A 56,053-nucleotide genomic window follows, 5' to 3' on the forward strand; every position below is an offset into this window, starting at 1 on the left:
CTCCGCGCGTTGAGCCAGGCGACCATGTCCGCGATCACCTTGGCCCGCTCCGGCTCGTGGACCAGGTCGTGGTACAGGCCCTCGTAGCGGTTGAGGGTCTTGTCGGTGGTGGCGGCATTGGCGACCAGCTCCGCGCTGCCCTCGGGATTGGTGAGCGCGTCGGCGGTCCCGTGCATCGCCAGCAGTGGCACCTTCAGCTCCGCACGTCGCTTGCCGATGGTCTCCATGGCCTTGAGCAGCTCCGCGCCGGTGCGCGCCGGGCCGTTGCCTTGGAGGATCAGCGGGTCACTCTTCATCTGCGCCACCACCTGAGGATCTCGGGAGAAGAGCGTGTCCTCCGACTCCAGCAGCTTCGAGCGCGGGGAGAGGGTCGACACCACGCCGCTCATGGCGATCAGAAAGCCATTGATGTCCTTGCCCGGCTTGAGCGCAGCGGCGGACAGGATGAGCCCGTTCACCTGCGCAGGATGGGCCAGGGCGTAGAGGGTGCTGATCGCCCCGCCCATGCTGTAGCCGAAGAGGAACACCGGCTTGCCCGGCTCCTTCGCCTTCACCCGCTGTACGAACAGCTTCATGTCCTCCACATATTCGTCGAAGCGCTCGACCCACACCCGCTCGCCCTCGGAGCGCGCGTGCCCGCGCAGCTCGAAGGCGTGGACCGCATAGCCCTCGGCGACCCACGCGAGCGAGGGTGCGCGCATCGGCGCTTCGGCCACGCACACCCGGTACATCTCCAACACGCTGAAGTCAGAAGGTGCCACCCAACTGCAGCAGTCCCTGGTAGCGCCCGTCGAGCACGTCCTCATCGGTGATGGGCGCGAAGTCCTGGCTGAAGAGGGCGCTGTAGCTGGCGCGTGCCTCGGCGGAAAGACTCTGGTTGAGCTTGTAGCGCAGGCCCAGCCCGACGGGGACGTAGCCGCCGGTGTCGTCGAAGTAACGGACGGAGACGCCGTTGCGGACGGAGTAGCGCTCCATGCCGATGCCGGCCAGCGCGTACGGCTGCAGGCGGTTGTTGGGGAGGATGCCCACGGTCAGCGCCGCCTGCGCGCCGTTGCGGATGATGTCCGGACCGCCGACTTCCGAGCCCGCCCCGGAGTCGAGGTCATTGGCGCCTCCGCTGTAGCCCACCTCGACGCCGAGGAACTCCGAAGGGCGATAGCCGATGATGGCCTCATAGGACAGGCCGGGGTTGAGGTTGGAGGCAAGCTCGCCGGTGTAGCCCTCCGCGCCAAGCCCCAGCAGGAAATAGGGGCCCTCCCATTCGACGTACTGCGAGCCCGACATGGTGAGGCCGTCCTCCGCGAGCGCGCTGCCTCCCGAGAGCAGCGCCAAGCACAGCCCCATCCTCATGCCTGCCCTCATCTCTGACCTCCTCCGGTAGACCCTCCCCATGAAAGTGGGCTTCCGGCGACTGGAGGACATTGCCCCGCCGGACAGTCAGCCGGGCACAGCGGGCCCCTGGGTCCACGTCACTTCCGGGAGGTCCGCCGAGAAGGGCTTCCGTGTCTCAGGTCGCTCGTCTTGATGAAGTGCCACTGGCGGAACGTCCAGCCGCTCGCCCAGACGTGCCTGGCCTCGGCGAGACCTCCTCTCACGGGACTGGGAGAGGGCTCCGCGCGTTGAGCCAGGCGACCATGTCCGCGATCACCTTGGCCCGCTCCGGCTCGTGGACCAGGTCGTGGTACAGGCCCTCGTAGCGGTTGAGGGTCTTGTCGGTGGTGGCGGCATTGGCGACCAGCTCCGCGCTGCCCTCGGGATTGGTGAGCGCGTCGGCGGTCCCGTGCATCGCCAGCAGTGGCACCTTCAGCTCCGCACGTCGCTTGCCGATGGTCTCCATGGCCTTGAGCAGCTCCGCGCCGGTGCGCGCCGGGCCGTTGCCTTGGAGGATCAGCGGGTCACTCTTCATCTGCGCCACCACCTGCGGATCTCGGGAGAAGAGCGTGTCCTCCGACTCCAGCAGCTTCGAGCGCGGGGAGAGGGTCGACACCACGCCGCTCATGGCGATTCGAAAGCCACTGATGTCCTTGCCCGGCTTGAGCGCAGCGGCGGACAGGATGAGCCCGTTCACCTGCGCAGGATGGTCCAGGGCGTAGAGGGTGCTGATCGCCCCGCCCATGCTGTGGCCGAAGAGGAACACCGGCTTGCCCGGCTCCTTCGCCTTCACCCGCTGGACGAACAGCTTCATGTCCTCCACATATTCGTCGAAGCGCTCGACCCACACCCGCTCGCCCTCGGAGCGCGCGTGCCCGCGCAGCTCGAAGGCGTGGACCGCATAGCCCTCGGCGACCAGTGCGCTGGCCAGCTCGGTGTAGCGGTCGGCGTGGTCCTTGAGGCCGTGCATCACTATCACCGCGGCGCGCGGCTCTCCGGAGGTGGGACGCCAGGAGGCCTCGTACAGCTTCAGGCCTCCGGTTCCGCTGAAGCTTCCCTCCACGTAGCGGGTGTTGGCGGGGACCGGCAGGGGAGTGGTCCGGACGGCGGCGGCGCGAGACGGCGCGGCGGCACAGGCGGACAGGAGAGAGACCAGGGTCAGGACGAGAGCGCTGCGGAACATTCGACCTCCAAGAGGGAGTCGACACCATTGCCCTGGCGCCGAACCCGAACATCGGCCAGATGGCCTACTCCGGCGCTTCCAGGCTTGGGCGGGTCCGCGTGAGCTCCAGCGGCCTGGAGCGAGGCCTGCGTCTCCGACGAGAAGAGGAAACCCTCGTCCTTGCAGCGCGGGTAGTAGCCAATCCACTCGCCCAGGACCCACACCCACCAGTTGCCCTGGTGGAGGCGCACCTGGATGTCCATGGGAGCATGGTGCTTCCTTGGACGGAGGGGGTTGGGCTCGAGTCCTGGCTTGTCACAAACTGCTGTTGCTCCTGGAACCCGAGTTCCAAAGCCATGACATATACGGGGAATCCACATGCTCCGTTCAGCTTGGAAGTCCGAAAAATACATACACAGTGCCTGTTCCTCCGTTCGGCGGAGGCACTGGGGCATGCCACAAATTGATGAAGGACCTCAAACACTTGCAACAACGTCAGAGCCATATGTTTATCTTCGCGCTCCCCGGAATGCCTTCCGGAAAGGAGGCACCATGCTTCGAAGCACATCGAAAGCTGCTCTGGTAGCACTGTTCATCCCCAGCCTGCTGCTCACTGCCTGCGGTGAGGAGGGTTTGGAGTCGCGTCCCGCCCTGGACCCGGAGCTGGCCCGAGTGCCGGCTGGCGCCCCGGTTCGCGAGGGCTACGCCTGGAACGCCGCGAGGGGGAAGCTGGTGCCGGTGAAGTACGCCGAGGTGGATGGACTGGCCATCCTCGAGGGGGACATGGTTCTCGGCACGGTGGAGGAGATGGAGGCGCGCGCGCGCGCGGTGGAGGCCCGGGGCGGCCTCGACGTCCCGGGGGTGCAGGCCCAGGGCGTGGCCATCACCGGGGCGAACTTTCGCTGGCCCGACTCCCAGGTGCCCTACTCCATCGACCCGGCCCTGCCAAACCAGGCGCGAATCACGAACGCCATCAATCACTGGCAACAGCGTACGCACCTCCGCTTCGTGCAACGCACCGTGCTCAACGCGGCGCTGTACCCGAACTACATTCACTTCCAGTCAGGCAACGGGTGCAGTGCCAACGTGGGACGAATTGGTGGCCAGCAAGGGGTGTGGATGGGTGACGGGTGCAGCACGGGCAACATCATCCATGAAATCGGACATGCGCTGGGCCTCTGGCACGAGCAGTCGCGCGAGGACCGCAATGCGTACGTGCGCATCCGGTACGAGAACATCCTCGCGGGTCAGGCGCACAACTTCGACCAGCAGATCGCCAACGGCGACGACATCTTCGCCTATGACTACGGCTCCATCATGCACTACCCCAGGACTGCGTTCTCGAGCAACGGGCAGCCCACCGTCGAGACACTGGGGGGGCAGGCCATCGGGCAGCGCGACGCGCTGAGCATCACGGACGCGGCATCCGTGGCGCGTCTCTACTCGAGAACCATCAACCTGCGTACCTCGGGCGGTTACTACATTGTGGCCGAGTTCGGCGGCGGCGCCGCGGTGGACGCCAACCGCACCGCCGTGGGTGCCTGGGAGAGGTTCCAACTGGTGGACCGCAACGGCTTCGCGCTGCAAAGCGGCGACCTCGTCCACCTGCAGACGTTCAACGGCAACTATGTCATGGCCGTGAACGGTGGCGGCTCGGGGGTGACAGCCACCCCCACGGCGCCTGGCGACTTTGAAACCTTCCGCATCTGGAAGATTGCTGGCACGGGCCTCCTCACCATCGGCACCGGAGACACCGTGGCCCTGGCGACGCTCGACCTCCTCAACCCCCGCTACCTGGTGGCCGAGGACGGCGGCGGCGGCAGGCTGAACGCCGACCGCACCGCCGTGGGTGCCTGGGAGCAGTTCATCATTACCTTCGAGTGAGGGACGGCCCGGGGTAGGGCCCAGGAACTCCGGGCGAAAGCAGACACGCGTCTGGGCGGGCGTGGTCGCGGGCAGTACCGTGGCCACGCCCAGGTTCTGCTGCCTCACTTCTTCCCGAGACTGGAGCCGCTACTCGATGGGCGGTGGCTCGGGCTCGAGGAGGTGGGGCGGCTCCGTCTGTCCCTCGTCGCGCAGCCGGAGCGCGCGGTCGATGCGCGCGGCGGCGCTGATGAGGCCGAGGTGGCTGAAGGCCTGCGGGAAGTTGCCCAGCTGCTCGCGGGTCAGCGGGGAGATTTCCTCCGCCAGCAGTCCCAGGTGGTTGGACGCTTCGGCGTGCGCGACGAAGACGTCCTCGGCCTCGTCGATGCGGTTGGCCAGCGCCAGCGCCTCGGCCAGCCAGAAGCCGCAGAGGATGAAGCCGCCCTCGGGGCCGCCGACTCCGTCATCCATCCGGTACCGGCGGAGGAACGGGCCCGTCCCCAGCTCGTGGCGCAGCCAGTCGATGGTCCGGAGGATGAACGGGTCCTGCGCTCGAAAGCACCCGACGATGGGCAGGAGCAGCAACGAGGCATCCGGCTCGTTCCCACCATAGGTGCCCACGAAGTGCTTCCGGGCCGGGTCCACGCCGTTGCGGAGGATGTCGGTCCGGATGACGTCCGCCAGGTCCGTGCACGCCTTCTCCAGCTCCGTCTCACCGAAGAGCCGGGACAGGTGCTCCCCCCGGCGCAGCGCCAGCCAGCCCATGAGCTTCGAGTGGACGTTGTGGCGCATCTCCCGGCGCGGCTCCCAGATGCCGTGGTCGGGCTCTCGCCAGCGGCGGGCGGTGGTCTGGATGACCGAGCGGAGCAGCCGCCACGTGCGCAGCGGCAGCCGGCCTCCGAAGCGCTCGTAGAGGTACGCCGCGTCGAGCAGTGCGCCCGCGGTGTCGAACTGGAACTGGTCTCTCGCGCCGTTGCCGATGCGCACCGGGCGCGAGCCCTGGAAGCCGGCGAGGTGTGGCAATTCCTGCTCGGGAGGCACGGTGCCGCCGTCCAGCGTGTACATCACCTGGAGCGGGTCGCCGCGCTGCAGGGTGTCTCGCACGAAATAGAAGAACTCACGGGACTCGCCCAGGAAGCCCATGAGGTTGGTGGCGCGCACGGCCATCGCCGAGTCGCGCACCCAGCTGAAGCGGTAGTCCCAGTTGCGAGGTCCCCCCATCCACTCGGGGAGCGAGGTGGTGGGCGCCGCCACCATGGCGCCGGTGGGGCCGTACATCAGCAGCTTCAGCACCAGCGCCGAGCGGAGGACGTGGTGCCGCCAGGGGCCCTCGTAGCGGAGGCGCTGGGACCACTCGCGCCAGGCCTGGCGCGTGTCCCGCAGGTGGTCGAAGGGCCGGTAGGCGGAGATGGGCTCCGGCCGGTCCGAGTCCCAGGACAGCACCATCCACCGCCGCTCGCCCGCGCCGAGCCGGATGCGCGTCTGGAGGCCCGACTCGCCACGGCAGGGCTGCCCTTTCAGCTCATGGCAGGGCCGCCAGTCCGCCTCCCCGCTGAGCACGGCGACCATCCGCTCGCCCCGCGCCCCGCGCGCGACCAGGCCGTGCTCCTCCCGCTCCACCCGGGTCTCCGAGGCCCCGTAGCCGAAGCGCGGGTCGAAGACGACGTTGAGCTCCACCGCGCCCTCGAGACACTCGATGCGCCGGTGGACCTCGTGGACGGTGGAGCGCGGGTCGTTCGTCCACGGCATGTAGTCGATGATGCGGACGACGCCCTTGCGCTCGAAGCGGAAGAGGGTCTCCAGGACGTTGGTGTCCGGGTCGTAGCGCTGCAGGCTCTCGAACGGCCACACGACAGGGAGGATGCCGGTGATGCCTCCCTTCTCTTCATCGAGGATGCCCGCGAAGACGCTTGGGCTGTCGAAGCGGGGAAAGCAGAGCCAGTCGATGACGCCATCCGGCCGGACCAGGGCGCAGGTGATTCCGTCGCCAATCACCCCGCGGCCGGCCAGCGGGACTTCCCGGTGGGAGGCCGGGTTGGAGAACCGGAAGGGACGGGCCATTCGCTTGGCGGCGCTGTAGAGGTCCATGAGCAGGCGGGTCGCGAGAGAGACGGTGGCCTTCCGCCCTCAAGGTAGGGACCCACACGGACTCCGCCGCCAGTCAGGGAGGTGAGCCACCAGGGGGCCTGGCGTCCGCCTCACGGGCACCCTTCGCGCCTCAGCGCGTGAGGCGCCTTCTCAGCTCGGGCGGGAGCTGGCGCGAGGCATCAGGTGCTCCTGAACGACTTTCTCCAGGGCACGCACCTCGTCGTCAGTGAGGGCGCTGAAGAATCTGGCCCGCTTGCCCGCCGACAAGCGGCCTCCATTCTGGAGACAGAACTGGACGAAGCGATTGCGCGCCTTGTCCGGCATCTCGACGAGGCCGTCCAGCTTCTCGCGGGCCTTGCGGTAGCGGACGATGAAGTCCAACTCGTCGCGAAACTCCGTGCGGATGGTCTCTTCGGTCCAGCGATAGAGATCCTCCGCCATGCGCGTGAAGTCGACGTAGCGATAGAAGCCGCTCGTCCTTCCTTTCACCGAAAGGTGTCCATCCTCGTCCACCGTGTAGTCCACCAGGGTCATCAGCGGCTTGGAGAAGGACTCCAGGCAGGCATCGTACTGCTCGCGCTTCTGCAACATGACCGCGGAGATGGGAAAGATGAGTCCCTTGGGGGTGAAGCCCTCCTTGGAGAGAATGTAGTGGATGAGCAACCGGTGGAGTCGACCGTTGCCATCCTCGAAGGGGTGGATGAAGACGAAACCAAAGGAGATGGCGGCCGCATGAACGACGGGATCCACCTGGGAAGCCATCATCCGCTCCAACGAAGAGAGCAGTCCCCGCATCAAGCGGGGGACCACCTTGGGACGCGGCGGGACGAAGTGGACGCGCTGACGCAGTCCCACTCCCACGGATTCGCCCACGTAGTTCTGCTCCTCGCGATAGCGTCGCTCCCCAAAGCGCTTTTCCACGATTACGTTCTGCATCTGGACCAGCGCGGCTCTATTCAATGAGCTCCTATCGGGAAGCTCACGCAGAAGGGAGACGAACCTCGCGGCGCGCTTCTGGCTGGGCTTTTCCCGCTCGATGCTGAAAGAGGAGCGGGTCTCCTTCGTGTAGAGATAGTCGACCGCGCGGCGGAGGGCATCCTCGTCGTAAGACGCCACGATGCGTGCGGCCTCCCGCGCGAGCTGTCTCTCCTCGAACTCCAGGAGGGCGGGTGTCCGGCGTACCATGGGACAGAAGTTCACGTTGCCCAGAAGGTTGTCGCGCACGCGGTGTCGCCGGCTGTTCACGGGCTCTGCTGTGTAATAGCGCTTGGAGTCGAGCAGTTCGACGTAGTTGCCCTGGGTCACGTCCTCCAGGGCCAGCTGACGCCCTGTGAGGAACTCGTAGAGAAACCACAGCCGACGGGTGTTCTGCCCCGTGGGCCGCGCCCGGATATAGCGGCACAACTCTTCCTCGAAAGGACCTTGCTCCACCGCACGGAACAGAGCGGCAAGCACCTCCAGGGAAACGCCTTCGTGCTTGAGCGCGAACTCCAGATGGCCGCAGAGAGAAGGGCCCGGGTTGTAGGCGTTCGGGTAGGTGACGAACTCGCGCCCCCCTTTGCTCTGCACGTGCTTGCCCGCGATCGCAGCGCAGGACGAGAGTTGATGCGGAGGCAGGACCGTGAGGTCGTAATCCGCGATGGCTTTCGCGTATCCGATGGGGATGCTCCGCGACATTCCTGGACCCTTCAGTCCGCAGGTGCGGAAATTGACTACGCGGCCTGCACGCAGCTGCACGCCTCAGGTCACGTTGAAGAAATCGATAGCTGGCGCCCTATAGCGCGTGACAGCGCTATATTTTGTAAGAATCGTTAGGAAACAGCCCCTCCGTCTCAAAATCGTTACGAGGAGGCATGCTTGGCGAGGGCCCAACCGTGCAGGGGAACACCGGTTCGGAATCGGCTCCGCGAAGTGGCGGGAATGACTGGAGCGGATGCGCATGAGCAGGCGTGTACCCAAAGGAGTTGCACGGGCTCTGCACCGGCCTGGCGCACACGTCGGGCGCTGGAGCAACTGGCTATGGACTGTCGTCTCGAGTCGCGGGGCCCGAGGTGGCAGGGCGTTGCCGAGTCAGGGCGGGGATGTAGCACGCGCCCCTGTATTCAAAGCCGGTCCAATATTCTGCACAGTCCTTCAGGTCCACGGGCAGCTTCATCCAGCACCCGCCGTTGATGGCGACCTGCATCTTGCCGGGACAGCGGCCTTTGCTGTCCGGGCGCCACTGCCCTGGGAGGGGCTTCGGTGGCAGGTCTACCGCAATGGATGACCACACGGAGGGAGCTTGCTCGGGCGCCACCGGCGCCGTCAGTACGGAGTCCCCGACGGCCACGGTGCCGGCATCCTTCGTCTCTTCCTGCTGCGCAAGGTGCGACGTCGTGGGCTCCTCGGAGGGGCTCACGCTCCGCAGCTCTCCGGCGCTCAGCGCGAGTGCGCCTGCGAGGCCGGCGGCGGCGAACCGGGGCCACCTCCGCATGGGAGGAGGGCGCCGCACCGTGACGCGCTGGGGACGGGGAAAGAGGCCTGCGGGCCGAGGCTCTTCTCCCGTGAAGAGCGGCACATCCGCCTCGCGTCCCGCGTTGCGCGCGGCCTGCTCCAGCGCTTCGGCCACCTCCCGCGCGCTGCCTCGCGCCTCGGGGCGGGACGAGAGCATCCGGGACACCAGTGCACTCAGCTCCGGAATGCAGCGGGGGTTGCAGACGCGCGCCGTCCAGTGCTCCAGCTCCTTGGGGCGCCAGAGCCAGGCATCCTCATCCTTCGGGTGCGGGGACGGTGGGTACTTCTCGGTGACGAGGCGAAAGGCCGTGACACCCAGGGAGAAGAGGTCATCCGCGGGCCCCGGTGCATACGGGACAGCCGGGGGCTTGCGGGAACGGAAGACGAAGCGCCACGCCTCGGGCGAGCGGTAGGTCTGGGTGCCGGGAGGAAAGGGCTGCGAGGTGAGCGTGGCTGCGCCCAGGTGGTGTCCTGAGCCGAAGTCCATGAGGAAGGGCTGACCGTCCGCCCGCCGGACGCGGATGTTGTCACCCTTCACATCACGGTGGAGGCCTCCGGCCGAATGGGTGGCGTCCAGGGCTCGGGCCAGCCGGGCCAGAAGCTGAAGCACCTGCCGCGAAGACGGGCGCTGTGCCTGGGCCCAGTCATGGAGCGGCGTGCCCTCCACCCACTCCATGACGAGCCAGGCGTAGGAGACGCCCTCGTGGGGCTGCCAGTGGCCATGGTCCAGCAGGCGGGGGACGGCGGGGTGATGGACGCGGGAGAGCAGCTCGGCCTCACGCGCGAAGCGAGCATCCCCAGGGTACAGGGCCAGCTTGAGGGCCACGGCCTCAGCGGCCTGCTGCTCTGCGTGCACGGCGCGGTAGACGACGCCGTAGGCACCCCGGCCGCGCTGCTCCAGCAACTGCCACGGGCCGAGTCGCGTCCCCGAGGGCAGGCTTGCCGGATTGAGGTAATCAGACTCCATGAGGCCCCTCGTGCGGCGGTCCGCACCGCGCACGAGGAGACTACTCGCGAGGTAGTTGGACTCCAACGTCATCCGGCAGGTGGACGGCAGCCCTCCAGTGGATGCCGAGCCCTTATCGGGCGTCGCCGGGCTCCTGGCCATGGGCCGTGCCGCTCAGTTGCTGGCGGAGGAAGGTGCGCCAGTCTTCGATTAGCTGCGGCGACATGTCATGGCCCAGGTCGGGGTAGCCGCGCAGCTCGATGGGCACGCCCCGCGCCTTCAGTGCCTCCACCCGCGCAACCGTCTTCTGGAAGTCGATGATGGCGTCGGCCTCGCCGTGAAGCACCAGCACACGGCGCGTGTCGGGCAGGGCCTGGGCGGGCTCCCCGAGCAGGCGTGAGCCCATCGGAGCGGCGGCGTCGACCAGGTCCGGGTAGCGGATGGCCAGCAGCCACGCCAGGTCTCCCCCGTACGAGAACCCTGTCACGGCCACGCGGCGAAGCTCGGGGTGCGCGCGCCTCGCCTCTCGAATGAGCTGCGCGACACGCTCGGCCATCTGCTCCAGATCGGCCGTCTTCGCGGCCTCGTCCTTCTGCTCGTGGTCGGTGGGAACCCAGGTGAAGCCCTCGCGCCGAGGATTCGGCCCCTGGGGCAGCAGCACGCGCACGGGAGCGCCCCAGTCCTTCAGGAACTCATGCCAGAAGGCGGGGGTGGCGCCGGAGTAGTGCAGGGCGACGAGCATCGCGTCGGGCTGCTTGCCTCCCAGGGTGTACGTCTCGTGCTTCAGCGCCTGCGAGGCAGCTGCTGCCTCGGGCCCCGGCCGTGTGCCCGCGCACCCCATGCAGAGCGCCGTCAGGACGAGGAGCGCCGCGATGCCGGAGCGCTTCATGGTGGAACCTCCCGGTGGACTGCGTCTGCGCGGATTCTACACGCCGCGTACCCAGGCCCGCGGCAACTCCACACGAAGTACGACGCGCGGGGCAACCGCCTGTGGCAACACCCTCGCGGGCAGCTACGACGCCTTCCTCATCCCCGCGGGCCCGGGGGCTCGCGTGGGAGGCGTTGCGCGCTAACCGGCATCGGGAGCAGCCGCGGCCCCTGACGGAGGGGCCGCATCCGCATCGCGCACGCCGTCCTCCTCCGCCGGACTCGGAGGCAGGGGCTCATCCGATGGCGGCGGCGGAACCTCGCCGGAAACGGGTGCCTCGGCCAGCCCCGCGTCCGCCTCCAGCGCTTCCGCCGGGGAGCTGTCGCCCGGAACTGCATCCTCGGGCTCCACCTGCTGCTCCAGGCGCGGCGCGCCTCCTCCCGCCTCGCCGTCCACGAGGGAGCCCTCGGTCTCCACGCTCAGGGACGGCTCCACCTGGGTGGGGCTGCCCGCGTCCACGCTGCCCAGGACTGGCGGCTCCACCGGCTGCGCCCCGGCGGCAATGGCGGCGGCTCCCGTGCCACGCCGTCCTTCCTTCTTCCTGTCCGGAGGGGGCTGGACCGAGGGGGCTTCGCGGGTCGGCACCTCCGGCGCCGTCCGCGGCGGCTCCACGGGACTCGCGGGCGGCACCTCGACGGGCGCGGGCGCTGGCGTCACCGGCGCTCTCGGCGGTGCCCACTCCCCACGGAGCACCGCCTCCAACGCGGGCCACCCATTCTCCCGGAGCATCACCGCTCCGGCCGCACCGAGAACCAGGACGAAGGCCAGTGCCCAGCCCCACCGCGACGGCTTGCGCTCGGGCGGCGGTGCCGGGAAGTCCTCGCTCCCGCCGCTCAGTGCCCCCGCGGTGGCCCAGGCGGGCTCGCCCCGGGCGCCGGGCAGTGACGGCGCGCGAGGCGCCCTGCGAGGCTCGAGGGCGGCGGGGCCGGGCATGGCGCCGATTGCCAGTGTGCGGAGCTCCGCCGTCGCATCCGGCACCCGCTGGCCCTCTTCCGCCTCCCGCTGCGCCTCGGGGAAGCACTCGCGCAGAAAGCGTCCCACCTCTTCCTGGCTCGCCAGGGAGCAGGCCTGTGCCAGGGCCTCCGCCATCTCCTGACACGAGCCGTAGCGGTCCTCCGGCCTGCGCGCGAGGGCCCTCGCGGCGACGTCCGCCAGCCCCGGAGGCAGCGCCGACACGTCCACCTGGCACCGTGCGAGCTGCTGGCAGTGCGCCACCTGGCTGTGAACGGAGACGGAGACATCCGCGGGCGGAGGGATGGGCAGCCGGCCCGCCAGCATCTCGAAGAGGAGCACACCCGCGCAGAACTGGTCGCTCCGGCCATCTACCGGTGTCGGCTCGGACGGAAGGCCCTCATCGCCACCGGGCACCGTCCTGAGCAGCTCCAGCGCCCGCTCCGGCGCGAGGTAGCCCGGCGTGAAGAACAGCTCATGCGCGGCCGGTGCCGTCGCCCGCGCGGACCAGGCGATGCCGAAGTCGATGACCTTCGTGACGCCGCCCAGGCCCACCATCACATTCGAGGGCTTGACGTCCCGGTGCACCACCTCGAGCCGCCGGCCATGCGAGTCCGTGGCGTGGTGCGCCGCATGCAGCGCCTGGCACACGTCGTACATCACCCGGCAGGCGATGCTGGCGGGGAGCCCCGAGGGCGCGCGGGACCGGAGGAGCTGCTCCAGGCTCCGCCCCGGAATCCACTCCATCTCGATGAAGAGCTGTCCCTGGCTCTCGAAGACGTCGTAGACGCGGACGATGTTGGGATGCGTGAGCTTCAGGCTGAGGAGCGCCTCGTTGAGGAAGCTCCCGCGGCCGGCCTCGTCGGCCTTCAGCGTCATCTGCTTGAGGACCACGTTCTCGCGGCGGAGGTGCGAGTGGGCGAGGAACAGCTTCGCCATTCCTCCCTGGCCCAGCGTCCTGACGACCGAGTAGACCTTTTCCGCTCTCACGGCGGGGGAACCTACCACCCCGGCAGTGGGCGGCACACAAAGGGCGGGCCGCGCGGCCAAGACGCGCGTGGGCTTTCAATCCCTTCAGGTCGATGGGCGAAGGCCCATGGGAGGGTCGCCTCCTCTCGCGGTACGGGCTCCGCTCACGGGAGGTGTCTTCCGGCTTCAGGCCTGAAGGGCGCTGAGGCTTTCGCCGCCACTGTTCGCGCGGGGACGGGAAGGCCGAGCCCTGGGGCAGCGGCGAGGTGCTCGATGGGCCTCGGCCTTGGGGGGGCCCTGGCCATCCCGCCAGGCGTGGTGGCGCACACGCGTGTCCTTCGTGTAAAGGGACGCAGTGTGTGGATTGTCTTCCATTCCTGCTGCGGCAAAGCCGCTCGCGGTGGACGCGGTTCGTACGGGTTTGGAAATTTATATTTGATTGTCGGGATTCCGGGTTTGGATTGTCTTTTGACTTCCGGACAAGGGGTGTGCCCGGATAGCTTGCCTTTGGCGACATGCCGTCGCTTCGGGAGAGTCAATCCATGCGCAAGAATGCAATGGCTGGCCTGGTCATGGCCGCGGTACTGGGGCCGGTTGGCGCGGCTTCAGCCGCGACCAGCTATGACTTCGTCATCTTCCACAACAACACGTCGTCGGTGTGGAGGAGGGTGAGTCAGTCCATCATCAATGGCGATGGCTGGATGGTGCTGCAGCCAGACGAAAATCCCGCGGGTGGCACCAAGTCGGGCTATTACAAGACGATGAGCGGCCGCACGACCTACTACTCCGCCACCTGGGAGGACATGAGCGACGGCACCAGCTGCACGTTCAATTCACGGTCGTACGTGAACGCATTCGGGAACATGGCCTTCGCATACTCCGTCACCACGGCGGGGCTGCGGGCCAGCACGGTCATCTGCACCGGCCACGTGCCGCCGTACTCGAACCTCGACGGCAGCTACGACTTCAACTACTACGCGTCGTACTGACCGAGGCTTGGCGCGCGGCGTCCCCAGGCTGCGGACGCCGCGCACGAATCATCCCCCGCCTACGGGTGCCGGACGGCGTCTTCGTGCTGCGGGAGAATGGTATGCGCTTCGAGGGGCGGCAGGCTTGAGGGTGCTGGCGAAGCTGACGGCATTCGCCGGGGTGCGCGCCATTCTGGAGCACCTGGGACTGCCCTCTCGGCCTGCGCAGCGGGCTGCAGCGCGGGGGGCCACCCCAGCGCGCGGAGTGTTGAGCCCCAAGCCGGCACGCTGCCCCAGAAGACCCGCGCCCCTGCTGCGCTACATGCCGCTCTGAATCCGGCCGTCGGGCGAGCCCGGCCCACCACGGTGCTCCGGTGGACCGGGCCCTGGGAGCCGCGTGGCTGTCAGCCACGCGGCGTCATGGGGCTACTTGTTGAGGGGCAGGTCCGAGGCCACCGGCTCGGGGCCAACAACTTCCAATGATGGGACTGGACATCCAAGGGGCGGCGCACGCTGATGGAAGCGATTGCCTGGCACGGCGGCGAGGCGAACGACAGCCGCATCCAGCTCGAGGCGCTCGCTCTGAGCTGCCGCGTTCTCATGTGACGCGGCTGCGTCCCCCGAGGACGCAGTCGCGGACTCCGGCGCGTCGAAGGTGTTCCTGGCAAGGCAGGCGTTCGTCGGTGCCGCGAGTGATGGCACATGCCATGCAGTAACAATCGCAAGAGGGTTCGGAAGTCGAGCCGACGGACGCGCCCTCTCCGGTTCCCCCCCCCACATGAGAGTGCCATTCATGAAACCCCTCGTCTCAGCCGTTCCGCTTGCATTCCTCCTCTGTGCCTCGAGTGCGGGCGCCACCGCTCCGGAGCGCGCGTCCACGCCTCCAGCCAGGACGGCCGAGGTGCAGCCGCCACTCGCGGCGGGGGCGGCCGGTTCGTGGGCGACTTCTCGCGCGGCATCGCCCGCACAGATGGCCACGAGCAGCAGCTCCGTCGCCTGCTATTTCCGCGACGGGAGTGGCAACGTGACCTGGTACTGGGGGCTGACCAGCAACTTCGGGTACTACTCCTTCTCGGGTGATTGGGTGCAGACCCCGTACACCAATGTCTTGAAGTTCCGTTCGACCACGCCCTACTCCGAGCTGTGCGCTGCATGCAACAACGCCAAGGCCTACTACGGGGTACCCGGCAACCTCTATGCCTTCTTCGCCTCCACGTCGGGCTGGGGGAGCAACTACCCCATCGTCCTGGGTGGCAACGAGCTGTTCTCCACGCTCTGAGCACGGAGGAACAAGACCATGAATGCAACCCGACTCCCGCGTCTGTGTCAGCTGACACTCGTCGCCGCACTGCTGATGTCCATCGGCCCCGCTTCGGCGGACCAGTGCCTCGCCGAAACCTGTACCTCGAAGCCGCAGCAGTATCCGGTCGGATGGCTTCCCTGGCTGGCTGATTTGAAGAGCTGGCGGAACTACAACCCCGCGGAGATTCCAGGCCTCGGTCGCCTGACGCGCTCTCCAGACGGTTCGGTCCACGGTGAGCGCCTCAACCCGGCGGCCTGTGAAGTGCTTTCTCCGGGCAAGTATGTCTTCGCGATGAAATACCAGGAGAATGAGGTCACTGACGACTACATGAACAACACAGATGTGCTCTATTTGAAGCCGCAGGAGGGTGTTGGCCGCGATTACATCCGCCACAGCCAGGTGGCCGCCGGCTTTCCCGTGTTCTGTGCGGGGGAGTTCCATATCAGCGCCTCCTTGCGGCTCTCGCTGCTCAACGAACTCGTCGAGGTGAACAACTTCTCGGGCCACTACAAGCCCCAGTGCAGGTGTCTGGGCGTGCTGCTGAACAAGCTCGAAGCCCTCGGGGTCAAGACCCAGGAGACCGAGGTCAAGTTCATGGGCAGCCCGAAGGACTGCTGACGGGCCGGCACGCCTCGCACGTCGTGCTGAGGGGAGGAGCCCTCAGCATGACCGCGCGGACGCAGTCTCGGGGCCAGGCTCCCTGCCGCATCCGACGGGGAGCGCGGCCTGCGCCGGCGTGTGCCCAGCCACGCTCGGCACGCCTTGTGCTCACCACCTTCGAGCTACGGACGCACGCTGCTCCGCGCCTCGTTGCATTCCTCGCACCCCGCGCTCGGGGAATGGAGGAACACGAGCGGATCTCTGGCCAGGTGCTCGCGGGCGACCGCGACCACGTCCCGTGCGCGCATCAGCCGCGCGGTTGCATGACCCACACGCCCTTCGGCCTGGAGGCCGCGCTCCCGCAGCCACCCGTCCGCGAGGTCGAAGCGCTGACAGCAGTGGTCGTTCTCTTCGTACTCAATCCGAACCGGGCGCCCATCCTGGAGGACGGTGATGGACTTCGGCGTGCCGTACGGAACCTCTGCCAGGAGCTCCGCGAGATGAATCGTGGTGTCAGCATCGTGGCCGACTCCGAGGAGGAGCACCTGCCCGTCCAGGTCATACACACGGCCGACCGGACTCGCGTGGATGTGGGGCGGCACTGGAAGCGGATCCGCGAGGATTCGCTCCGCCTCCGGTCCAGCCGCCGCGAAGGCAAACGGGTGGTTGCTTCGCAAGACTCCCGGGAGCCGCCAGAACGTCTCCGGCACGACGCCGAGGTCCGGTGACGCCGGAGTGCTTGCCGGGTCGAACGGCTCTGTATCGCTCCCGGTCCACGCAGGGATGACCAGCGTTCCGTCAGGCCCGAGGGCCGTACGAAGCGCTTCAATCAGCCCCGCGGGCCCACCCTCGAGGGGTCGCACCGCCCGGAACGATGTATGGACAAGCAAGACTCCGCCGCGCTTGATGCCAAGCGCTCGGAGTTGCTCCACGACTTCGCCCCTGCTCAGCTCGCGCCTGTCGGTCTGGTTTCCGGACATGCGCTCTTCATAGCGTCTAACGGCTCAGCGGCGGTACTCCCAGTGCCACGGCTCCGAGGGCACGGTGCGCGCGAAGCCATGCTTGCTCGCGTTCGCGGCCAGCCAGCGGTACGTCGCGCTGCCGGTGCCGCCCACGTTGATGTCCATCGCGATGCCGCTCTGGTATTCCGAGGGTACCCCCCCCGCTTCGTCTCCCCCGGACGGAGCGCACCTCGAGGTCGACTGATGCGCATCGCCAAGGCTTTCTCCAGGGCGCGGCTCGCCGCGTTCCTGTTAGCGCCCCTGCTCTCGATGTCCTGCGCGGGAGGCGTGCCGGACGAGTCGCTTCCCTCCGAGGACGGAGCACCCGAAGCGGGCGTGCTCCCCACGGCTCCGGACGCGGACCTGGTCGCGGCGGCGGCGCCCTCGCTGGCGACGGTGCTCGTCGCGCCGGGGGCTTCGTGGCGCTACCTGGATACGGGCGTGGACCTGGGCACGGCGTGGACGGCGACGGGGTACGCGGACACGGCCTGGGCGGCGGGAGCCTCCCCGTTGGGCTACGCGGAGACGGACCTGGCCACGGCGGTCTCCTACGGCACCAACGCCACCAACAAGCACATCACCACGTACTTCCGGCACCGCTTCACTGTCATTGACGCGGCGCGGGTCAGCGAGCTGCTGGTGCGGCTGCAGCGGGATGACGGGGCCATCGTCTACCTGAATGGCATGGAGGTCTTCCGCAGCAACCTGCCGGCGGGCGCGGTGGGTTACCGCACGCTGGCGCCCGCCACCATCGCGGTGCCCGCGGAGGAGCAGACGTGGGTGAGTCAGGGCATCGACGTGGCGGCGCTGCGCACGGGGACGAACGTCCTCGCGGTGGAGTTGCATCAGTCCGCGGCGAACACGTCCGATGCGCGCTTCAACCTGGAGCTGAGCGCCACGCTGTCGCCCACGCCGACGCCCATCTCCGCGTGCTACCCGTTCGACATGCCCACGACGGCAGCGCTGCGCGCGGCGCCGAAGAAGGTCTTCGGCTTCTATTACCCCATCTTCCCCATCTCCATCGACAACGCCCAGCCCGCGTCGGACTACTGGACGGGCTGGATGACGCCCGAGTCACGCAATGGCGAATACGCCAACATCGGTGGACTGATGAGGGACAGGCCGCTGCCCCGAGCCCCCTGGGCCGACAGCGCGTGGCGGCAGCGTGACTTCGAGACGGAGGTGCGCCGCGCGATTGCCTCCGGCATGGATGGCTTCATCTACGAGCACCCGTACCGCGTCTCGTCGGACACGCGGAACAACCAGCTCACCGTCATGCTCGCTGCCGCGGCGGCGGTGGACCCGGAGTTCCGCATCGTCCTCAGTCCGGACTTCCCCACCGAGGCCACGGGCACCACGGATGGACTGGTGTCGATGATTGCCTCCGTGGCGCAGCACCCGTCCGTGCACACGCTCAACGGGGCCATCGTCCTGGCCAGCTTCAACCCGGAGCGCAAGTCGGTGGCTTTCTGGACGGAGCTGAAGACGCGGCTCGCGGCGCAGGGCATCCAGGTCACCTACTGGCCGCTCCTGTCGTACACGGGCGACGTGACGAAGTACGCGGAGTGGGACAACCTGGTGGCGGGCTTCTCCACGTGGGGCGAGCGCACCGCGCAGTCCGCGGAGAACATGCGCCGCTGGAGCGTGGAGTCGCACCGTCGCGGCAAGCTGTGGATGTCGCCCGTCGCCTTCGAGGACGTGCGCCACAAGCTCACCGACAGCGAGAACAGCAGCCGCGTGTACTGGGAGGCGCAGAACAGCCTGGCGTTCCGCTCGCAGTTCGAGAAGGCGATGGAGGGCGACGCGGACTGGGTCACGCTGCTGACGCTGACGGACTACGGCGAGTCATGGATGACGGCGTCCCAGGAGCGCGGCTACGTCGTCATGGATTGGATTGCGTACTACACCACCTGGTTCAAGACGGGGCAGCGCCCCACCATCGTCCGCGACACGCTCTATTACACGCACCGTCGGCACCGCACGGACGCGCCCTTCGACGCCGCGAAGCAGACGGCGCGCGCCATGAAGTTGCGGGGTGGTGTCGCCGCGTCCAACCAGGTGGAGCTGCTCGCCTTCCTCAAGGAGCCGGGCCGGCTGGTCATCACCCAGGGCACCGACGTGCGCATGCTGGACGTGGCGAGCGCGGGAGTGACGGCCTTCCAGGTGCCGCTGGTGCCAGGCACCACACCCGTCTTCGAGCTTCAGCGCGATGGTGTCACCGTCCAGCGCCTGGAGAGCAGGACGCCAATCCTCGCGCAAACCGTCTACCAGGACCTCATGTATCACGCGGGTGGCGGACGCTCCTGCACGCGGCCGTGAGCGTCGGCGGAGAAGGAACTCGAAGATTTTCTGCATGACTCACCGGCTCACCGGCTCTAGCGACTGGTGGATGAGCAATTCGGTGGCATTTCGAGAGGCTCATGCCAGCACGAAAACCTGACGTAGAGGCCAATGAGGAGCCATCATGCCGCTGCCGCACCGAGTCCTGGTTGCCGGGTCCCTGCTGTTCTCGCTGGGTGCCTGTAAAGAAGACGAGGACCCGAAGCCGGACAAACCCGGCCCCGAGCTCTCCGAGACGCCGCTCTGGCAGGTGAAGGCGGACCCGACGCTGGCGGACGAGTGCTTCGGCAGCTCCGTCGCGCTCGCGGACTTCAACGGCGATGGCCGCAAGGACCTGGCCGTGGGCACCCAGCCCTGCGCGTCCAACTTCATCACGGCGGAGCACCCCGGTCGCGTGTCGTTCTTCGCGGGCGAGGAGCGCTTCTTCTCCACGCAGCCTGTCTCCGCGCTGATGACCTGGACCAACACCCACCCACGGACGAATGGCCAGTCGCTCCGGACGGTGGCCGGCGACGTGAATGGGGACGCGTACGCGGACCTGCTCGTCACCGGTTCGTACGGGGCGTCCGTCTTCCTCGGCGGGCCGGACCTGGGGGCCATCCTCACGGCGCCTGCCTTCCGCGTCCCCGGCAACGGCCTCTTCTCCACGACGGCCCTCGTCGACTTCAATGGGGACGGGCTGGACGACGTGGTGAGCAGCAGGGCCGGCACGCAGTCCTTCTTCCAGGCCGCGCCCGGGGCGGAGGGCGGGCTCTTCACCCTCGTGCACACGCGGCCGGGCTTCACCTTCGTGAGCCAGGGAGACGTCAACGGCGATGGAGCCGACGACCTGATGCTTCCGTCGGCGGCCACGGAGAACCTCCATGAGCTGTACCTGGGCTGCAAGGCCGGCGCTCCCTTCGCCTGCGAGGGCCCCCTGTCGGCCGAGCCCCGGCTGTCCCTGGTGGCCAGCAGCGCGAAGCTGCACCCCGACCTCAACGGGGACGGCCACCCCGAGGCCTTCCTGTTCATGGATAACGGCGTGACGAACTTCCACCTGTCCGAGCCGGGAGGCGCCATCTCCCCCACTCCGGCCTGGACGGTGATGGATGACCCCGTCTTCCCCAGCCTGTTCTGGCTCCGCGAGGTGGGAGACATGGACGGAGATGGCGACCGCCATGACTTCGTGATGGGCTTGTTGGGGCGCCTCGACTTCTACTCAGCCGCGAAGGGCGTGTCCGCCTCGCTGAAGCCCGTCTGGAGCTGGCCCCGCGCGGACACCCTGCCCGCCGGCTATGACGCCTACCGGCGCTTCTCCGTGGCCGTGCCCGGGGACCTGGACGGCGACGGCTTCGATGACCTGGTGGTGGCCAGCGGTGCCGCCGGCAACATCCTGGATGGCCCCGTGGGCGAGGTGTCCATCTACGGCGGCGGTCGCGTGCCGAAGGAGCCGAAGGACCCGCCGTTCACCCAACCCGTCCGCTCATGCGACCTGCGGGTGGACCCGGTGAATGGCAAGCCGGACCTCACGGTGGACGCGATAGGCATTGCCCGCTCGCTGAACGTGGTGCGCAAGACGTTCGCCGCGGACGCGTGCGAGGTGTTCGAGGGCTGCGTGGTGGCCCCCGGGGAGCGGCGCCTGCTGCGCTTCAGCGCGGCCATCCAGAACCTGGGGCGGGCCAGCGCCATCTTCCCGCCGCTCGACAAGCGGCCGGACCTCTACGTCTTCGACGAGTGCCACGGGCACCACCACCTGAAGGGCTTCGCCGGCTACGAGCTGCGCGACTCGCGAGGACAGCAGGTCCTCAGTGGACGCAAGCAGGGCTTCGCGCTGGTGGACGTCATCAGCTACTGCACGGACGCGGTGCCGTACAGTTTCTATGACCCCATGGGTATCTCCCCCGGCTGGGCAGACGTCTACTCCTTCGAAGTGCCGTGCCAGTGGGTGGACATCACCGGCCTGGCGGATGGTGAGTACACCCTGCGCGTGGGGGTGGACGAGTCGGACATCCTCGAGGAGGAGGGTGTCCATCCCAACGAGGTGTTCGTCCGCATGTCCCTGGAGGGCGACACGGCCACCGCCCTTCCATAGTCCCGCCTCACGGGTGAAGCCGTGCGCCGGTGTCTTCCCGGCGCACGGCTCCGGCCCTCACCCTCAGTTACCGCCCCGGCAGACGCCCGAGCAGGTGACCTCCACCTGACCGCCATGCCTCAGGAAGAGGTCCACCTGCGCGCGGCCTTCGTCGTCCCGGCGCACGCCCTCGTGCACGGCGTTGTCCTGCGCCGGCAGGTTCGCCACCGTCCCCGGTAGCGGCTCCGGCAGTCCGAAGTCGAACTGCACCAGGGCCGAGCCCTCAATCGCGCCCTCCTGTGCCGGCAGCTGTGGCACGCGCCACGTCGCGGGGAGCTGCTGCGTCAGCCCCAGCGCCCGCGCGTGCAGCTCGGTGGCCACGTTGGGCACCTGGGCGTCTCCCAGCCCGTACTGCGCGAGCACCCGGCGCGACGTCGGCGCCCCCGGGTACGGGGTCGTCAGCACGTGCGGCGCATAGGTAATCGGGTCGATGCGGTCGAAGCCCGTCTGCGTCAGCGCGGCGAACTTCTGCTGGTCCAGCGCATCGGGCACCGTCTGGGCGATGCTGTTGAGGAACAGGCCGAAGGGCCTCGCGCGGAACATCATCAGCGAGAAGTCCGCCCCGCCCACGCTCAGCACCGCCCGCTCGACATGCGGCGAGAGCGCCACGTACGTGCCGCCCAGGATTTGCCCCTGGCTGATGCCGTAGAAGTACGTCTGGTCCGGGTCATAGACGAGCACGTCCCTGTCCTGCAGCTCCGCCACCTCCTTGAGCGTGGTGCGCGCCGCGTAGGTGACCGCGAGCTGGTTCGCCATGCCCTGGTGCACGCGGTCCGTGAAGCGCAGCGTCTGCGAGGGATTGCCGGCCATCGCCTGCAGCACGCCCGGCGCGTCCACGTTGGACATGCCCCACCAGTCCACCGTCATCACCACCGACCGCGTCGCCTGGATGAAGGGCCGGACGAACGAGCCGTCCGCCTCGGCCTGGCTCCCGAAGAAGCCGTGCCCGTACTGGATGAAGCGCACCGGTGCCACGCCCTGTCCCCAGACGCTCCGGGGAATCTGCAACGTGAAGGGCACCTCCGCGTCCCCGTTGCGCCGCACGCGCCCCTCCGTGTCTCGCGCCAGCAGCGCTCCCGGCTGGGTGCTCTCCATGAAGAGGGGCACGCGAATCGTGCCCCTGAGGCGGCGGGCGACGTTGGTGTCCACGTCGTCCGTCACCTCCGTCACCGTGACGGCGGGCGACGTGGCCTCGAGCGCCTCCATCGCCAGGCGCCGCACGTCGAGCATGTCGCGGGTGACGTTCTCTTCCGACTCGGTCGTGAAGGCCCACGCCAGTTGCAGCTCCGCGCGGGGAACGCCCGCCGCCGCGAGCGCTGGGAAGACCTGCTCCTCGTAGCGCGCGGCAAGCGGCGCCAGGAGTGGGTCTCCCGCCGTCTGCCCGTCGCGAATGCGGCGGAAGCCCTCGGGCACGGGCACCGGGTTGCCGTCCTTCGCCGTCAGCCCGCGCAGCGCGACGATGTAGCGCGCTCCGTTGCGCAGCCGCACCAGTGGCCGGATGAACAGCGCGCGGCGGGCGTCGCTCGCAGCGCGCGGGTCCAGCTCCGCGAAGTGGAGCACGCCCTCGCCCTGCTCCGCGTCGAGCAGCACCGTGCTCCCCGTGGTCGCCATCGTGGGGCTGGCCAGCGAGGGGAGGTTGGCCGCATCCACGCCGCCAGGGAAGAGCGCGAGCACCTGCGTCCCATGCGACCAGCCGTCCGCCGGGTGCAGGTCCGTGAAGTCGAACGAGCCGCCATCCGTCATCTTCAGCTTCGCCGCCTCGGTGAGCCGCACGCGGTGGCCCGAGGGCAGCGTCGCGTCCTGCGCGAGGAAGTAGTCCGAGGGGAATGGCAGGAGGCAGTCGTGCTCCGCCGCAATCGGGTTGCAGCCCTGCGTCACCTCCAGCGGCGGAAGCTGCGTGCCCGCGTCGTCCCCCGCGTCCGGCGTGCCCGCGTCGTCCTCGGACGTGCCCGAGTCCCCCGCGTCCGGCGCGCCCGCGTCGTCCTCCGCTGTGCCCGAGTCCCCCGCGTCAGATGCACTCCCGGAGTCCGGCACCGTGCTACCGGCGTCCTGTCGGGGCTCATCCTCCGAGTCGTCCGAGCACGCGGGCACCACCAGCAGCATCGCCACCAGCGCCAGCGCGCCGTATCTCCGCCTCTGTTCCCTCATGTGTCGCTCGTTCCTGTTGTCAGCACGGCGGTGGACGCTCCTGAAGCCTCCCCCCGGACACACAGGACTTCACGACCACCCGGCCCCTGGGGCCTCACGGCGCTCCGCCTGGACGACCACCGTCCGGTCCCGAGAAGTCCATGCCGCGCTCGGGCTGCCACGACGGAGACGCTCGCGTCACGGCGATGTTACAGACCGCGCCCCTCGTGGGAAGCACTCACGTGACGTGGATTTACTCGACGCGCTGCACCACGGCGGCGCGCTCGCTCCCATGGGCACCTTGACGTGCTCGCGAGGACCTTTTCACGATGGAGGCTCATCGCACGAAAGAGGGAGTCCCATGACGAAGCGTCTTGCGCGGTTGCTGTCGGTCCTGTGTGTCGTGCTGCTGCCCACCCTGGCCGTGGCGGAGGAGGTCTGGGTGGCGGAGACCCAGGCGACCTCGAGCGGAGGGAGCTACTACTCGTACTACCTCACGGTGAAGGTAGGAGTCTGGCCCGTGGCGCCCGGCCACTCGGTGGGCATGGTGTACACGAATGACAACTGGCACACGACTCATTGGGTCGACCTGACCTGGCAGAACAACCAATCCAACGCCTACGGGTCGCAGGATGAGCTCTGGCGCACGCCCACCTTGTACGTGAGCGACAGCGCGCCGGTGGAGTACGCGGTGTACGTGGATGACGCGTACGGAACCCGGACGTGGAACAACAACAACGGTCAGAACTTCCGGTTCAGCCGCATGTGACGCGCTGAGGGCCACCTGCCCACAACCCTCTACACAGCCCCTATTCGTCTGCTGCTCCGTGAAACGAAGTCTGTCATTGAATAATTCTAGAAAAATTAGTAATCTACGCGAACCATGCTTAAGCCGGCGTGAGCTCCCGGCGCCCGTAGAGGAGAGCCAACATGGCCCGCACCCATTTGATGACCTTCGTTCAACGTGCGCTGCGCATGGCGCGGCAGGCTTCGGCCTCCGGCCTTTCCATCCAGGAGGTCGCCGAGCGGAAGCGCGAGCGGTCTTCGCTCGAGTTCGACCGGCGTGCCTTCCTCCAGGGCTCGGCGGGGGCGCTCGGCGCCGTGGCGCTGCCTCTGGGAGACCTGGCCGCCAGGGCTGGTGAGCCGAGCGTGGCCATCGTCGGTGGCGGCATGGCCGGCCTGCACTGCGCGTGGCGGCTACACCGGCTGGGAATCACCGCGAACGTCTACGATGCCGCGAAGCGCCTGGGCGGACGGATGTTCTCGGACCGGAACACCTTCCCGGGTGGGCAGCACTGTGAGCTGGGCGGCGAGCTCATCGACACGGGTCACGAGACGATGCATGACCTGTCCCAGGAGCTCGACATCGAGCTGCTGGACTACAACGAGGACGCCCCGAACCTGTCCCGGCTCGTCTCCTACTTCGAGGGCCGCAGGCTCTCCGACGCGGAGATCCTCCAGGGCTTCGAGCCCATCGCCGCGCGCATCGACGCCTCGCTCGCGCAGCTCAACGACCCGGAGGACTACATCACCTACCAGTCGCCCAACGGCGCCCAGCGCCTGGACCGGCTCTCCCTGTCGGAGTGGATGGACCGCCAGGGCATCCCCCGGAGCGACCTCACGCGCAGGCTCATCGAGCTGGCCTACGTGGGCGAGTACGGCCTGGAGGCGGACGTCACCAACTGCCTCAACCTGCTGACGTTCATCTCCACGGACACCACGCGACTGGAGCTCTTCGGCGAGTCGGACGAGCGCTTCCACACGAAGACGGGCAACGACACCTTCACCCGCAAGCTGGCGGACCGGCTCGACTCGCGCCGGCTCCACCTGGAGCACCGGCTGGTGCGGCTGAGCTCGCTGTCGGACGGTCGCTATGAGCTGACCTTCACCGCGCCGGGAGGCACCAAGAAGGTCAAGGCGGGGCACGTGGTGCTCGCCCTGCCGTTCACGCTGCTGCGCCAGGTGGACATGCGCGTGCAACTGCCCGCGGTGAAGCGCAGGGCCATCGCCGAGCTCGGCTACGGGACGAACTCGAAGCTGATGGTGGGCTTCGACTCGCGCCCCTGGCGGCGCGCGCCCTACCTGTCCGACGGCGCCACCTACTCGGACGTCGGCTACATGCAGACCTGGGAGACCAGCCGGCTGCAGCCTGGCAACCAAGGCATCATCACCCAGTTCACCGGCGGCCGGGTTGGCCTGGCCCAGGGCGCGGGAACGCCGCAGCAGCGCGCGGCGGACTTCCTCGAGGGCTTCAACAAGGTATTCCCCGGCGTGAAGGCCGCGCACAACGGGCGGGTGGCGCGGATGCACTGGCCGACGTACCCGCTGACGCTGGGCAGCTATGCCGCGTACAAGGTGGGCCAGTACACGAGCATCGCGGGCGCGGAGATAGAGAGGGTGGGCAACCTGCACTTCTGCGGCGAGCACACCAGCCTGGATGCGCAGGGCTTCATGGAGGGTGCCGCCCTCACCGGCGCCATGGCGGCGGCCGAGGTGGCCGACGACCTGGGCTGCCGGGTGGCGGAGGCCACGGGACCGGGCTCGCGCATCCTCGAGCGTGCCCGGTCCACCCGCGTCAATGGCCGCTGGGTTGACGGGCTGCGCCGCCAGCGGCGTCAGCGCGCGGGGTGAGCGCAGGGCTGGGCTCGGACAGTCGCGCACGGGCGCGCCGGTACTTCTCGGTCAGGTTCGCCACTTGCGGCACTGGCACGCAAAGGTGCGTGAAGTCACGCTGGGGTGGCTGGCCTCGGCTGGGCAGCCCCGCGCGTGGACCGGGCAGGGAGGATTCGCCCGTGCAGGATTCCGGGCCTCCGCTGGAAGAGACCGCCCTTCAGCAGGGCGTCCTCGGTCCTTCGTGCCTTCCGGAGTCCTTCAAGGTCCACCTCGGCCATGAGGATTCCCTCCATTCCCTTGCCGGCCTCGGTAATCACCTGCCGGGCCCCCGGGGTCCGGACGGGGCCAAACACGCCACTGCCGCCGAAGTTCGCGACGTTGCACATCACCACGTACTGGTAGAAGCGGTGCGCGTCGGCGATGCAGCAGGCCCGGTAGAGTTCGGCGTCTGGGTTATAGGAAACGACGAACAGCAGCTCGCAGGGCTCTCTACCGCCAGCCAGGTTGAGGCTCCGGACGATGTCCAGGTGGCTGAAGTCGTAACAGATGAGGACGCCGAAATCCCCGTAGGCGGGGTGGTGGAAGCGCAGGAGCCGGTTCCCCAGGTCCAGTGGGAACTTGTCTCCCAGCTTGCCTCCCGGGCCGGGCCGGCGGGCGTCATACTGGGAGCGGGTCAGCTTCCGGTAGGTATGGACCTGGCATTCGCCGCTCCCCTTCCGTTGAGGAATGAAGATGGCGCATTCATTCGCGCCGTGGAGGCCCTCGGTGCGGAGCCGGTCCGGGTCGGGGTCCGCGTACTCCGCTCCCGCAATCACGATGGTCCCCTGCCGGACGGCGAACTCCTGCACCTCCTGGAACATCTCTCGCGGCAGGAACACCTCGGGGAACACCAGGAAGTCGAGCTGCTGGTTCCGGAGCGTGAGGCGTTGCTCCAGGGTGGCGAGGTGCTGGCGCAACACCTCCCGGAAGACCGGGTACTCCCGGGCGCGCGAGAAGCGGTAGCCCGTCTCCAGGTAGGCATTCAGCGAGGGGGCCTCCAACTGGGCCACCGCGATGCGGGCGCTTCGCGAGGCGGGAGCGGCCGCCGGCACGGGCCGGAACACCACCCGGTCCAAGGCGTTGCTCTCCTCCGTGCCGTTCCGCAGGTAGGGCGCACGGTCGTCGGCGCTGAACAGGAACCGTTCTGGCGGAACGACCGCCACGAGGGTGGCAATCTGGAAGGCATCGCCCTGGCGGCGGTAGCCCTCCCGCAGCTCCTTCAGCTGCGCCACGTTCAGCTCCACGTCGGCGCGAAGCTGGGCGGGGCCACGGGTGTGGAGCAGGCGGCTGCCAAGCCGCAGGGGAGTGCCCTGATTGCGGAAGGGCGCGAACACCGCGGCTCCGCCGTAGTCCGCGATGTTGCCGATGATGATGAAGCTGAACAGCCGATGGGCGTCCGCCAGCGCGTAGTCCCAGTACAACCGGGAGGCCTGGTTGACCGTCACCACGACGATGATTTCCACCTCGTGCTCGGCGAGCTCTTCGAGGAGATCCACATGGGTGTACTCGTGGCAGTTGAGCACCGCCATGCGTCCCAGCGGGGTGTCGAAGAGGAACAGGGTCTTGCCCGCCACCACCTTTCCCTCCTGGTCATCCGAGGACAGGGACAGCTTGTCGAGCAGGATGTGCCCTCCGGGCCAGAACACCCCGACCCGGTTGCTGCACGTCTCTCCCTCGAAGGCCTTCACTCCGAAGGGAACCACCAGGAGGTGGTTGCGCTCCTTGGCGAACGCCTGCAAGGCCGCTGTGGCGGCGTGAGCATCCGGATGCTCTGAGAGCACCACCAGGTCCGCGCTCTCTGGAATGTGGTCGAGCGTGTCGATGAAGACCTGCTTGAAGGCCTCCGCGTCCCGCTGCCTCCATTCCTGACTGAGGTGGAGCATGACCGGCGCTTCCTTGCTCCGGCGCTCGTAGCTCACCGTCACGGTCTGGATCTCCAACTGCCGGCGCTTCTCCATGCGCACCTCCCGAGCGCCATTCTACCGCCGCGGCCGGAACTCCGGGTCAGACGGGGGACGCGAGTGGGACTCCGCGAAAGCGGGGCACCTCCGCCCAGCCGCCCGTGGAGATCGCGTGCTGCTTCGAGCCCGCAGTGCCGTGACGCTCAGCGCGTGAAGTACATCACGGCTGCGGCGATGAGCCCGAGGGCGATGCCCAGCCTCGCCGACTGACCGCCGAACTGGCTGCGGCGCACGCCGGGGTCGACGAGGTGCGCGACGAGCGATAGCCCGCCGAGCACCATGAACACCACGCAGGTCCAGAAGAGCACCGCCGCAGCGTAGGCGAGAAGCGCTGTGACCACGACCGCGCGCGCCAGGTTCGCACCATGCGCATGGAGAAACTGCCGCGCTCCCTGCGCGTGCCGAAGGAAATCACCGACGGTGCTGCGCGACAAGCTGATGCCCTCGTAAGAGCCTCAGGGCGCCACGTAGCCCCAGTTCCGGTCGATGACGCGAAAGCCCGCCGACTCGTAGAGTGCCACGGAGGCGGGATTGGCGGCATGGGCATAGACCAGCGCCGTCCTGGCTCCCGCCTTCCACAGGCGTCTCCGCCCTTCCTGGAGCAATGCCCGAGCCAGGCCCTTGCGGCGGTGCGCCGGCGCTGTCGCGACGGGCTCGAACTCGCCCAGGCCGTTCTCCGGGTCCAGCCAGCACAGCGCCAGCGCGGCCAGCGAGCCGTCTGGCGCCTCGGCCACCAGGTCCAGGTGCGCGCGGTAGTGGGAGGCGCGCATCACCCGCTGGTACACCTCGGTGGTGACGCGCTCGGTGCCGAAGGCCCGGCGATGGACCTCGGCGCGCGCGGCGGTCTCCTCGGGGCCTCGCACGTTTCGGACGATGTAGCCGGGGGGCAGGGGCGCGGTGCCGGTGTCCGCCGTTGGCTGGGCCAGGTGGAGGTAGCAGTCTTCGGAGCGCCGCCAGCCCTGTTGCTCCAGCGCGCGGGTCAGGGGCGTGTTGCTCTCCAATTCCCAGACATGAAGCGGACGCTCGTCGGAGGCACCGCGCGTGGGGAACCACGCTTGTGCCCACTCGAGCATCTGGGGCACCAGGGTGGCGGCGTGCTCTCGAGGATGGATGAGCAGGTCGACGTCGCCATTCACATAGCCCCAGGCGAAGCCCACCAGGTGCCCGCGCTCGTCATGCCAGAGGCGCACGTTCTGTTCGGGCCGCACGAAGGCATTGCGGTACATGCGCCAGTCGAGGTCTCCCACGGTGCACTCGACGTGGGGCCCATGCGCGGCATGGGCCTCGGACACCAGGCGTGTCATGGCTCGCAGGTCCTGCTCACCCGCATAGAAACGTGAGGACGGCATGCTCAAAGGCTCCTTGTGAATGAACCCGCGAGCCTATCGTGCTGAGATTGCCCCGGCTCCGTGGGGCAGACTCATATCGCGTAGAGGCACGGGCAACCCTTCTGCCGCGCGCTCTACGTCCTCGGAGCGGTAGGCCATGGCGCACCAGATTGCGTCCTCGGCGAACGGCCCTCTCTCCGGGCGGCCAGCAGCGTCCCGCGAGCGGTGCCGAGCCTCAAGGGGGCGGCTCCAAGTCGTTTGGCCGATTCCTCGTCTGGCGCGCGATGTCCACGCTCGCCCTGAACGGCGTGGCATGCCCCCAGTACGCGCGTGCGCTTCCCGCCACGGCCTCCAGCACATCCGCCACCGCCGCGACTCCTACTGCATCCGGTGGCAATTGCGCATGGACCTCAAATTGAGCCTGACCTCCTGGCGAGCTGCCCGCTGGTAGTTCCCACCCGGAAATCATCACGGGGTAGCTCTCGTCACCATTGCACACGAGCGGGAACCCCCCGTCTTTAGTCACTTCTGCGAGCCACGCGTCGCGCTGCGGCAATGCGATGGGGCGCCCGTCTTCGGAAACTCTCCACTCCATGCGCAGGCCAGGGAATGCACGCTCCATCCCATGAACCACGGCCACAGGGCGGTTGTCGTCACCCACGAGCGCAGGCGCGTAGACGATGAGGGTGATTTTTCGCTTGGCTGTCATCTCAGCACCAGTCCATGACGACGGTAAGGCCCTTGTGCTCCGGGGCCGCATCTTCCAGCGCTTCCTTGATGGCGACTCCCACCACCACGCCAAGGACGATCACCGCACCCACAACGAGTTCCGGCGCCGCCAAGACACAGAGGCCAATCCCCAGGGCAGCCGTGCCCGTGGAAGCGACCGCGCATCTTCCCGTGGGGTCGTTGAACCGGAGCCGGTCATGAGCGAGAGACTGAAAGCACCTCTCCACCAGCATGGGCCAGGGCTGGGAGGCCTCTCGGACGACGCACCGCCCCCCGTCGCTCCAGGGCAGCCTCGCTGCTCGCTGGAGAGTAGAAGTGCGATGCAGGCGCGGAAACGCATGGCCACGGTCTTTCGATCAAGCCCGGAAGCTACGGGGCACCGTGACGCACTATCGCGAGTACGGGGACGACGCGTACAGGAGCAGCCAGGGCGCTGAAAAGACGAGGGGCCCGGAACCTTTCGGTTTCAGGCCCTTCTTGAGGGTGAGGAGTACGGGACTTGAACCCGTGGACACGGGTGCCCCAATCCCGCGACAACTCACGCCTTGTGTTGTGTCGTGAGCGAGTCCGGGCACTTCGAGTCCAAGGGGGGCAGTCTCCAGCTGTCCTAGCTGTCCCCCGGAATCCCCTCCAGTCCTGAACATTTTAGAGACGGCAACAGGGGCGCATGGTGCTCCAGAGATGCGAGCCATTTCTGAGCACCTGGAACTACCCTCGCGGCCTCCGAATCCGGCCCCGGTGCGGGCGGCCTCCGGCCCCCTGGCTGAATGGGAGGCCTACTCCGGAGATGCCTACTGGAGTCCTCAGGCCTGCATCAATTAGTCGACGCGGCGAATGCCCACGTGGACGTGGTCATAATGGTCCTTCACGCCCCAGAGAACCTGCATCCGGTAAGTGTCCTCGTTGAACTGGAAGTTGTGCTTTTGGAAGGTGCCGATGGCCTCCTGCGGGAAGCCATATGCCTTCGCAATCGCCTGAGCGAGCGCGGTGCCCTTCTTGCCCGTGGCGGGGATATCTACGCCGTAAGCCTGCTTCTGCGAAACGTGGTGGTCAGAATATCGCGTGGAGCCGATGTCCTTCGTCGTGGAGCGCTTCTCGTTCCCGATACCGAAGCCCATCTCTTTGGCGATGTCCTTGGCTCGCTGCGCCGCCGCCTGCGATCCTCCCCACGCAGCTTTGTCGGCAGGTGATTCGAAGCGTGTGGCACTGGCCACCAGCCCTTGGATGCTCAGGGTGCCCTGGAATGTGGATAGCGGCCCCATGGGCGTAGCCGGCAGGGAGACCGCCGTGACGCTGGGCATCTGGAGCGAAGGTTGCTGTGCGATGGGCGTGGCAGAAAACAGCCCCTGGACCGGAGCCGGGTTGAGTTCCACTGGTGCTGGCGTCGTGGCGGCCGCAGTGAAAGTGTCCGCAGCGAGCGCATTCTGGACCGCCCGAGAAGCTGCATTCGCGGTTTGCGCGGCCTGCTTCGCCGCTTCGTCTGCGGCCTTGGCGGCAGCGTCTGCCTTGGCGGCAGCGTCTGCCTTGGCGGCAGCGTCTGCCTTGGCGGCAGCGTCTGCGGCTTTGGAAGCAGAATCACTACCGCCACTCTTGTCTGCGCCCCCAACACTCATACGGCTCCTCCCGGAAGCGGGTTTTCGTCAAACGGGAGCGGCAAGGTGAGACCACCCCTGCGTCGGGCGTTAGCTGTCCTCCAGGGAGGCGCCACTGTCGCGTTCTGCAAAACTGGGCTTGCTGTGGTTTCTGGCTCTCGCGCACATCATGTGGCTCGGCAGCGAGCGAGCAGGTGGGGGCAATATGTCGGTTTAGGGCCTAAGGAGAGATGGGGCAGGCCTCCGGTTTGGAGACATGCTGGAGACGAGAAGGCGCTTGAAAGCACCGGGGCCGGAAGCCGCTGAACTTCCAGCGGCTTCCGGCCCCGATTGAAGTGTCCCCGACGGGACGTGAACCGTACTCCCGCGACTGTCAGTGGTTGCCTACCGCGCCGCCACGCCGGACTTCTTCAGCTCCTCGTCGATGACACGGCGGAACTGGTCAATCGGCAGTGCCCCCACCACCGGACGCCCGTTGATGAAGAAGGTGGGCGTGGCCGAAGCACCGATGCGCGTACCCTCGCTGGAGTCCGCCGCCACCTGCGCGTCGAACTTCCCGGAGTCCAGCGCCGCCTTGAAGCGCGACTCGTTCAGGCCGAGCTGCCGCGCGTAGCCCTCCAGCGACGCGCGGTCCAGTTGCCGCTGGTTCGCGAACATCAGGTCGTGGAACTCCCAGAACTTCCCCTGCTCATGCGCGGCCAGGGACGCGGCCGCCGCCAGCTTCGCGTTCGGGTGGTTCGGCAGCGGCTGGTGCTTGAAGGCCACGCGCAGCTTGCCGCCGTACTCCTCCTCCAGCGCCTTCAGCGTCGGCACCGCGCGGGAGCAGAAGGGGCACTCGAAGTCGGAGAACGCCACCAGCGTCACCGGCGCGTTCGCCGGGCCACGCGCGGGCGCATTGCCCACCTCCACCTTCTGCACCGCCGCCTCTTGCTGCGCGGGCGCGTTCGGCGCGGGCGGCCGGTCCATGCCCTTCTCGATGACGCGCGCATACACCTCCGTCGGACGCACGCCGCCCTTCACCAGCGCCTCCGCCTTGCCCAGCTCCTCGTCCACCACGGTGGTGAAGACCTCCAGCGGCTGCGCACCGCTGATGAAGCGGCCATTCACGAAGAAGGCCGGCGTCCCGGTGGCGCCCACCTGCGACGCCAGCGCCTCGTCCTTGCGGATGCGCTCGGCCAGCCGCGGGTCGGCCAGGTCCTTCTTCCAGCGCTCCACGTCCAGCCCCAGCTCGCGCGCGTAGCGCTCCAGGTCGGCGTCCTGCATCGCCCGGGCGTTGGAGAAGAGGACGTCATGCATCTCCCAGAACTTCCCCTGCTCCCCGGCGGCCAGCGCGGCCAGCGCGGCGGGACGGGCGCGCGGGTGGTTGGGCAGCGGGTGGTGCTTCATCACCACGCGCAGCTTCTTCCCGTACTTCTGCTGGAGCTGCTTCACCGTCCCGTGCGCGCGCGAGCAGAAGGGGCACTCGTAGTCGGAGAACTCCACCACCGTGACGAGCGCGTCCTCCGTCCCCGCCGCCAGCGAGCCCTCCAGCGGCACCTTGTAGACGGTGGGCGAAATCGGCGGCCGTTGCCGGGCGGCAGGTGCCTTCGCGGCCGTCGGGGCTCCACGCGCGTCGACGACGCCCGCGGACGCGTCGGACGGACGGCCCACCCGGCCCCCCACGAAACCCAGCACGAGCCCCACGGCGAGGCTCACCCACACGGATGCTTTGGACACGACGAAACCCCTCGGGAAGAGACACCGGTGGCGTGCGGTGTGCCGTCAACCACCACCGGGCCGGCCCTCCACGGGCCAGCGTCCGGGGGAGTGACGCGAGCCCATCCGGAGTTTCAGCGTCCCATGACGAATTCGTCCGTCAGCGCGGCGTGAGTGTCAGCCGCGTCTCACCCAGCGTCCGTCCCTGCGCGTCCGTGAAGCGGGCCCGCACGTCCAGGTTTTCGCTGAGCCACCCACCCCGCACCGGCGTGCTGAAGGGCAGCGGGACGTCCACGCCCGGAGCCACCTGTGCCGCCGGGCCGTCGCTCGGGAAGAAGCGCAGCGGCTCGCCCGAGGCGGACGGGGCCTCAATCGTCAGCCGGGCCCCTTCGGGCGCGGTGTAGCTGAACTGCACCGCGCCACCCTCGGCGCAGGCGAGCGTTCCCCCGGGCAGGGCCTCACCGCGCACCTTTCCGTCCTCGCCGATGCAGAAGGCCCGCACGCCCCATGCCGAGCCCGGCTGCGCCGAGCGCGCCTGCCACTCCGCGTTCCGCGCGTCCTCCACCTGCCCCGGCCTCACCACCAGGAGCGCGAGCGCCGCGGTCGCCGCGAGGCCCAGGCCCGCGCCCATCCACGGACGAAAAAAGGAGAAGCGCTCGGTGGGCGGCTCGGCCCGGACGGGCGCCCTCGCCGGAGCCGGCGCAGCAGCCGTCGATGGACTCGTGCCGAGCCGCGCGAACAGGGCTCCTTCCAGCAGCGTCTGTCGACTCTCCGACAGTGCGCGCTGCTCCAGCGAGGACTCCACGCGGGAGAGCCTGTCGTACGTCTCTCGGCAGGCCGCGCAGGTGGCAGCGTGCGCGCGCAGCCAGGTGAAGCCCTCCGCGTCCAGGTCGCCATGGAAGAGCGCCCGCAGGGCCTGCTTCGCCTTCGTGTCCGCGCACTCCGTCATGAATCGCCTCGCCGTCTGAAGAAGCTCCAACCCCGGGTCTCCAGTCCCTCCAGGTAGCCGCGGGCCTGGAGGAACCCGAGCAGCCGCGTCTTGATGCCATGCTCCCGTCGCCGCACCTGGATGCGGGTGAGCCCCATGCGGCTGGCCGCCGTCTCCTGCGGCAGCCCCTCTCCGAAGCGCAGCTCGAACAGCCGCCGCTCCTCCGTGGAGAGTCCTTCCTTGAAGCCCGCCACCAGCGCCTCCACCTCCCGGTCCTCCAGCGTCTGCGTCAGCCCGCCGCCCTCCTCCTCCACCTCGCCCCCGAAGGGCTCCAGCCCCACCGCCACCTCGCGGTTGCGCATCTCCTCCAGCAGCACGTTGCGGGCGATGCCCATGAGGAAGTGGCCGTACGGCCGCGTGCCGTCGTACGCCGCGCGCGTCCGGGGCTCGAAGGCGCGGGCGAACGTCTCCAGCAGGAGGTTCTCCAGCTCCATCGCACCCTTCAGGTGGGAGAAGACGCCTCCTCGCCAGGCGGCTGCCCTCAGCATGCGAGCAAGCCCCTCCGCGTTCGCGCGGTACACGGCTGCCAGGGTCTCCGGGACTCCCTCCCGGAAACGCCGCAATGTGTCGTCATCCCACTCCATCCCTCACGGGCTTACCGCGCCGTGCTCTCTTCGTCATCTCATGTTGGCGCGAGGGTGCCCGGCTGGATTGCGGCAGTGGACTCATGGCAGCCTGCATTGCCGCGCCTGGCACCCCTCAGAATGAGAATCCTCCTTCGCGCCCCGCTCACGGCCCTCTGGGTGGCGCTCCTCTCCGCGGTCCCCGCCAGCGCCGCGCCCGGGAGCGGGGCCTATGCCCTCATCGTCGCCCACAACGGTGGGCTGGACCGGACCCAGGCCCCCCTGCGGTACGCGGACGATGACGGCGCGCGCTATTACGAATTGCTGGCCCCCCGGGTGCGCGAGGCGGTGCTGCTGAGCGTCCTGGACGAGGAGACGCAGGTGCTCCACCCGGGGCTGGCGGCCCAGACGCGTCCTCCCACCCGCGCGGCCTTGAAGGAGGCCCTCACGCGGCTGAACGCGCGGATGGCGGAGGACCGGGCCCGGGGCGAGCGCCCGGTGCTGTACTTCGTCTTCGCCGGCCACGGGAAGCGCGGGGCCGCGGGCGAGGGGGCGGTGAGCCTGCTGGACGGGGCCTTCACGCGCACGGACCTGTTCCAGGGGGTGCTCGCGCCCAGCAAGGCCGCGTTCATCCACCTCATCGTGGACGCGTGTGACTCCTATTACTTCGTCCACTCGCGGGGCGCGCTGCCGGTGGGCCCCGCGCACGCGGAGGTGGTGAAGGGCCTGCTGGCGACGCGCGAGCTGGACCGCTACCCGCAGGTGGGCGTGGTGCTGTCCACCTCCACCGAGCAGGAGAGCCACGAGTGGAGCGCCATCCGCTCGGGCGTCTTCAGCCACCTGGTGCGCTCGGCGCTGACGGGCGCGGCGGACGTCAACGCGGACGGGCGCGTGGAGTACTCGGAGCTGCACGCCTTCGTCGCCGCCGCCAGCCAGGGCACGGAGGACGTGCGCGGGAAGCTCGCGTCGTTCGTCCGGCCTCCCGCGCTGGATCGCTCGGCGGTGCTGGCGGACCTGGGCACGCGTACGGCGCTGGGCTACCTGCTGGTGCCCCCGGGCATGGAGGGGCGGCTGTGGGTGGAGGACTCGCGGGGCATTCGCGTGGCGGAGTTCCACAAGGAGCGGGAGCGCTCGCTGGTGCTGGCGCTGCCGCCGGGCCGCGGCTACTTCGTGCGCACGCGGGGGCGTGAGGCGGCCTTCGCCTTCGCCAAGGCGGGCGCGGTGGTGGACGCGGGCGGGCTGGAGTGGCGCGAGACGACCTTGGCCTCGCGCGGGGCGGTGCAGGACTCGCTGCGGGACAAGCTCTTCTCGGTGCCCTTCGGCTCGCGCTTCTACCGGGGCTACGTGGCCAGCCTCGAGCTGCCGCCCGTGGCGCCCGACGAAGGGCCGGACCTGTCGCCATGAGTGCCCTGTCCGTTGCGCTGTTCCTCTCGCTGTCGCTCACGCAGTCGGCGGCGGACTGCAAGGGCGAGAAGGTGGTGCTCATCCCCTTCGACACGGTGGCGCTGGCCCGCGTGGAGACGCGCGGGCTGGAGGACGCCGTGCGCAAGGCCGTGGCCACCATGTCCGGCGTGTGCGTGGAGCCCCGCGCGGAGACGGTGGCGCGGCTGCGCACGCTGGGGCCGGGCGCGGCCTCGTGCGAGGGCGCGGCGTGTCTCGGTGCGCGCAGCGTGGCGCCGGGCGCCGCGTGGCTGGTGCGAGGCGTGGCGCTGGGAGTGGGCGGCGCGCGCAGCGTGGTGCTCGTCCTGGGGGACTCGCAGGGCTGGGAGGCGCGGGAGTTGTTCCAGCTTCCCGTCAGCAACGCGGACTCCGGCGAGGTCGAGGCGCGGGCCGGGCAGACCTTCAAGACGCTGTGGGCGGGGCGGCCCTCCGCGTCGGGCACGGCGTCGCGGACGGGGAGCGTGGAGCGGCCGACGCGGCTGTGGCCCCGGGTGCTGCTGGCGGCGGGCGGCGCGGCGCTCGCGGCGGGCGTGGGCTTTGGCGTGGCCTCACGGAGGACGGAGTCCCGAATCTCGGCGGGGAACGTGGGCTGCGCGGGCGAGGGTGAGGTCTTCCGGGCGTGCCTGGACGGGCGGTTGCGGGACGGGCGGAGGCAGGCCACGACGGCCAACGTGCTGCTGGGGACGGGCGCGCTGCTGAGCGCGGGTGGGGCCTTCTTCCTGGTGTGGGAGGTGCCATGAGCCGCGTCCTTCCAGGCGTGCTGCTCCTCCTGTGCGTGGCGGCGTGTACCTTCGCGCCGGACCTGTCCCGCTACGCCGTGTGTGACGCGCAGGGCGGCTGTCCCTCGGGCTCCACGTGCCTGACGTCGGAGTCACGCTGCGTGCCCGACTGTGGTGGGGCGGAGACATGCGGCGCCCCGGACCCGCTGCCTGTCGCGGATGGCGGCGACGCGGGCGACGATGCCGGTGTCGACGCGGGCGACGATGCCGGTGTCGATGCCGGCGACGACGCGGGCGCTGACGCGGGAGCCGGGACGGATGCGGGGGAGGGCGGGGACGGAGGCGCTGACTCGGGCGTGGATGGAGGTGACGTCGTGGAGCCGCTGGGCCTGGACCCGGACGCGCTCGTGACGGGGCGGGAGATGACGGCGTACAGCGGCCGTCTGCGCGCGCGGGGCGGCAAGCCCCCCTACGTGTTCAGCGCGACGGCGGCGCTGCCGGCGGGACTCACGCTCAACGCGGAGGGTGACGTCACCGGCACGCCGACAGCCGCGGGGGTCTTCTCCCTGTCCGTCAACGTGACGGACCAGGGCACACCTCCGAGGCAGGCGAGTGGAAGCATTCCCCTGCGGGTCTACCCCCTGCTCTGGCTGGCCGGGCCGGGGACACTCGCGGACGCGCCGACGAACAAGGCCTACGCGGAGTCCCTGTCCGCCACCGGAGGCAGGCCGCCGTACCGCTTCGCCCTGGCGGATGGCAGCACCCTGCCTGTCGGCTTGCGGCTGGCCGAGGAGGGCCAGGTGACGGGGACGTCCGGGCAGGTGGGCAAGGTGGAGTTCACGGTGACGGTGACGGACAGTGACTGGCCGCCGCAGGAGTCCACGCGCCGGTTGTCGGTGACGACGGCCAATGCGGGGCTGGCCCTGCTGATGATGACGCAAGCGCTGCCGGATGGGCGCGTGGGGACGGTGTACAGCTACACGCTGCGCTACGCCGGTGGAACGGGCCCGTACAAGTGGACCCTCCAGGGGGCGATGCCGCCGGGGCTCTTCTTCGATGCGGACCAGGGGCGCATCTACGGCACGCCCGAGCAGTCCGATGACTATCCGGTCTCCATCACCCTGTCGGACCTGCTCCAGGTGGTGCCGCGCACCCTGACGCTCGTCGTGAAGGAGTGACGCCAGCCATGGCCCGCGTCAGGCCAGCTCCAGCAGCGGGCTGCCAGCGGGGATGAGTGGCGGAGGCAGCGTCCACAGCGCCGTGGGGTGGCGGTAGCCGAGCGCGAAGGCGGTGAGGAGGGCTGGCCACCGGTCCGCGAAGCCCGCCCAGTTGTATTCGGTGGGCTTGGAGGTGAGCGGGTTGGAGTCGCGGTCCCCCTGGGTGGCCGCGTAGTCGGAGAAGTTCCACGTCACCGTGCCCAGCCCCAGGCGCAGCAGCGGCGTGAGCGCCTGCAGCAGCTCGGGGCGCGACACCTCGTCTGGCGCGCGCGAGGACGGGGTGAAGGCGGGCTGTACCGCGTCGTGCTGCTCGCGCCAGGCGAAGCAGTTGTTGGCGAGGGTGATGAGCGCCTCGCGCGCGGCGCCACCGGGGGCCTGGCGGGCCGTCTCGATGAGCGCGAAGCCAGCGACGACGAGGCTGGGGCCGGATACGCCGGGCAGCAGGCGCGCGAAGTCGGACGGCGCGGGCTGCTCGCGGGTGCGGGTGATGAGGACGTCGTAGGCGCGCCTCGCCTGCTGGGGTGTGGCGCCGCGCAAGCTGAACTCGCGCAGCACCCGGTCCGGGGTGACGGCGCCCTGGCGCCACGCGAGGTACGCCTGCGCCGCGCCGCCGATGTCGGTGAAGATGGCGACGTTGCCCTCGTTGAGCGTGCGCTCCAGGGTGCGGGCCAGGGCCTCGGCCTTGTCGAGCGGCAGCACGCCGGGGGCCTGGAAGAACAGCCGCGCGAAGCGGTGCGCGGTGGACCAGAGCGTGCGCGGGTCCGACAGCGGCTCCAGGTGCATGGCGCCCGCGAGCGCGCCCAGGGCGGTGGCGGCGTCGCGTGGCAGGCCGTGCCAGCAGAGCGCGCCGGAGAGCTTCTCCGCGCCCTGGCGCATGGCGCCGGTGAGGCCCACGCGGTCATACGCCTGGGGTGCGCCCGCCAGCGCCTCGCCCTGGGCGAGGTCGATGATGCGCCGGGCGATGGCCGCGCCGAGCAGGCCCTTGCCGGCCTCGTACGAGGCGTGGGGCGCGAAGGCGAACCAGCAGGGGCGCACGCGGCTGGTGCCGCCCGGGCGGAGGTCGGGGTCCAGCAGCCCCTGTAGCGTCTGGGCGATGCGGATGTAGCCCTGGGTGATGAAGCGGTTCTGCCGCAGCGGGGTGTCGGCCGGCACGCCCACGGGCGCCAGCAGCTCCGGCGCGGGCGCGCGCAGCACGTTCAGCTCACGGAGCACGTTGAGCTCGGCGGCGGGCAGCGTCTGGGGCGCGTGGATGCGCAGCGAGGCGCGGGGAGGCTCCACGGGCGCGGTGGACGGCTCCGGAGTGGGCGGAGGCGGTGGGCGCTTGGTCGCCATGAGGCGGCTCCAGGACAGGAGAGGAGGCCGCACTATCGCCGGAATGGCCCGGTGAATGCGCGGAGCCCCAACCTCATGAGGCAGGCCAGGGCCTGGCGGGCCGCTCCCCCTCCAGGCGCTTCCCATCCGGACGGGTGGTTGTCCATGTCCCGGCAGGCCCCACCTTTGAAGGGGGAAGGGAGGCCATGACACATGCCGAGCAGGGTCCGCTGGACGGTGTTGGGCATCTTGGGTTTGTCGGTGCTGATGTGCGGCGGCGGGTGCTCGGCGGGGGCGCAGTCCGAAGAGACGGGCCCGAAGCGGGCGGAGACCGGAGCGGAGGCCCCGAAGCAGGAGGGCGGACAGGCGCTGCCCGAGAGTGAAGCCGGCGAGCTGTGGGGCACCGTGGCCGAGCTTCGCGCCGAGGTGTCCCAGCTCCGCGAGGATGTGAGGCGGCTGCGCGCCCAGGTGGCCGAGCTGGACGGGGAGGGCTCGAGCCCCGGGGACGCACGGGCCGACGCGGTGCGAAGTGGCGCGGGAGCGGCCCAGGGAACAGGCGGCTCGGGGACGGCGGGAGGCACGGGAACCCAGGCGCCCATCGTGAGTGACGTCCCACCGACGGGCTCGGGGATGCGGGCGCCGACGGGCACGGCGGTGGTGAACGCCGTCTACACGGGCGTGGTGCGCTCGGTGTCGGAGCAGCAGGTGGTCATCGAGATGGAAGACGGCGCGGAGCTGAGGCTGAGCCTGTACCCGAAGACGCAGGTGCTCCGCGAGGGGCGGAGCATTGGCGTGAAACAACTGAAGAAGGGAGAGCAGGTGCGGGCAGTGGTGGACCTGGTGGGCCAGGACAAGACGCTGGAGATCGCCGTGCTGCCGGCGGCTCCGGAGGAATGAGGCGGGGAGCTGGCCCACGCTCCGTCAGTCGTACGTGTCTGCCTCGTCCCTGGGAGGGAGGTTTCCCATCATGACGGCCTATGACCGATACCGCGCGCTCCTGCGCAAGCTCCTGCTCGTGCGTGCGCGGCATCCCGAGCGCGACTCCTCCGAGGAGGACGCCTTGCTGGATGCCATGGACGAGGTCTGGGGGGAGATGAGTGACGGAGAGCGCTCCGCCAGCTCCTCCGAGCGGGCCCGCGCGCTGGGCCTGCCCGAGTCCCAGGGCACCGACTCCGCGCCTCCGCCCCAGGGCTGAGCGCCAGCGCCTACTTGCGCGCCGTGGGCATGGAGGACGGCCCCTCCGCCGTGCCGCCGTGCACGTCGGCCCGTGAAGACGCGCGGAGGCGGGGCCGCGCGCGCAGCACCGCGCGCGAGTAGTCCACCACCGAAGCGAGCGACAGCACGCCAATGAGCGCGACGAGCGGCGACACCGCGGGCGGGAAGAGCAGCACGCACAGCAGGGCCAGCAACTGCAGCGTCGTGACGACCTTGCCGAGCAGCCGCGCCTTGAGCTCCACCGGCCGCAGGCCCGGCACCACGCGCGCCACGATGAAGCCGATGGCGGTGCCGATGTCGCGCACCACCAGCAGCAGCACCTCCGGCAGGGCGATGAGTCCGTCGAGGTAGCAGACGAGGATGGCCGTCACCATGAAGCCCCGGTCGGCCACCGGGTCGATGAGCGCGCCGATGCGCGTGGCGAGCCCCTTGTGCCGCGCAATCCAGCCGTCCAGGAAGTCGGTGAAGGCCGCCAGCGCCACCAGCGCCGCGCGCACCACCGCGTCGGAAATGGCGATGAACGCCACCGCCAGCAGCAGGCGCGACAGCGACAAGGTGTTGAGCAGTGCGAGGCTCACCCGGCGGTGCATATACCTCCAAGGTGCTTCCTCAACCCCCGCGGTGCACCTGTCGCCGGAAATGACCGTTCAGCGTCGGACCCCGGCCCGGGCAGGGCGCACGCCCGTGGATATTCCAGGCAGGCGACAGGCCACGCGGGAAGCATCCGGCGCGTGACGCGGACGATGCTCCGGGCGTGCGCGGGACGACGCCACCGTTGGACCTGGGTGCAGGAGGCCCCAGAATCTTCCAAGCAGGGGAGCGTCACATCCCGTGCAACCCACCCCCTCCTGGAGCCTCCGCGCCTTGAACGCGCCTCACCGTGTCCCCTCCCGCGCCGCCTCCCTCGTCTCCACCGTGCCGTTGGTGCTGGCGCTGCTCCTCCCGGGGACGGTGACGGCCTCCGGGCCCGAGCCCCGGGCCCCCACCCGCGAGGAGCTGGCGCGCTACTCCTGGCTGTCCGCCGAGGCGAAGGTCCGTCCGCTGGAGGCCGCCATTCCACCTCCGGAGGGCTACAAGCGGGTCGCGGTGGAGCAGGGCTCCTTCGGCGCGTGGCTGCGCGGGCTGCCGCTGCGTCCGGAGGGCACCCCGGTGCGCGACTTCCAGGGCGGACGGATTCTGGCCGGCGACGACTCGCGGCAGGCGGCGGTGGCGGAATTGGACGTGGGCACGGCGAACCTCCAGCAGTGCGCGGACTCGGTGATGCGCCTCCACGCGGAGTGGCTCTGGTCCAGTCAGCAGCGCGAGCGCATCGCCTACCGCTTCACCAGCGGCGACCTGGCCTCGTGGCCCCGCTACGCGGCGGGGGACAGGGCGCGAGTCTCGGGCTCGAAGGTGGCGTGGGTGCGGAGCGCGCAGGCGGACGCGTCGCGCGCCGCGTTCCGTGCCTACCTGGACCTGGTCTTCACCTACGCTGGCACGCTGACGCTGGAGTCCCTCAAGGGCCGTCCCTCGCGAGAGAGCGTGCGGCCCGGAGACTTCTTCGTGCTGGGCGGCAGCCCGGGGCACGTGGTGCTGGTGCTGGACGTGGCGGCGGACGGGAAGGGCCGGCGGGTGGCGTTGCTGGGCCAGGGCTTCATGCCCGCGCAGGACTTCCACGTGCTCTCTCCGGGCGGAGACGACGCGCCCTGGTTCCCGCTGGACGGCGACGCGGTGAAGACGCCCTTCTGGAAGCCCTTCCCGTGGTCCTCGCTGCGCCGCTTTCCGTGACGCGGACATGCGAAGGCCCGCCTCACCTCACCGCGTGAGCGGGGCGGATTCTCGAAACGCCGCGGAGCCCCCCAGCCCCATGCGGCGTTCCTGAATTGCCCTCTGCTCACGCGGCCCGGTGGGCGGGCCCGTGGGTGCTGCCCGCGGCCTACGACAGCAGCGGCTGGCCCATGTCCTGCTGCTGCGAGGCGGAGGCCTCGGCGGCGGAGAGCCCAGGGGTGCGCGTGAGGTGCTGGATGAGGCTGTTCTCGCTGCCCAGGTACGAGTCGAAGTGGTTCACCCCGACCTCCAGCAGGCCCGTCTTCTCCAGCTCCTTGTGCATCAGGGGCAGGTTGTAGAAGGGCACGGACGGGAAGGTGTGGTGGGTGAGGTGGTAGTTCACGTTGAGGGGCGCCACGAAGAAGTTCTCCAGCACGGTGCCCTCCACGTCGCGCGTCTCGCGCGTCTCGTCGCCCTGCGGGTTCGCGTCGAGGGGATGCTCGCCCAGCGCACGCATCCGGAAGAAGGCCATCATCACCGTCGTGGTGGGCATGACCCACAGCAGCAGCCAGTGCAGCCACGCGCCCGTCGTCACCAGCACGGTGACGAGCGTGGCCACGTAGAACCAGTAGCGGGCGTGCTCGAAGGCGGAGATTTGCGGCTTCGCCTTGCCGACGAGGCGGCCCCAGTACGTCCACGGCATTACCACCTTCAGGTGGTTGGGCGCGTAGAGGCCCAGCGCGTCGCCCAGGAAGACGGCCGCCGCGCGTAGCGGCGTGCGCGGGAAGTGCCACGAGGCGTCCGGCAGCTGGCCGACCCAGTACGGGTCCTGCGGCGTGTTGACATAGCGGTGGTGCAGCATGTGCTCGTGCCGGTAGCCCGCCGTCGTCATGTTCAGCGGGAAGGCACAGAGCAGGTCGCTGACCACGTCGGACACCTTCCGGTTGGACAGGAAGTGGTAGTGCGCCGACTCGTGCATCAGCGCCAGCAGCGCGTGCTGCCGCGAGGCGATGATGACCGCGGCGATGGGCCACGCCCACCAGCGGTCCACCGTGAGGACGAAGGCAAAGCTGGCGGCGATGCCCAGCCACTGGCAGGCGAGCGCCCACAGCGCCCGGCCGTTGCTCACCTGCGACATCTCACGCGTGACGGCCGCCAGAGCCTTGCGATCAACCCGGCGGGAGTACTGCGTGTCGGCCTCGTCAACGACTTCAGCGTACATGATGGGGGGCTCCTTCTGCTTCACGGGCAAGCAGGGTGTACCCAGACCTTGTCTCCTGAAATGGGGTGGTGCTGCAAGAATATTCTTTCTACACCGGACGAATTCCACGGCGCCCCAGAGTGAGCACGTATTTCGAGTCAATCAATACCCAGTGGGGGTTTTTTTGGACTCTCATGTTCACTAATGGTGTGGTGCGAATTGCTCCCGCGTTGTGGGTAACGTCGGTGCGGCGCGCTGGATGGCGGACATGAGAAGGGCCTGGCGACCCTTCCAGTCACCAGGCCCGCTTGCTGCTCGAGAGGGGAGGCGGGCGGCTACTGCGCGGTGCTCCACTCCACCTTCAGGTGCTTCATCTGGCGCAGGACGAGGCTCTGCCAGGTGCCGTGGTCCTGGTTGGGGACGAGCTTCAGCACGGGCAGCCGGTCCAGCAGCACGTTGGTGGCAATCTGGAACTGGAGGCGGGCCAGCGGGGCGCCCAGGCAGAAGTGGATGCCGCGGCCGTAGGTGAGGTGCTGGGGCACCTTCTCGCGCGTCACGTCGAGCCGGTTGGCGTGGGGGCACAGCGACTCGTCCCGGCTGCCGGCGGCGTAGAGCAGCATCAGGCGCGCGCCCGCCGGAATCCTCACCCCGCCCACCATGACGTCTTCGCGCGCGGTGCGAATCATGGCGTGCGCCACGGAGTCGTAGCGGCTGGCCTCCTCGAGAAACTTCGGCACCCGCTCGCGGTGGTCCCGGAGCTGCTCCCACAGGCCGTGCTCCAGGGCCAGCTTCCAGGTGTTGGCCATCAGCGCGGTGGTGGACTCGTGGCCGGCGGACAGCAGGGACGCGCCAATGGCCATGACCAGCTCGTCCAGGGTGAGCGCCTCGCCGTCGTCCTCCACGGCCACCAGGTAGCTGGTGAGGTCCTCGCGCGGATTCGCGCGGCGCTCCTCGATGAGCCGGATGCAGTACCGCTGGAGCTCCCGGACGCCCTGCGCCATCTCCACCTGCTGCTCGGGGGGGACGTGCTCGAAGAGGAGCTGGTGCAGGTCCGCGCTCCAGCGCGCTATCTTCCAGACGTCCTCGGACGGCACGCCCATGACGCCGAGGATGACGTGGGCCGGCAGGGGCCAGGCGAGCTGCTCCACCAGGTCCGCGTGGCCGTTGCCGGCGAACGTGTCGACGAGCTCGGTGGCCCGCTGCTGGATGAGGGGCGCCATGCCGTTGATGCGCTGGGCGGTGAAGCCGCGGTTCATCAGCCGCCGCAGGCGGGTGTGCTCCGGCGGGTCCATGCCCAGCAGCACGTGCCGGGTGTCGAAGCCCTGGCTGAAGATGGCCTTCGCCTCGTCCGTCAGGTGGGTGCCGCTGGCCAGCATGTCCCGGTTGGAGAAGCGCGCCGGCTCCTTCAGCACCGCGACGATGTCCTCATGGCGGCTGACCAGCCACATGCCGAGCATGGGGCTGAAGGTGACGGGCTCCTCCTTGCGGAGTCGCTCGAAGAAGGCGTGGGGGTTGTCGACGTGAGGGCCCGCGAACGGGTTGTACTGCGCGCCAAGGTGGGGGCAGCGCGCCGAGGCCGTCGCGTGGGCGGGAACTCCGGTCTCTTCCTGCTTCTGGACTGTCACGGGCATGGCTGGCTCGTTCAGGTCGAGCGAGCCCACCGGCCCGCTGCCTGGTCTGGAGTTGGCGGATACGGCTGGAGTCCGGGGAGCCTGGAAGGACGCGGGAGCGAACGGGCGGGCTGGGGCTCCCCTTGAATGCCTGCCTATACAGCAAATACCGGCTTTCTATGCCAGTGCCAGTGAATTTTTACGGTGAAACTGGTTTCTGGTGACGCCGTGACATCTCAGGCTCGCGCGACAAGTGCCCGTTCTTGCTCGGGGTTGTCACGGCAGGTGACGGAAGGTCGGCCTGGGAGTGCGACTCGCGGGCACGAAGCGCCCGGGCCGGCGGAGCGGCACCGGGGCACGGCGGTGGCCTTCACCTGAGGCCGCGAGGCCCGACCTCCGAGCCCCAGGATGGGCTCGGTGGGGCACACCGACGGCGCAAAGGCGGGGACGGCGTGAAGCTCAGCCGCTCTTCTTCTGAAGCTTGACGCGGTTCTGCTCCACCCAGGCCTGGGCCTCGGGGAGCGTCTTCACGAAGACAGTCTCGAACTGAGACTTGCCGATGAAGAGCATACCCAGGGCAATGACCTTGGTGAAGGTCTGCTGGACCATGTCCGCGCCGACGTAGACGGCGGCCTTGAACCACTCGCTGCGGCCATTCTCGGAGAGGTACCTCCGGGACTCCGCTCCGAGCTGGGACTGCGCGATTTCGGCAATCAGGTAGTACGGGCCGTTCTTCCCGAACTCGCCGTACAGCTCCACCGCCCGCTTCATCTCATCCAGGCTGATGGGCCCGGAGTAGATGGCGTGGATGACGTCCGGGGCCTCTTGGCGCATGCTGTGCGCGCCGAACTTCCATTCCTTTTGCTGCATGTCACTCCCTTCGGAATCTTTCAGGAGCATAGCGCCGGTGTCTGTCCGACGCGACATTCCCGAGTTGCCAGGAGGTATGGACTTACATCCTGGGGCCCCGGGTCAGGGCGGATTCCGTCGGGAGTGACTCAGCCGGCCTTGCGCTGGCGGGTGGCGCGGTGCTGGGCGACCCAGGCGCGGGCCTCGTCGAGTGTGGGGACGAAGACCGTCTCAAAGCCCGTCTTGCCGGTGAAGTGCAGGGCCAGGGCGATGGCCTTGCCGAAGGTGCGCTGGACGACGTCGGCGCCCACGTAGACGAGGCCGTGGAACCACTCGGCGTTGCTGTTGTTGGAGAGGTACTTGCGGCCGGCCGCCTCAATCTGGGAGCCGCCGATGTCGGCGACGCAGTAGAAGCGCCCCCGCTTCTCGAAAGTCTCTTTGTAGAGCTGGGCCGTGCGCTGCACCTCGTCCATGTTGATGAGGCCACTGAAGGTGGCCACCAGGGTGTCCGGAGGCTCGAAGTGCGCGTGGTGCGCGCCGTACTTCAACTCATCCTGCTGCTGGGCCATGGTCTTCCCCCCGCGGTGTTGCCGTCGCGTCCGTCGAGAATAACGCCTACAGGCCATCCATGCACAAGCACCCCCCTGTCATTCCCGGCGGGGGTGGCCCCTGGCTGTCAGGCTTTGGGGCCCTCTCGGGGAGTGGAGCGGGTGTTGGGGCGTTGACCGTGGGGCGCTCCGAGCCTTGACGGGGTGTGGTGTGGCTGGACTCATCCATTCCCATGCGACGCCGCTCCGCCACCTTGCTCGTGCTGGGCCTCGCTGTGCTGGTTTTCGGGGTGTGCGGGTGCCGGCGCCCGTCGGAGGAGGCGAGGGAGCCGGCGGGCCGCACGCGGCTCGTCTTCAAGTACCAGCCGCTGTGGGGGGCGCCTGAGCCGTTCCGCGAGTTGCTGGCGCGCTTCGAGCGGGAGAACCCGGGGGTGGAGCTCGTCACCGAGGCGCTGCCCAATGCGTCGGACCTGGCGCACCAGTTCTTCCTCACCGCGCTGGAGGGCGGGGCGGACGACTTCGACGTGCTGGTGGCGGACGTGGTGTGGGTGCCGGAGTTCGCCCGGGCCGGGTGGATTGCCGACCTGTCCGAGCACTTCCCGCCCGAGCGCCTGCGCGCGGACTTCTTCCCCGGCCCGGTGGAAGCGGTGGTGGTGGACGGGCGCACCTACGCGGTGCCCTGGTACCTGGACGTGGGCGTCCTCTACTACCGCAAGGATTTGGTGCCGCGAGCGCCGCGCACGTACGAGGAACTGCGGCGCTTCGCGCGAGAGGCCATGGCGAAGGCGCCGGGCGTGCAGGGCTACGTGTGGCAGGGACGGCAGTACGAGGGCCTGAGCTGCAACGTGTACGAGGCGCTGTGGGGACACGGAGGCGAGGCGCTGGGCGAGCAGGGCAGGGTGCTGCTGGACGCGGGGCCGGCGCGTGAGGCGCTCGGGTACTTGCGCGGGCTGGTGGCGGAGGGGGTGTCGCCGGAGACGGTGACGGGGTTCTCGGAGGAGGAGTCACGGAGGGTGTTCCAGGAGGGACGCGCGGTGTTCATGCGCAACTGGCCCTATGCGTGGAGCGAGGCGCAGAAGCCGGACTCGCCGATTCGGGGGAAGGTGGGCATCGCCCCGCTGCCGACGAAGAGCGGCGAGCCCGGGTGGGGGACGCTGGGCGGGTGGCAGCTGGCGGTGAACGCGCACGTGTCGCCGGAGCGGAGGAAGCTGGCGGCGCGGCTGATTGCGCACCTGACGTCGCCGGAGGCGAACCTGGTGCTGGCGCTGAACTACGCGCGCAACCCGCCCCGGCCGGCGGTGTACGAGGACCCGCGCCTGCGCGCGGCGGACCCCTTCATCGCCGATTTGAAGCCGATGGTGGAGCGCGCGCGGCCGAGGCCGGTGACGCCCTACTACAACCTCATCGCGGACGTGCTGCAGAGCGAGTTCTCCGCGGCGGTGGCGGGGCTCCGGACGCCGGAGGAGGCGCTGAAGCGGGCGCAGAAGCAGGTGGACCACCTGACGGGAGTGGACGAGTGAGCGGCGGAGGCTCATGGGAGTGGGAGTGGTGGCCTGTCGCGCATCGGGCCAGAGGTGCCACGTGAGCGGCGGAGGCTCGCTGGAGCGGGAGCGGAGGCCTGTCGCGCCCCGGGTTGGAGGTGCCACGTGAGCGGCGGAGGAGGCTCGCTGGAGCGGGAGCGGCGGCCTGTCGCGCATCGGGCCGGAGGTGCCACGTGAGCGGCGGAGGCTCGCTGGAGCGGGAGCGGCGGCAGGCGTATCTGCTGGTGGCTCCGGCGGTGCTGGTGCTGGCGGGCGTGGCGCTGTACCCCATCCTCGCGGCGGTGTGGCTGAGCCTGCACCGCTTCATCCTCGTGTTCGGCGAGCGGCGCTTCACGGGGTTGGACAACTACGCCTTCCTGCTGAGCGACGCGCGCTTCTGGGCGGCGCTGGGGAACACGGCGTACTTCACGCTGGTGGCGGTGACGGTGGAAGTGCTGCTGGCGGTGCCGCTGGCGCTGCTGCTCAACCGGGCCTTTCCGGGGCGGGGGCTGCTGCGCGCCTCGGTGCTGGTGCCGTGGGCCATTCCCACGGTGGTGAGCGCGAGGCTCTGGGCGTGGATGTTCAACCCCGAGTACGGCGTCATCAACCGGCTGCTCCCGGGGAGCGACATCAACTGGCTGGGCGCGCCAGGGTACGCGCTGCACGCGGCCATCCTGGTGGACGTGTGGAAGACGACGCCCTTCGTGGCGCTGCTGGTGCTGGCGGGGCTGCAGGGCATTCCCGAGGACCTCTACAAGGCGGCCCGGGTGGACGGTGCGTCGGCGTGGAGGGCGTTCCGGTCGATTACGCTGCCGCTGCTGAAGCCGGCGCTGCTGCTGGCGCTGCTGTTCCGCTCGTTGGATGCGTTCCGGGTGTTCGACGCGATTTATGTGCTGACGGAGGGCGGGCCGGCGAACACGACGGAGACGCTGAGCATCTACGCGTACAAGACGCTGATGCGCTCGGGGGACTTCGGGTACGGGAGCGCGCTGTCGGTGGCGACCTTCCTCTGCGTGGTGGTGCTGGCGGCGGTGTGGATGCGGCTGCTGGGGCGTGAGGAGGGCGCACGATGAATCGACCGGGGTTGGGCACGGCGCTGGCGGTGGTGGCGTTCCTCACGTTCTTCCTGGGGCCGTTCTTCTGGCAGGTGCTGACGAGCCTGTGGCCGGACGGCGAGCTGACCCGGCCGTGGCCCTCGGTCCTGACGCTGGAGAACTACACGAGTGTGCTGTGGGGGCGGCCCTTCCTGCGGGTGGTGGCGAACTCGCTGCTGGTGGCGGCGCTGACGACGGTGTTCTGTCTGACGATGGGCGCGGCGGCGGCCTTCGCGCTGGCGAAGCTGGAGTTCCGGGGCCGGGGGCTGCTCTTGAGCGCGGCGCTGGCGGTGAGCATGTTCCCGCCGATTGCGACGGTGAGCCCGCTGTACCTCATCCTGCGCGCGGCGGGGCTGCGGGACAGTCTGATTGGGCTGGCGTTGCCGTATGCGACGTTTGCCCTGCCATTGACGCTGTGGGTGCTGACGTCGTTCTTCCGGCAGCTGCCAGACGAGCTGTACCGGGCGGCGAGGGTGGATGGGTGCACGCCGTTCCAGGCGTTCCGGCGGGTGCTGTTGCCCCTGGCGGCGCCGGGGCTGGCGACGACGGCGATTCTCGTCTTCATCTTCGCGTGGAACGAGTTCCTCTACGCGCTGACGTTCCTGTCCACGCCGGAGAAGCGCACGGTGCCGGTGGCCATCAGCCTGTTCGCCAGCGAGTACCGCGAGCCCTGGGGAGAGATTGCCGCGGCCTCCGTGGTGGCCACGCTGCCCCTGGTGGTGCTCACCGTGCTGTTCCAGCGGCGGATTGTGTCCGGACTCACGGCGGGGGCGGTGAAGGAGTAGCCGGGTGGGGCTCAGTGCTCCGGCGGGCGGGTGGCCGCGAGGAGTGCGGTGGAGGCGCGGGGGCGCGGGCCTTCTCACCCTCCTCAGGGAGAGTAGACCGGTCAGCATGGAGCGCCCCACGCCAACTCCCTCCGCTTCGACGAGCTGGCCCAGGCCCGCGCGGACGGCACGCGCCCGCACGTGCTCAAGCGACTGGCCAAGTCCCAGGTGCTCATCCTCGACGACTTCGGCCTGGAGCCGCTGGGCGCCGCGGAGCGCAAGGAACTGCTCGAAGTCTTGGAGGACCGGTACCAGCTCTCCAGCACCGTGGTGACCAGCCCGCCACTCGAGCAGGTCTTTACCGAGCGCGAGAGCCCTGGCTTGCAGCCCCTCGCCGGTACGTCGCTGGGCTCGTCCCTTGCCAGCGCTTGAACGCGCGACTGAACGACGGGACGCTCTCGTATCCGAAGCGGCCCGCGATGGACTCGACCTTCTCGTTGGTGTCCCGGAGCAGCTCGGCGGCGCGAGCGACACGCCAACGCGCGAGGTACTGAAGGGGCGGCTCGCCCAGGAGCTCCGTGAACCGCGCCGCGAAGCCAGAGCGCGACATCCCCACGCGCCGCGCGAGCATCTCGACGGTCCACGGCTCGCTGATGCGGGTGTGCATGAGACCCAAGGCTTCGTAGATCCTCGCATCCGACAGCGCGGCGACGCAGTTCCGCGCGGGCTGCGTGCCGCGACGACTCGAGCGAAGCGCCAGCACGAAGAGAACGTCCGCGAGGCGCTGCAGCACGATGCTGCTCGCGGGTCGAGGCGCCGCGCTCTCTACGAGGACGAGCTGCACGGTCGCCGCGATCCACGGGCCCCACGTCGGCTCGCTCGCCGAAAGCACCATGAGCGGCGGCATTCCCTGGAGGAGGATTGGCTCGCGACCGTGGCCGAGCTCGAAGAAGCCCGCGACGATCGTGGTGGTGACGCCACGACCCCCGATGCTTCGCGGCACGAGACTCGACGAGTACGGACCGTCGCACACGAGGACCGGCTTGGTGGTCGCCCCGTCGCGGAGCACGTGGGCGGCGCCCTGCGGGATGAAGGCGACCTCGCCGGGCGACAGAACGTGCGAGTGCTCGCCGTCAACCTCGAGGAGGGCACTGCCGCGCGTGACGAGATAGAAGCTCGCGCGGTCACATCGAGGCATGCGAAGCCCCCACGGAGCGTGCGCTTCGAGCGGCCTGTAGAGCGCGTGACGAATGAGCGAGGCGCCGAGCACGTCGGCGACGACGTCGCCGCGCGGGTCTTGAAGGTCCAATGCGGCTGGCGTTTCAGCTAACCTTTTTGGAGTCTTCGGCATGGAGCGTCCATAGCACGGGCGGTATCCAACAGCCCATGACCGCGACCGACAAGACGCTCTTTGACTCCTACCGCCTCGGCAGGCTCACGCTCTCGAATTGCCTCGTGATCGCCGTCGAAGGGAGCTGCTGAACATGAAGACGAAGCTCATGTACTGGGTTCCTACCGGCCTATTGGCGGCGCTGGTCTTCATGTCCGGCGCATTCAACGTCACGCTCCAGCCCAACGTGGTGCAGATGCTGCAGCACCTGGGTTACCCGGTCTACCTGGCAACTCTGCTGGGGATCTACAAGCTCCTCGCCGCAGTCACCCTGGTGATTGGCTCGCGCTGGCCGCGCCTGAAGGAGTGGGCATTTGCGGGCTTGTTCTTCAATCTCAGTGGGGCGATTGTTGCACACGCGGCCTCGGGTGATGGCTTTGCCGGCAGCGCGCCTTCCGGTGTGTTGCTGGCGTTGACCGGCATGACCTACGCAGCGCAGCGACTGTTCGAGCCGCCCACCGCGCGGACAGCTACGGTGGTTCGATGAAGGGCTCCGTCGAATACCCGACCGCGTGGACCGTCGATGCGCCCGCGCCGGTCGTCTCGGTAAGCCCTGTGGTTCTGCCTGCCTCCAAAGAGCGTGTTGCGGATCTCCAGCTCCGTATCTCCGCGCCAGCCACGGGGAGCGGACTCCCCATCCTCATCTTCGCGCACGGCTACCGATCGTCGTCGGACGGGTACCTTCCGCTCGCACACTACTGGGCGGCGCGCGGATTCGTCGTGATCCAGCCGACGTTCCTCGACTCGTGGACCCTCAACCTCGCGCCGGACGACCCGCGAAGCTCATCGATCTGGAGGTACCGCGTCGAGGACGTGAAGAACGTCCTCGACCACCTGGAGACCATCGAGGCGTCGGTTCCGGGGCTCGCAGGCCGCGTCGACCCTAGCCGAACCGCTGCCGCTGGGCACTCGTTTGGGGCGCAGACGACCGGGATGCTCCTCGGCGCACGGACGGTGCGGCCCGACGGCAGCTTGGGCGAGGTTCTGTCCGACCCTCGAATCAAGGTCGGCGTCCTGCTTTGCGCCGGCGGTCGCGGCGGCGAAGCCTTGAGCCCGCTCGCGCGCGAGCAGTTTCCGTATCTGAACCAAGTCTATTCCGAGATGACCACGCCGACCCTCGTGATCGTCGGCGACCAGGACCGCTCGCCGCTGACCGTGCTCGGGCCGGAGTGGTTCAGGGATGCGTACACCTTGAGCCCGGCTCCCAAGTCGCTCGTCACGCTGTTCGGAGGCGAGCACATGCTAGGTGGCATCTCGGGCCATCTGGTGACGGAGACGACGGACGAGAGCCCAGAGCGGGTTGCGGCGGTCCAGCGGCTCACTTGGGCGTGGCTCCGAACAGCGCTCTACCCGGCCGACCGAGCCTGGTCCGAGGCGAGTGCCGCGCTTTTGGCAGGTCCGACCCCGCAGGGTCGAGTCGAAGACAAATGACCTCCAGGCGCGAGCAGTTCCGACATCGGAACTGCTCGCGCACGGGAGTGCCTCGATGCTGCTCACGCGCTCGGATTGGCGAAGAGCGCGGCGAAGTCGCGCGCGCCGAGCTGCGTGAGGTACTGGCCGATGGCGCCCCGCAGGAGCTCCATCCGGTTCTTGATGCCCTTCGCCCGCCACGCCTCGTCCATCTTGTGGGCGACGTCGGCCTCGAGGCGCAGCGGGAGGGTCTTCACGTCGAGCGGCTCACCGGCACGCGCGCGCGTCTTGCTCGGTCCCACGTTGATGCGGCCCTTCTCGGCCTCGCGGATCTTCCAGACGAGGTAGCCACGATTGGAGCTGCCGCTCGGTCGCCGGACGACGTCGAAGTACGTCTTCCGCAGCTCCTCGAGGGTCATCGACCCCAGCCGGGACGATGCGGATTCGTTGTCCAGCCTGTTCCGCGGCTCCCGCGGACGTCCAACCTGGCGCCTCACAGCGGCGCACCGGGCCGCCGTTGCCGGTCAGGCGGTCTCGTCGGGCAGCAGCGTGCGCAGCAGCTCGTCGTCGGGACCGAGCGGACGCCAGCCGGGCGGCGGTGGCGTGGCGAGGAGCACTGCCATGACTTTCCTGGCGCGCTCCTCATGGGTTTCCGGGGTGAAACTGAGCCACGAAGAGAGTGCCATGGCGACGGCGAAACGGTTTGCGTCGTCCAGCACTGCCGGCCAACCGTCAGGGAGGTTCTCGGACAGCTCGCGCACGAGTTGCCCGCGCACCAGGCGTGTGACCTGATGGCTCCGTTCTGCCTCCGCCACCAGCCCGCTGAACACCTGCACCGCGTTGACATCGTCCTCGCCGAGTTCCTCGGCCAAGGCAATGAGTGAGACCGTGGGGTGGGCGTTCGCGAAGGCGCTGAGCGAGTCATGACCCCGCTCGCGGACCCGCTCATACAGGCGGACCTTCCAGTCGTCTCGCCAAGTATTCCTGTCGCTCATCGCCCTCACCAGGGAGTGAAGCTCATCGGAATGTTATAGCTCCTCATCCGATGCGCGACGATTTTCAGAACCTCGCTTCGTGTCAACATCCGGCCGGTGACGGTCTCGGCGTCGTCCAGTGCCTTCATGAGCATCCGGTTCCATTCGCCGGGCCAGGTGCGCCCCAGGCGCCAGTCGCCACCGCCGTGAATCGCCTCGTGGCGTGACTGCTCCAGCCTGACGCAGAACTGGTCGATGTCCATGTCGCCGGTGAAGCCGCGCTTCTTGAACCACTCACGGTGCTCACGCGGCAGGACGTGGTGCTTCGGTGCGTCGGACATGCCCGCCCCCGCTCTGCCCGTCACACGCATGCCGCGAACCTCGGGCCCGTCGCCCAGCGCGTCGCGCACACCCCGCGGCAACTCCCCGTGCGCCATCATCACCTGGCCGGCGTGGATGCGAACGGCGGCGCTGACGGCTGGGACGGAGATGACGCCCGCCTGCACGAGCCGGCGAATCCTTTCCACCCACTCGGCGGAGACGACAATCCGCGAGCCCGCCATGACTCCGCCTGAGCTCATGACCAGACCCACGCCGATAGTGGCGGGAGCAGCCGGCGGCAACCGAGGCAGCGACACCCTCAGCGTCGAGACCAGGGTGAGCATCTCCACGAGCTGTATCGCCGTCATGAGCTTCCCGTGATTCTCCATGGCCGTGCGTGCGCCGTCGTGGATGGCGCCGAACTCGCGGGTGAGCTGACCCATCAACCCGGGCATCGCGGTTGTCGCGGCCTCGACCTGCTCCGGGTCCTGTGAAGCAAGTGCCGACAGGGTGGGCTCCATCCGCCGTTGCACACGGTGCAGGTCCATGAGCAGCGTCTCGACGCTGTAGGCGGGGCACTCGCGGAGCACGATGTCAGCGAGTTGGAGGAAGTCGAGCCATGCGGCCAGCAACATGGAGCCGAACAGGGCCGCCTGGAGCCGGGGGCCTGTCATCCGGAGGAGGCCCAGCGCCATGTCCGGGTCCGCGACTTCCGAGGCCACGTCCGCCAGCGTGGTGGCGCTACCGGGCGCGCGCCGTCAAGCCAGGGCAGTTGGCTGGCACCATGGGTGACGTAGCGGGTGAAGGCGCCGTTGAGCCCGTTGAGGCCCCGATTTCCCAAGCCCGGCGGACGGGCCGCGAGCTGGGAGAGCGCGCTGGCGACGCTGCCCGTGGAGCCCTTCACGTCGTCAATGGCCGCAAGGACTGCGCGCCGGGCCAGTGTGGCGCGCTGCTTCCCTTCAACGGCTTCCGCCGCGTTGTCAGGGTCCGCTCCCGGCACATCAAAGCGAGAGTCCCGGTGACGCATCAGCGGTTGCGTCAACGCGGGGCTGCCAGCCATTCGCGGCGTGTCGCTCAGGTGCCGTCCCCGGCCGGGCGCAGGCGGCAGCGAAGCGCAGCCGGTTGCGAGCATGGCCGCGCACAGCAGCAGGGCGTCAGCGCGCATGGCCCACAGTCCGCCTGGGTTCAAGCAGCACGACCTGACATCGCTTCATGCGCATGTCCGCCTCCGGGGACTGTCCCTGTGTGGGACTCATAGCAGTACGGAGGGGAGGGCCCTGCTCGTGATGATGTCGAGCGGCGCTGCACACCTGGAACACCGTGCCTCACGGGAACCGGTCCACCACCATGACGTGCGAGAGGGGACTCACCAGCGAGTGTCCGGGCCTTGAGTTCGGGTCCTTGGGCAGGCCGTCCGCGTCTGAGAGGACGAAGCAGACCGGGTACTCGCTCCCGTCGGGAGTCTTCACCCGGGTGTAGCGGCCGAGCACCTGCTCGCCACCCGTCCACAGTCGCCCGTAGATGAGCGTGCCCACGGGCATCCGGCCCATGGGTTTCTCCAGGCGGCTGGTGATGGGGCCATCGCTCACGACGATGCGGTAGTTGTCCTGGTCGTGGTCATCCGGCTGGAGGATGTCGAGTTCGGTGTAGCCGCCATCACCGACGCTCAGGTCGAGCTGGCGCATGGTCGCCAGGGCTTCGGAAGGGCAGTTGGTCGGCTCGGAGCGCACCTGTGTGCCGGTACACGCATTGAGACTGGCGGCAGCGGTGGCGGCGAGCAGGTAGCGGTGGAGGAGGCTGGGGCACTGCGCGTGGGGCTCGATCATGGACATGTCGTCTTCTCCCGGCCACGACGGCGCAACGGAGAAGGAGGCGAGGGCCGACGCGGGCGCGGCAGTGTCGGCCGGCGCATCCACCCGCGCCAATTGCTGGTCTTCGGTCACTGCCTCCTTGGAGGGCGCGTGGTGCGCCACCGCCCAGGCCAGTCCTGCCACCG

51 protein-coding genes and 1 pseudogene (1 of these 52 only partly in view) are annotated in these 56,053 nt (G+C 69.0%); 20 read left to right on the top strand and 32 right to left on the bottom strand.

Annotated elements, in window-relative coordinates:
- The 4 genes from G4D85_RS13785 to G4D85_RS13800 all read right to left on the bottom strand — a co-directional run.
- The coding region (locus G4D85_RS13785; RefSeq protein WP_164011977.1) for an alpha/beta hydrolase at positions 1 to 761 on the bottom strand (761 nt) is incomplete at its 3' end.
- Positions 748 to 1,350 carry an outer membrane beta-barrel protein gene (locus G4D85_RS13790; protein ID WP_240359254.1) on the bottom strand — a complete coding sequence of 201 codons (603 nt, stop codon included), beginning with the start codon at positions 1,348 to 1,350 and terminating at the stop codon, positions 748 to 750. The genes G4D85_RS13790 and G4D85_RS13785, both read right to left, overlap by 14 nt.
- A 241-nt stretch (positions 1,351 to 1,591) precedes the next feature.
- Positions 1,592 to 2,554 (bottom strand): alpha/beta hydrolase, encoded by a 963-nt coding sequence (locus tag G4D85_RS13795; RefSeq protein ID WP_164011981.1) that lies wholly within the window; start codon positions 2,552 to 2,554, stop codon positions 1,592 to 1,594.
- Complete coding sequence (locus G4D85_RS13800; RefSeq protein ID WP_164011982.1) at positions 2,530 to 2,796, bottom strand: hypothetical protein; 267 nt, start codon at positions 2,794 to 2,796, stop codon at positions 2,530 to 2,532. The genes G4D85_RS13795 and G4D85_RS13800 overlap by 25 nt, the downstream gene beginning before the upstream one ends.
- Positions 2,797 to 3,085: 289 nt before the next feature.
- Between G4D85_RS13800 and G4D85_RS13805 the strand changes: the two genes are divergently transcribed.
- Positions 3,086 to 4,417 carry a M12 family metallopeptidase gene (locus tag G4D85_RS13805; RefSeq protein ID WP_205525542.1) on the top strand — a complete coding sequence of 444 codons (1,332 nt, stop codon included), beginning with the start codon at positions 3,086 to 3,088 and terminating at the stop codon, positions 4,415 to 4,417.
- A gap of 129 nt (positions 4,418 to 4,546) precedes the next feature.
- Here G4D85_RS13805 and G4D85_RS13810 read toward each other — a convergent pair whose 3' ends face one another.
- From G4D85_RS13810 to G4D85_RS13830, 5 genes are all read right to left on the bottom strand, one after another.
- Positions 4,547 to 6,484, bottom strand: coding sequence for a glycoside hydrolase family 15 protein (locus G4D85_RS13810; protein WP_164011984.1), 1,938 nt, complete (start codon positions 6,482 to 6,484; stop codon positions 4,547 to 4,549).
- A gap of 150 nt (positions 6,485 to 6,634) precedes the next feature.
- Positions 6,635 to 8,161, bottom strand: a complete 1,527-nt coding sequence (locus tag G4D85_RS13815; protein ID WP_164011987.1) for a Fic family protein — start codon at positions 8,159 to 8,161, stop codon at positions 6,635 to 6,637.
- A gap of 340 nt (positions 8,162 to 8,501) precedes the next feature.
- Positions 8,502 to 9,944 (bottom strand): serine/threonine protein kinase, encoded by a 1,443-nt coding sequence (locus tag G4D85_RS13820; protein WP_205525543.1) that lies wholly within the window; start codon positions 9,942 to 9,944, stop codon positions 8,502 to 8,504.
- A 112-nt stretch (positions 9,945 to 10,056) separates the two neighbouring features.
- Positions 10,057 to 10,812, bottom strand: a complete 756-nt coding sequence (locus tag G4D85_RS13825) for an alpha/beta hydrolase (RefSeq protein WP_164011989.1) — start codon at positions 10,810 to 10,812, stop codon at positions 10,057 to 10,059.
- Between the two features lie 180 nt (positions 10,813 to 10,992).
- Positions 10,993 to 12,792: a serine/threonine-protein kinase gene (locus G4D85_RS13830; RefSeq protein WP_164011991.1), complete on the bottom strand. Its 1,800-nt coding sequence runs from the start codon at positions 12,790 to 12,792 to the stop codon at positions 10,993 to 10,995.
- A gap of 521 nt (positions 12,793 to 13,313) precedes the next feature.
- On the opposite strand from G4D85_RS13830, the gene G4D85_RS13835 reads away from it, so the two are divergent.
- From G4D85_RS13835 to G4D85_RS13855, 3 genes are all read left to right on the top strand, one after another.
- Positions 13,314 to 13,760, top strand: coding sequence for a hypothetical protein (locus G4D85_RS13835; RefSeq protein ID WP_164011993.1), 447 nt, complete (start codon positions 13,314 to 13,316; stop codon positions 13,758 to 13,760).
- A 1,003-nt stretch (positions 13,761 to 14,763) separates the two neighbouring features.
- Positions 14,764 to 15,018 (top strand): hypothetical protein, encoded by a 255-nt coding sequence (locus tag G4D85_RS13850; RefSeq protein ID WP_205525544.1) that lies wholly within the window; start codon positions 14,764 to 14,766, stop codon positions 15,016 to 15,018.
- Positions 15,019 to 15,036: 18 nt separating this feature from the next.
- On the top strand, positions 15,037 to 15,660 hold the full coding sequence (locus G4D85_RS13855) for a hypothetical protein (protein WP_164011998.1): 624 nt from the start codon (positions 15,037 to 15,039) through the stop codon (positions 15,658 to 15,660).
- A gap of 164 nt (positions 15,661 to 15,824) precedes the next feature.
- Here G4D85_RS13855 and aac(3)-IV read toward each other — a convergent pair whose 3' ends face one another.
- Together aac(3)-IV and G4D85_RS50280 are read right to left on the bottom strand one after the other, a co-directional pair.
- Positions 15,825 to 16,622: an AAC(3)-IV family aminoglycoside N-acetyltransferase gene (aac(3)-IV, locus tag G4D85_RS13860; RefSeq protein ID WP_164012000.1), complete on the bottom strand. Its 798-nt coding sequence runs from the start codon at positions 16,620 to 16,622 to the stop codon at positions 15,825 to 15,827.
- 24 nt (positions 16,623 to 16,646) lie between these two features.
- Positions 16,647 to 16,769, bottom strand: coding sequence for a hypothetical protein (locus G4D85_RS50280; RefSeq protein WP_275900288.1), 123 nt, complete (start codon positions 16,767 to 16,769; stop codon positions 16,647 to 16,649).
- 78 nt (positions 16,770 to 16,847) lie between these two features.
- On the opposite strand from G4D85_RS50280, the gene G4D85_RS13870 reads away from it, so the two are divergent.
- Both G4D85_RS13870 and G4D85_RS13875 read left to right on the top strand, forming a co-directional pair.
- Positions 16,848 to 18,962, top strand: a complete 2,115-nt coding sequence (locus tag G4D85_RS13870; RefSeq protein ID WP_164012002.1) for an endo-1,3-alpha-glucanase family glycosylhydrolase — start codon at positions 16,848 to 16,850, stop codon at positions 18,960 to 18,962.
- A 145-nt stretch (positions 18,963 to 19,107) separates the two neighbouring features.
- Positions 19,108 to 21,054: a lysyl oxidase family protein gene (locus G4D85_RS13875; protein WP_164012005.1), complete on the top strand. Its 1,947-nt coding sequence runs from the start codon at positions 19,108 to 19,110 to the stop codon at positions 21,052 to 21,054.
- A 63-nt stretch (positions 21,055 to 21,117) separates the two neighbouring features.
- On the opposite strand, the gene G4D85_RS13880 is transcribed toward G4D85_RS13875, so the two are convergent.
- The gene (locus tag G4D85_RS13880) at positions 21,118 to 23,241 is read right to left on the bottom strand and encodes a hypothetical protein (RefSeq protein ID WP_164012006.1); all 2,124 of its coding nucleotides are present in this window, start codon (positions 23,239 to 23,241) and stop codon (positions 21,118 to 21,120) included.
- Positions 23,242 to 23,581: 340 nt separating this feature from the next.
- On the opposite strand from G4D85_RS13880, the gene G4D85_RS13885 reads away from it, so the two are divergent.
- Both G4D85_RS13885 and G4D85_RS13890 read left to right on the top strand, forming a co-directional pair.
- The gene (locus G4D85_RS13885) at positions 23,582 to 23,989 is read left to right on the top strand and encodes a hypothetical protein (RefSeq protein ID WP_164012008.1); all 408 of its coding nucleotides are present in this window, start codon (positions 23,582 to 23,584) and stop codon (positions 23,987 to 23,989) included.
- Between the two features lie 161 nt (positions 23,990 to 24,150).
- Positions 24,151 to 25,851 (top strand): flavin monoamine oxidase family protein, encoded by a 1,701-nt coding sequence (locus G4D85_RS13890; RefSeq protein ID WP_164012011.1) that lies wholly within the window; start codon positions 24,151 to 24,153, stop codon positions 25,849 to 25,851.
- Positions 25,852 to 25,946: 95 nt separating this feature from the next.
- Here the strand turns inward: G4D85_RS13890 and G4D85_RS13895 are convergent, their stop codons facing one another.
- From G4D85_RS13895 to G4D85_RS13935, 9 genes and pseudogenes are all read right to left on the bottom strand, one after another.
- Positions 25,947 to 27,830, bottom strand: coding sequence for a nitrilase-related carbon-nitrogen hydrolase (locus tag G4D85_RS13895; RefSeq protein ID WP_164012013.1), 1,884 nt, complete (start codon positions 27,828 to 27,830; stop codon positions 25,947 to 25,949).
- 146 nt (positions 27,831 to 27,976) lie between these two features.
- Positions 27,977 to 28,267, bottom strand: a complete 291-nt coding sequence (locus G4D85_RS13900) for a hypothetical protein (RefSeq protein ID WP_164012015.1) — start codon at positions 28,265 to 28,267, stop codon at positions 27,977 to 27,979.
- A gap of 21 nt (positions 28,268 to 28,288) precedes the next feature.
- Positions 28,289 to 29,182: a GNAT family N-acetyltransferase gene (locus tag G4D85_RS13905; RefSeq protein WP_164012017.1), complete on the bottom strand. Its 894-nt coding sequence runs from the start codon at positions 29,180 to 29,182 to the stop codon at positions 28,289 to 28,291.
- Between the two features lie 214 nt (positions 29,183 to 29,396).
- Entirely contained in the window at positions 29,397 to 29,870 is a 474-nt protein-coding gene (locus G4D85_RS13910; protein WP_205525545.1) for a DUF5953 family protein, read from the bottom strand.
- 52 nt (positions 29,871 to 29,922) lie between these two features.
- Positions 29,923 to 30,210: pseudogene (locus G4D85_RS50725) on the bottom strand (DUF6310 domain-containing protein); the annotation flags it as partial.
- 498 nt (positions 30,211 to 30,708) lie between these two features.
- Positions 30,709 to 31,503: a hypothetical protein gene (locus G4D85_RS13920; RefSeq protein ID WP_164012020.1), complete on the bottom strand. Its 795-nt coding sequence runs from the start codon at positions 31,501 to 31,503 to the stop codon at positions 30,709 to 30,711.
- A gap of 363 nt (positions 31,504 to 31,866) precedes the next feature.
- Positions 31,867 to 33,198, bottom strand: coding sequence for a DsbA family protein (locus G4D85_RS13925; protein ID WP_164012022.1), 1,332 nt, complete (start codon positions 33,196 to 33,198; stop codon positions 31,867 to 31,869).
- A 139-nt stretch (positions 33,199 to 33,337) separates the two neighbouring features.
- On the bottom strand, positions 33,338 to 34,126 hold the full coding sequence (locus tag G4D85_RS13930) for a hypothetical protein (protein ID WP_164012024.1): 789 nt from the start codon (positions 34,124 to 34,126) through the stop codon (positions 33,338 to 33,340).
- Complete coding sequence (locus G4D85_RS13935; RefSeq protein WP_240359255.1) at positions 34,123 to 34,653, bottom strand: sigma-70 family RNA polymerase sigma factor; 531 nt, start codon at positions 34,651 to 34,653, stop codon at positions 34,123 to 34,125. Before G4D85_RS13935 ends, G4D85_RS13930 begins: the two co-directional genes overlap by 4 nt.
- A 216-nt stretch (positions 34,654 to 34,869) precedes the next feature.
- Here G4D85_RS13935 and G4D85_RS13940 point away from each other — a divergent pair, with 216 nt between their 5' ends.
- From G4D85_RS13940 to G4D85_RS13950, 3 genes are read left to right on the top strand one after another with little or no spacing between them, the layout of a single operon-like run.
- Complete coding sequence (locus G4D85_RS13940; protein ID WP_164012028.1) at positions 34,870 to 36,132, top strand: caspase family protein; 1,263 nt, start codon at positions 34,870 to 34,872, stop codon at positions 36,130 to 36,132.
- Positions 36,129 to 36,908, top strand: coding sequence for a hypothetical protein (locus G4D85_RS13945; RefSeq protein WP_164012030.1), 780 nt, complete (start codon positions 36,129 to 36,131; stop codon positions 36,906 to 36,908). Before G4D85_RS13940 ends, G4D85_RS13945 begins: the two co-directional genes overlap by 4 nt.
- Complete coding sequence (locus G4D85_RS13950) at positions 36,905 to 38,065, top strand: Ig domain-containing protein (RefSeq protein ID WP_164012032.1); 1,161 nt, start codon at positions 36,905 to 36,907, stop codon at positions 38,063 to 38,065. The genes G4D85_RS13945 and G4D85_RS13950 overlap by 4 nt, the downstream gene beginning before the upstream one ends.
- Before the next feature lie 18 nt (positions 38,066 to 38,083).
- Here the strand turns inward: G4D85_RS13950 and G4D85_RS13955 are convergent, their stop codons facing one another.
- Entirely contained in the window at positions 38,084 to 39,436 is a 1,353-nt protein-coding gene (locus tag G4D85_RS13955) for a hypothetical protein (protein ID WP_164012034.1), read from the bottom strand.
- Positions 39,437 to 39,628: 192 nt separating this feature from the next.
- Here G4D85_RS13955 and G4D85_RS13960 point away from each other — a divergent pair, with 192 nt between their 5' ends.
- Positions 39,629 to 40,312: a hypothetical protein gene (locus G4D85_RS13960; protein ID WP_164012036.1), complete on the top strand. Its 684-nt coding sequence runs from the start codon at positions 39,629 to 39,631 to the stop codon at positions 40,310 to 40,312.
- 70 nt (positions 40,313 to 40,382) lie between these two features.
- Positions 40,383 to 40,610, top strand: coding sequence for a hypothetical protein (locus tag G4D85_RS13965; protein ID WP_164012038.1), 228 nt, complete (start codon positions 40,383 to 40,385; stop codon positions 40,608 to 40,610).
- A gap of 10 nt (positions 40,611 to 40,620) precedes the next feature.
- Here G4D85_RS13965 and G4D85_RS13970 read toward each other — a convergent pair whose 3' ends face one another.
- Positions 40,621 to 41,220 carry a CDP-alcohol phosphatidyltransferase family protein gene (locus G4D85_RS13970; protein ID WP_164012040.1) on the bottom strand — a complete coding sequence of 200 codons (600 nt, stop codon included), beginning with the start codon at positions 41,218 to 41,220 and terminating at the stop codon, positions 40,621 to 40,623.
- 334 nt (positions 41,221 to 41,554) lie between these two features.
- Between G4D85_RS13970 and G4D85_RS13975 the strand changes: the two genes are divergently transcribed.
- Positions 41,555 to 42,397, top strand: coding sequence for a DUF4846 domain-containing protein (locus G4D85_RS13975; protein ID WP_420821709.1), 843 nt, complete (start codon positions 41,555 to 41,557; stop codon positions 42,395 to 42,397).
- A gap of 148 nt (positions 42,398 to 42,545) precedes the next feature.
- Here G4D85_RS13975 and G4D85_RS13980 read toward each other — a convergent pair whose 3' ends face one another.
- From G4D85_RS13980 to G4D85_RS13995, 4 genes are all read right to left on the bottom strand, one after another.
- Positions 42,546 to 43,598, bottom strand: coding sequence for a fatty acid desaturase family protein (locus G4D85_RS13980; protein ID WP_164012042.1), 1,053 nt, complete (start codon positions 43,596 to 43,598; stop codon positions 42,546 to 42,548).
- Between the two features lie 314 nt (positions 43,599 to 43,912).
- Positions 43,913 to 45,208, bottom strand: coding sequence for a cytochrome P450 (locus tag G4D85_RS13985; RefSeq protein ID WP_164012044.1), 1,296 nt, complete (start codon positions 45,206 to 45,208; stop codon positions 43,913 to 43,915).
- Positions 45,209 to 45,646: 438 nt separating this feature from the next.
- A complete protein-coding gene (locus G4D85_RS13990; RefSeq protein ID WP_205525546.1) occupies positions 45,647 to 46,057 on the bottom strand; it encodes an STAS/SEC14 domain-containing protein in 411 nt (136 codons plus the stop codon).
- 128 nt (positions 46,058 to 46,185) lie between these two features.
- Positions 46,186 to 46,605, bottom strand: a complete 420-nt coding sequence (locus tag G4D85_RS13995; RefSeq protein WP_164012049.1) for a SpoIIAA family protein — start codon at positions 46,603 to 46,605, stop codon at positions 46,186 to 46,188.
- Positions 46,606 to 46,817: 212 nt separating this feature from the next.
- Between G4D85_RS13995 and G4D85_RS14000 the strand changes: the two genes are divergently transcribed.
- From G4D85_RS14000 to G4D85_RS14015, 4 genes are all read left to right on the top strand, one after another.
- A complete protein-coding gene (locus G4D85_RS14000) occupies positions 46,818 to 48,104 on the top strand; it encodes an ABC transporter substrate-binding protein (protein WP_164012051.1) in 1,287 nt (428 codons plus the stop codon).
- Between the two features lie 194 nt (positions 48,105 to 48,298).
- On the top strand, positions 48,299 to 49,177 hold the full coding sequence (locus tag G4D85_RS14005) for a carbohydrate ABC transporter permease (protein WP_164012053.1): 879 nt from the start codon (positions 48,299 to 48,301) through the stop codon (positions 49,175 to 49,177).
- Positions 49,174 to 49,983 carry a carbohydrate ABC transporter permease gene (locus G4D85_RS14010; protein ID WP_164012055.1) on the top strand — a complete coding sequence of 270 codons (810 nt, stop codon included), beginning with the start codon at positions 49,174 to 49,176 and terminating at the stop codon, positions 49,981 to 49,983. The genes G4D85_RS14005 and G4D85_RS14010 overlap by 4 nt, the downstream gene beginning before the upstream one ends.
- A gap of 144 nt (positions 49,984 to 50,127) precedes the next feature.
- Entirely contained in the window at positions 50,128 to 50,394 is a 267-nt protein-coding gene (locus G4D85_RS14015) for an ATP-binding protein (protein WP_275900291.1), read from the top strand.
- Here G4D85_RS14015 and G4D85_RS14020 read toward each other — a convergent pair.
- The gene (locus tag G4D85_RS14020) at positions 50,321 to 51,313 is read right to left on the bottom strand and encodes an AraC family transcriptional regulator (protein WP_164012058.1); all 993 of its coding nucleotides are present in this window, start codon (positions 51,311 to 51,313) and stop codon (positions 50,321 to 50,323) included. The two genes, G4D85_RS14015 and G4D85_RS14020, sit on opposite strands and share 74 nt — an antisense overlap.
- A 133-nt stretch (positions 51,314 to 51,446) precedes the next feature.
- On the opposite strand from G4D85_RS14020, the gene G4D85_RS14025 reads away from it, so the two are divergent.
- The gene (locus G4D85_RS14025) at positions 51,447 to 51,839 is read left to right on the top strand and encodes a DoxX family protein (RefSeq protein ID WP_164012060.1); all 393 of its coding nucleotides are present in this window, start codon (positions 51,447 to 51,449) and stop codon (positions 51,837 to 51,839) included.
- Positions 51,836 to 52,783, top strand: coding sequence for an alpha/beta hydrolase family protein (locus G4D85_RS14030; RefSeq protein WP_164012062.1), 948 nt, complete (start codon positions 51,836 to 51,838; stop codon positions 52,781 to 52,783). Before G4D85_RS14025 ends, G4D85_RS14030 begins: the two co-directional genes overlap by 4 nt.
- Positions 52,784 to 52,845: 62 nt before the next feature.
- On the opposite strand, the gene G4D85_RS14035 is transcribed toward G4D85_RS14030, so the two are convergent.
- The 4 genes from G4D85_RS14035 to G4D85_RS14050 all read right to left on the bottom strand — a co-directional run.
- On the bottom strand, positions 52,846 to 53,181 hold the full coding sequence (locus G4D85_RS14035) for a hypothetical protein (protein WP_164012064.1): 336 nt from the start codon (positions 53,179 to 53,181) through the stop codon (positions 52,846 to 52,848).
- 105 nt (positions 53,182 to 53,286) lie between these two features.
- Complete coding sequence (locus G4D85_RS14040) at positions 53,287 to 53,757, bottom strand: NUDIX hydrolase (RefSeq protein ID WP_164012066.1); 471 nt, start codon at positions 53,755 to 53,757, stop codon at positions 53,287 to 53,289.
- Positions 53,758 to 53,762: 5 nt separating this feature from the next.
- Positions 53,763 to 54,779, bottom strand: a complete 1,017-nt coding sequence (locus G4D85_RS14045) for a DUF2380 domain-containing protein (protein WP_338052892.1) — start codon at positions 54,777 to 54,779, stop codon at positions 53,763 to 53,765.
- A 603-nt stretch (positions 54,780 to 55,382) separates the two neighbouring features.
- On the bottom strand, positions 55,383 to 56,053 hold the 3' end of the coding sequence (locus G4D85_RS14050) for a serine/threonine protein kinase (RefSeq protein ID WP_164012077.1). It continues 1,198 nt past the right edge of the window; the window shows 671 of its 1,869 coding nt (coding positions 1,199-1,869); its start codon lies beyond the right edge, outside the window; it ends in the stop codon at positions 55,383 to 55,385.

The sequence above is a fragment of the Pyxidicoccus trucidator genome (assembly GCF_010894435.1).
In the GTDB taxonomy this organism is placed as follows: Bacteria; Myxococcota; Myxococcia; order Myxococcales; family Myxococcaceae; genus Myxococcus; species Myxococcus trucidator.

Coding starts and splice junctions, on each gene's coding strand:
- G4D85_RS13820 (WP_205525543.1), bottom strand. CDS start 9,944: ATGGAGTCTGATTACCTCAATCCGGCAAGCCTGCCCTCGGGGACGCGA.
- G4D85_RS14040 (WP_164012066.1), bottom strand. CDS start 53,757: ATGAGCGACAGGAATACTTGGCGAGACGACTGGAAGGTCCGCCTGTAT.
- G4D85_RS14010 (WP_164012055.1), top strand. CDS start 49,174: ATGAATCGACCGGGGTTGGGCACGGCGCTGGCGGTGGTGGCGTTCCTC.
- G4D85_RS13805 (WP_205525542.1), top strand. CDS start 3,086: ATGCTTCGAAGCACATCGAAAGCTGCTCTGGTAGCACTGTTCATCCCC.
- G4D85_RS14035 (WP_164012064.1), bottom strand. CDS start 53,181: ATGACCCTCGAGGAGCTGCGGAAGACGTACTTCGACGTCGTCCGGCGA.
- G4D85_RS13885 (WP_164012008.1), top strand. CDS start 23,582: ATGACGAAGCGTCTTGCGCGGTTGCTGTCGGTCCTGTGTGTCGTGCTG.
- G4D85_RS13990 (WP_205525546.1), bottom strand. CDS start 46,057: ATGCAGCAAAAGGAATGGAAGTTCGGCGCGCACAGCATGCGCCAAGAG.
- G4D85_RS13800 (WP_164011982.1), bottom strand. CDS start 2,796: ATGGACATCCAGGTGCGCCTCCACCAGGGCAACTGGTGGGTGTGGGTC.
- G4D85_RS13910 (WP_205525545.1), bottom strand. CDS start 29,870: ATGACAGCCAAGCGAAAAATCACCCTCATCGTCTACGCGCCTGCGCTC.
- G4D85_RS13930 (WP_164012024.1), bottom strand. CDS start 34,126: ATGACGGAGTGCGCGGACACGAAGGCGAAGCAGGCCCTGCGGGCGCTC.
- G4D85_RS13955 (WP_164012034.1), bottom strand. CDS start 39,436: ATGGCGACCAAGCGCCCACCGCCTCCGCCCACTCCGGAGCCGTCCACC.
- G4D85_RS13965 (WP_164012038.1), top strand. CDS start 40,383: ATGACGGCCTATGACCGATACCGCGCGCTCCTGCGCAAGCTCCTGCTC.
- G4D85_RS13995 (WP_164012049.1), bottom strand. CDS start 46,605: ATGGCCCAGCAGCAGGATGAGTTGAAGTACGGCGCGCACCACGCGCAC.
- G4D85_RS13950 (WP_164012032.1), top strand. CDS start 36,905: ATGAGCCGCGTCCTTCCAGGCGTGCTGCTCCTCCTGTGCGTGGCGGCG.
- G4D85_RS13875 (WP_164012005.1), top strand. CDS start 19,108: ATGCCGCTGCCGCACCGAGTCCTGGTTGCCGGGTCCCTGCTGTTCTCG.
- G4D85_RS13855 (WP_164011998.1), top strand. CDS start 15,037: ATGAATGCAACCCGACTCCCGCGTCTGTGTCAGCTGACACTCGTCGCC.
- G4D85_RS14030 (WP_164012062.1), top strand. CDS start 51,836: ATGAAGGGCTCCGTCGAATACCCGACCGCGTGGACCGTCGATGCGCCC.
- G4D85_RS13905 (WP_164012017.1), bottom strand. CDS start 29,182: ATGCCGTCCTCACGTTTCTATGCGGGTGAGCAGGACCTGCGAGCCATG.
- G4D85_RS13835 (WP_164011993.1), top strand. CDS start 13,314: ATGCGCAAGAATGCAATGGCTGGCCTGGTCATGGCCGCGGTACTGGGG.
- G4D85_RS14000 (WP_164012051.1), top strand. CDS start 46,818: ATGCGACGCCGCTCCGCCACCTTGCTCGTGCTGGGCCTCGCTGTGCTG.
- G4D85_RS13810 (WP_164011984.1), bottom strand. CDS start 6,484: ATGGACCTCTACAGCGCCGCCAAGCGAATGGCCCGTCCCTTCCGGTTC.
- G4D85_RS13920 (WP_164012020.1), bottom strand. CDS start 31,503: ATGAGTGTTGGGGGCGCAGACAAGAGTGGCGGTAGTGATTCTGCTTCC.
- G4D85_RS13980 (WP_164012042.1), bottom strand. CDS start 43,598: ATGTACGCTGAAGTCGTTGACGAGGCCGACACGCAGTACTCCCGCCGG.
- G4D85_RS13795 (WP_164011981.1), bottom strand. CDS start 2,554: ATGTTCCGCAGCGCTCTCGTCCTGACCCTGGTCTCTCTCCTGTCCGCC.
- G4D85_RS13940 (WP_164012028.1), top strand. CDS start 34,870: ATGAGAATCCTCCTTCGCGCCCCGCTCACGGCCCTCTGGGTGGCGCTC.
- G4D85_RS13825 (WP_164011989.1), bottom strand. CDS start 10,812: ATGAAGCGCTCCGGCATCGCGGCGCTCCTCGTCCTGACGGCGCTCTGC.
- G4D85_RS13890 (WP_164012011.1), top strand. CDS start 24,151: ATGGCCCGCACCCATTTGATGACCTTCGTTCAACGTGCGCTGCGCATG.
- G4D85_RS14020 (WP_164012058.1), bottom strand. CDS start 51,313: ATGCCGAAGACTCCAAAAAGGTTAGCTGAAACGCCAGCCGCATTGGAC.
- G4D85_RS13970 (WP_164012040.1), bottom strand. CDS start 41,220: ATGCACCGCCGGGTGAGCCTCGCACTGCTCAACACCTTGTCGCTGTCG.
- G4D85_RS50280 (WP_275900288.1), bottom strand. CDS start 16,769: ATGGACATCAACGTGGGCGGCACCGGCAGCGCGACGTACCGCTGGCTG.
- G4D85_RS14025 (WP_164012060.1), top strand. CDS start 51,447: ATGAAGACGAAGCTCATGTACTGGGTTCCTACCGGCCTATTGGCGGCG.
- G4D85_RS13935 (WP_240359255.1), bottom strand. CDS start 34,653: ATGCTGAGGGCAGCCGCCTGGCGAGGAGGCGTCTTCTCCCACCTGAAG.
- G4D85_RS13895 (WP_164012013.1), bottom strand. CDS start 27,830: ATGGAGAAGCGCCGGCAGTTGGAGATCCAGACCGTGACGGTGAGCTAC.
- G4D85_RS13815 (WP_164011987.1), bottom strand. CDS start 8,161: ATGTCGCGGAGCATCCCCATCGGATACGCGAAAGCCATCGCGGATTAC.
- G4D85_RS13945 (WP_164012030.1), top strand. CDS start 36,129: ATGAGTGCCCTGTCCGTTGCGCTGTTCCTCTCGCTGTCGCTCACGCAG.
- G4D85_RS13870 (WP_164012002.1), top strand. CDS start 16,848: ATGCGCATCGCCAAGGCTTTCTCCAGGGCGCGGCTCGCCGCGTTCCTG.
- G4D85_RS13960 (WP_164012036.1), top strand. CDS start 39,629: ATGCCGAGCAGGGTCCGCTGGACGGTGTTGGGCATCTTGGGTTTGTCG.
- G4D85_RS13880 (WP_164012006.1), bottom strand. CDS start 23,241: ATGAGGGAACAGAGGCGGAGATACGGCGCGCTGGCGCTGGTGGCGATG.
- G4D85_RS13790 (WP_240359254.1), bottom strand. CDS start 1,350: ATGAGGATGGGGCTGTGCTTGGCGCTGCTCTCGGGAGGCAGCGCGCTC.
- G4D85_RS13985 (WP_164012044.1), bottom strand. CDS start 45,208: ATGCCCGTGACAGTCCAGAAGCAGGAAGAGACCGGAGTTCCCGCCCAC.